This window comes from Paenibacillus tundrae (assembly GCF_036884255.1).
Lineage (GTDB): Bacteria > Bacillota > Bacilli > Paenibacillales > Paenibacillaceae > Paenibacillus.
Map to the genome: position 1 here is coordinate 1 of NZ_CP145605.1, position 57,671 is coordinate 57,671.

Below are 57,671 nucleotides of genomic sequence, written 5' to 3' on the forward strand. Positions count from 1 at the left end.
GTGGACAGCCATACTTCTGATTTATGGCAGCAAATTTTATCAATCATACAAAACAAACTCAGCAAACCAAGCTTCGATACCTGGTTCAAAGCAACCAAAGCGACGAAGCTTAATGACCGTTCCATCGTCATTTCCGCACCGACAACGTTTGCCGTCGAATGGCTGGAGAGTCGCTATACCAAACTGGTAGGTTCGACGGTATATGAGCTACTCGGCAAGCAAGTCGATGTGAAATTTGTCATTGAGGAGAACAAGCCTGCTGAACCGGATCCGCAACTGCCGGCACCAACCCCTAAGGTTGTGCAGGAAGAAGCGGTACTGAGCATGCTGAATCCAAAATATACATTCGATACTTTTGTCATTGGCCCTGGCAACCGTTTTGCCCATGCCGCATCGCTTGCGGTCGCTGAAGCGCCCGCAAAAGCATATAACCCTCTTTTCCTATATGGAGGAGTAGGACTTGGCAAAACCCACTTGATGCATGCAATTGGACACTATGTTCTGGAGCATGACCCAAGCAGTAAGGTTGTTTATTTGTCGTCTGAGAAATTCACGAACGAGTTCATCAACTCCATCCGTGATAACCGCGGGGAGAGCTTCCGTAACAAATATCGCAACGTCGATATTCTGCTTATTGATGATATTCAGTTCCTGGCCGGAAAAGAATCAACACAAGAGGAATTTTTCCATACGTTTAATGCGCTGCATGAGGAACGGAAACAGATTATTATCTCAAGCGATAGACCACCTAAGGAGATTCCAACACTGGAAGAACGGCTTCGTTCCCGCTTTGAGTGGGGGTTAATTACAGATATTCAGCCTCCAGATCTGGAGACGCGGATTGCCATTTTGCGTAAAAAGGCGCGTGCGGAGAATCTGGATATCCCTAATGAAGCGATGATGTACATCGCCAATCAGATTGACACCAACATTCGTGAGCTCGAAGGTGCCCTGATTCGGGTTGTAGCCTATTCTTCGTTAACGAATCAAGATGTATCATCTCATCTGGCTGCTGAAGCACTGAAGGATATTATTCCTTCCAGCCGTCCCAAAATGATCACTATTCAAGACATCCAACAAAAGGTCGGCGAGTATTACAGCCTTAAGCTAGAAGATTTCAAAGCACGGAAACGTACAAAAGCTGTTGCTTTTCCAAGACAGATTGCCATGTATCTTTCACGTGAATTGACTGATTTTTCTCTGCCCAAGATCGGGGAAGCATTCGGAGGACGAGATCACACTACAGTCATTCATGCGCACGAAAAAATATCCCAATCGATTAAAAACGATCAGGATCTCTATAAAGTTATCAACAACTTAACCGAAAAAATAAAGAATCCAACCTGAACAAGTCCAAAGCCTATGCACAACGTGTACACATGTGGATAGGCTTAATTTTATGGGTTTTACCCCACTTATCCACATATTCAGTGCCCCTATTACTATTATTACTAAAAAGATCTTAAAGATATCATCTACAAATACGCTTTTTCGAACCATCGCCTTCGGCTTTTGAAAAACACAAATCAACACCTCAACATCCCAAAAAAATCGCTAGGAGTGAAACCATGAAAATCAGCATAATGAAAAGCTATTTAAACGAGTCCATTCAGCATGTATCTAAAGCAATCTCCAGTCGAACAACAATCCCCATCTTGAGCGGTATCAAATTTGATGTAAATCATCAAGGTGTAACTTTGACAGCAAGCGACACGGACATCTCCATCCAATCCTTTATCCCTCTGGAAGATGGTGATAAAAGTGTTGTTCAAGTTGATCAACCCGGCAGCGTCGTATTGCCAGCCAAATTCTTTGTCGAAATTATCAAGAAATTGCCTTCCCAAGAAGTACAGATGGAAGTCAAAGATAACTTCAACACCTTTATCTCAGCAGGGGCTACCGAGATTCAGCTCGTAGGCCTTGATCCAGAGGAATTCCCTGTTTTGCCGAGTATCGAAGAAAATCAAACGGTCTCCATCCCTGGAGATTTACTTAAAAATATGATTAAGCAAACGGTATTCTCCATTTCCACACATGAGACAACTCCAATCTTGACAGGTGTACTGTGGAGTTTAGTTGATAATGAGTTGAAATTTGTGGCAACAGACCGTCACCGTCTTGCTACTCGTTCAGCTATGCTGGATAATGCAGAGGGTATTCGTTTTAACAATGTCGTCATTTCAGGTAAGACGCTGAACGAACTTAGCAAAATCGTACCTGACCAAAATACGCTTGTTGATATCGTTGTAGCTGACAATCAAGTTTTGTTCAAAATTGACCGCGTATTGTTCTACTCCCGTATTCTGGATGGCACATATCCGGATACTTCTAGAATTATTCCAACGTCGTACAAAACAGAACTTGTTTTGGATACCAAAAAATTAAGCGAATCAATCGATCGTGCTTATTTGCTGTCACGTGAGGAAAAAACAAACATTGTGCGCATGCAAACGATGGATTCTGGAACAATCGAAATTTCTTCAAGCTCCTCTGAGCTGGGAAAAGTAAGAGAAGAGATCGAACCAGCAGATTTCAGTGGCGATCCATTGAAAATCTCGTTTAACTCCAAATACATGCTGGACGTACTGAAAGTCGTGGAAAGTGAACAACTGATGATCGCTTTTACTGGTGTCATGAGCCCAATCATCTTAAAACCACTGGATGACAGTCACAGCCTATACGTTATATTGCCTTACCGGACTACCAACTAACGAAACGTGAGGAGAATTCCAATTGAACCGAGTAACCATTCGTACGGAATATATTAAGCTTGACCAGTTTTTGAAGCTGGCAGACTGCATTCCAACTGGAGGCATGGCCAAAGCTTTGCTCCAAGAAGGACTTGTACGTGTGAATAAAGAGCCTGAAGAACGCCGGGGACGCAAGTTATACCCTGGGGATATCGTTGAAGTGGACGGAGAAGGCGCATTCGAAGTTGCCGCAGAATAATCCAGTTCGATTCTGCTGCCTCCTGACGGACGGAAGAAAAGGGAGGGTACCTTGTGTTTGTCAACAGCATTGAGCTGCAGCAATTCCGAAATTATGAGCATCTAAAGCTGGACTCTTTTGGCCCTGTGAACTTACTGATCGGTCAAAATGCTCAAGGTAAGACCAATCTTGCAGAAGCCATTTTTGCACTGGCCCTTACAAAGAGCCATCGTACATCTCGCGATAAGGAGCTAATTCGTTTCGGTGAGGAACGTGCTAGACTCACTGCAGAAGTCGACAAAAAGTATGGATCAGTTAAACTGGAGCTGGCATTGTCGCAACAAGGCAAAAAAGCAAAGATTAACGGGTTAGAGCAGCGCAAGTTAAGTGATTTTGTCGGGACGCTAAATGTGGTTATGTTTGCCCCCGAAGATCTGGAGATCGTCAAAGGCACGCCGGGGGTTCGCCGCCGGTTCCTTGATATGGAGATTGGTCAGGTTGCCCCAGGTTACCTATACCATCTGCAGCAGTACCAAAAAGTACTTGTACAGCGCAACAATTTGCTCAAACAACTATGGGGACAGAACGCCTCAGCCCAGACGATGCTTGAAGTCTGGAACGAGCAACTGGTCGAGCACGGTGTTAAAATCGTCAAAAAAAGGAAACAATTCATAAAGAAACTCCAAAAGTGGGCAGAAACCATTCATCAAGGCATCACTGGAGGCGGAGAAGTACTTCGTTTAGCCTATCTTCCTTCCTTCAGCGAAGCGTCTGAGGAAGATGAAGCTGTTTTAATGGACCAATTTATGATAAAATTATCACAAATGAAAGAGCAGGAGATTCGCCGAGGCACAACGCTAAGTGGGCCACATCGGGATGACCTGTCCTTTTTCATTAACGACCGGGAAGTACAAACGTATGGCTCGCAGGGACAGCAACGTACAACTGCGTTGTCTATTAAACTCGCGGAAATCGAGCTGATACACGAAGAAATCGGAGAATATCCGGTTCTGTTGCTTGACGATGTATTATCTGAGCTGGATCCTTTTCGTCAGACGCAGCTGATCGAGACGTTCCAGAGTAAGGTCCAAACCTTTATTACAGCTACCGGAATCGAGAGCTTGAATCTTGATAAGCTCAAAGATGCCAGTATTTATCACGTTCATGCCGGACAGGTTGAACGCTAAGGAGTGAGGGTCTATGTACATTCATCTGGGCGGAGAGAAGATCATCCGTTCTTCCGAATTGGTCGCTATTTTTGATATATCGATTGAAAAATCCTCGAAAATCTCCAAGCAGTATGTCACGTATGCTGAGCAAGAAAAGACGGTTGAGCATATTGGCGAAGAGGAAGCCAAGTCTATTGTTGTGACCAAAAATATTGTGTACTACTCACCTATTTCCTCTGCCACGCTTAAGAAGCGGGCTCACATTTTTCCTGATCTCTAGGGGTTACTGAATGCAATGATTGTGTCTTTACTGCTTGTTTTATTTGGACAGCTTGTTGAAATTAAGAGAGGAATCCTATTTCAGCAAGTATTCTTAGTTAACGCATATTTACGATATTGAATCTATAGAAGTAGGTGAAAGGCATGTCTATGAATCAACCGTCCTATGATGCGAATGAAATTCAGGTCCTTGAAGGACTGGAAGCCGTACGGAAGCGTCCGGGGATGTATATCGGTTCTACCAGTGCCAAAGGTCTGCATCATCTGGTCTGGGAAGTAGTGGACAACAGTATCGACGAAGCGCTTGCGGGTTACTGTGACCATATCGAGGTTACGATCCACGAAGATAACAGTGTCACTGTAGTCGATAACGGACGTGGTATTCCTGTCGGCGAACATGCCAAGATGAAACGACCTGCACTTGAGGTTGTTATGACCGTCCTGCATGCGGGTGGTAAATTTGGCGGCGGCGGGTACAAAGTATCCGGCGGTTTGCACGGTGTAGGTGTATCCGTAGTGAACGCCCTCTCGGAAAAGGTAGTCGTGACCGTTAAGCGTGATGGACATATGTATCAACAGGAGTATCGCCGTGGTGCACCTCAATATGACCTAAAAACACTCGGTACTGCGGAGGAGACAGGAACGACGGTTACATTCCATCCCGATCCAGAAATTTTCACTGAGACGTTGGTGTACGATTACGATACTTTGCTTACTCGTATTCGCGAGTTGGCATTCCTGAACAAGGGGATTGGTCTTACCCTTACGGATGAACGTACGGGAGCAACAAATTCATTCCTGTACGAAGGCGGTATTATCGAGTACGTTTCGTTCCTAAATCAAAAGCGTGAGGTTCTTCACGAGAATCCGATTTACGTAGAAGGATCAAGAGACAATATCCAAGTGGAGGTTGCTCTGCAATATAACGACAACTTCACGGAGAATATTTATTCTTTTGCGAATAACATCAACACCCATGAAGGTGGAACTCATGAATCTGGCTTCAAGAGTGCATTGACACGGATTATCAATGACTATGCTCGTAAAGCTGGCGTGATTAAGGATAGTACAGGCAACCTGTCAGGCGATGATGTGCGTGAAGGTCTGACAGCGATTATTTCTGTCAAAATCCCGGAGCCGCAATTTGAAGGACAGACGAAGACCAAGCTCGGAAATAGTGAAGTCCGTGGTATTGTGGAATCCCTATTTGCTGAGAAGTTGCAGGAATTTCTGGAGGAGAACCCTTCAGTTTCCCGTCGAATCTTGGAAAAAGGTTTGCAAGCTGCCCGTGCTCGTGAAGCCGCTCGTAAAGCGCGTGAATTGACAAGACGTAAAGGTGCACTCGAGGTTAGCTCTCTGCCTGGTAAACTAGCAGACTGTTCTTCCAAGGATGCTTCCATTAGCGAACTTTACATCGTCGAAGGAGATTCGGCAGGTGGTTCTGCTAAACAAGGTCGTGATCGTCATTTCCAAGCGATTTTGCCACTGCGTGGTAAAATCCTGAACGTGGAAAAGGCACGTCTGGATCGCATCTTGGGTAATGCGGAGATCAGAGCGATTATTACCGCAATGGGAACAGGAATCGGCGACGATTTCGATATTTCTAAGGCACGTTACCACAAAATCATCCTGATGACGGATGCCGATGTCGATGGTGCACATATTCGTACATTGCTTCTGACATTCCTGTATCGATACATGCGCAAAATTATCGAGGCTGGATATGTGTATATTGCACAGCCACCATTGTTCAAGATTGAGCGTAACAAAGTCATTCGCTACGCAGGTTCCGAGAAAGAACGTGATGAAATCATCGCAAGTCTTGGTGAAAATGCGAAGTTTAATGTCCAACGTTATAAAGGTCTTGGTGAGATGAATGCCGGACAATTGTGGGAAACAACGATGGATCCTGAGAGTCGGACGATGCTACAAGTATCGATTAGCGATGCGATGTTAGCGGATGCTATGTTCGATACGTTGATGGGTGATAACGTCGAACCACGTCGTGATTTTATCCAGGAAAATGCGAAGTATGTCAAAAATCTCGATATTTGATGATTGTTAAGAATAGGCGCCGGTGAGGCGCCTTTTTTTATTTTGGTAATTGGCATTGGGTTATAGGCCCGCATTATCTATCGTGCGCGTTTTTTGGAGGAGGATGCTTGTGCTTTAGTTGTTTTGCGTGTTGTCTTGCCTTTCTTGGATGGCAGCCTTCCATACGCTATAGCATAACGTTTGATTTTGCGGTAAGCCCCTTTATCAGGCAACAGTCCGAAGGCGTAGATGCCGGGTAAAGTGTTCACTTCTAGTATCCATGGACGCCCTGATCCATCTAGAGCAATATCAATGCCAATTTCCTTGAGTCTCGGAAACGTCTGTTGCAATTGCACAGCGGTATGGATTCCAAGCCGGTACAGCTCATTCCGGAGTTCTTGAAAGCGAGTATTTGAAAGATGAGGCTTAACCAGCTCTTCAAAGGTGGCCAAGCGCCCACCACCATGAATGTTAGTAATGATTTTGCCAGGAGCAGCAACTCTACCTAGAATACCTGTAGTTTCCCATGATCCCCTGAGATTCTTTTGGGTGAGCACCCGTAAATCGAACGGTAGACCTTCATGTTTTAACAAGGAAATGCCCTGTTGAATGATATATTCGTGGTGCTTAATTTTTTCGTTAAGAGCAAGCTCTAGTTCATCAAGGGAATGGAATACGTTCTGCTGTGTACCGTATTGCAGTTCGTACGAAGTCGTTTGAATAGTAACAGGTTGCACATCCTGATCTGCTGTTAAAGATTCGCTATCTGAACCGGAGTTAGAGGAGTCTTCATCAGTTTCTTCTATGCTGGTATCCAGGATGGAAGGAGGTGCAGGCCGCATGGTGTGTATCGTTTTGACCCGCATAACGCCATTACCATAGGTTCCTCGATCCGGCTTGATATAATTCAATTCATACAGCTCGGTCATCCGTTCTAGAGTTTGACGATTGTATCGACGCGTGACAGGAAGATACCTGCTCACACCGCGGCTGCGCTGCAGCACAACCGTTTTGGTCCATTTACTGGAGACACGCTGGATACTCAAGAGACACCAGTCCTTTCGTGTTTTACTTATAGTTCTTCAGAGAGTAGCAGCACAGAGAATTCAAAGGACAAGAGATGATTTCAGTGGTATAATAGAGAAATATGGCGTTTTGTGTGGTTTGCTGCACAATTTGTAGTTTTACCGTAGATTGGGAACGGCATCAGCCTTGTATACACAGTACATATGCCGCATTTTCTAGCATTGTATGTGTGAAATGGCAGGAGGGCAGGGCTAATCCCCAGACCACCAAAAGTTCCTAGAAGAAGATGTTCAAAAAGTCCACTTTTGATTACGAGGATGCCTAGTGTCATCTCAGTGTCGAATATGGATTCAGCCGAAAACGCCTTTTTTGAACACAGACTAGAATAAGGCTATTGTCCTGCAGACGTTTAATTGTGTAACTTTTGTGAAAGTAATATAATAAAGAGTAGCGTTTTTGCGCGGTTTTAGCCTTGTTAGGCTTTTCACATACAAAGAAAACTGATTGATTGAATGGAACGTTTGTTGAAGGACAAGAAGGAGGTCCAGCATGGCGGAAGAAATGAATTCGCAGATTAAAGATCGGGATATTGGCGTCGAGATGCGTGAGTCGTTTATGGATTACGCGATGAGCATCATTGTTAGCCGTGCTTTGCCTGATGTACGTGATGGCTTGAAGCCGGTTCACCGTCGTATTCTTTACGCAATGTCGGAGCTAGGCATGACACCCGATAAACCTCACAAAAAATCAGCCAGAATCGTCGGCGAAGTTATCGGTAAGTATCACCCTCACGGTGACTCTGCGGTATACGAAACGATGGTACGGATGGCTCAGGATTTCTCTTTGCGTTATATGCATGTCGATGGTCACGGTAACTTCGGATCGGTAGATGGCGATATGGCAGCAGCGATGCGTTATACCGAGGCTCGGTTGTCCAAGATTGCTATGGAAATGCTCAGAGATATCAATAAAGATACGATTGATTTCCAGCCGAACTATGACGGCGAAGAGCAAGAACCTGTTGTATTACCAGCTCGTTTCCCTAACTTGCTTGTTAACGGTGTAGGCGGAATCGCGGTAGGTATGGCCACGAATATCCCTCCTCATAACTTGGGCGAGGTTATCGATGGTGTACAGGCAATGATCAAAAATCCAGACATTACGTCTATGGAGTTAATGGACTATATTCACGGACCGGATTTCCCTACAGCTGGTTACATCCTGGGACGTTCAGGAATTCGCCAAGCGTATCAGACTGGACGTGGCTCGGTAACCATGAGAGCCAAGACGAACATCGAAGAGAACAATAATAAAGCAAGAATCGTAGTTACGGAGCTTCCTTACCAGGTCAATAAAGCGAGACTCGTTGAGAAGATTGCTGAACTGGTACGTGACAAAAAAATCGATGGCATCACCGATCTTCGTGATGAATCAGACCGTACAGGTATGCGAATCGTGATTGAGCTTCGCCGAGATGTGAATCCAGGTGTAGTGCTCAATAACTTGTACAAGCATACGTCGATGCAGTCCACATTCGGCATTAACATGCTAGCGATTGTGAACAAAGAGCCTAAGATTCTGAATTTGCGTGAAGTGTTGTATCACTACTTGCAGCATCAGATTGAGGTCATTCGCAGACGTACGCAGTTTGAACTGAGAAAAGCGGAAGCTCGCGCTCACATCCTGGAAGGTTTACGTATCGCTTTGGATCATATTGACGAGATTATTACGTTGATTCGTTCCTCCAGTAATACAGATGCCGCTAGAGAAGGATTGATTGAGCGATTCTCACTTAGTCATGACCAGGCTCAAGCTATCCTCGATATGCGTTTGCAACGCCTTACAGGTTTGGAACGCGAACGTATCGAAAATGAATATAACGAATTGATGATCAAAATCGCAGAATATCGCGAAATTCTAGCTAATGAGCATCTGGTACTTGAAATTATCAGTACAGAGCTGCAAGAAATTCGTGAACGCTTCGGTGATGATCGTCGAACTGAGATTACCATTGGTGAAGAAAGCATCTTGGATGAGGATCTGATTCCTCGTGAAGAGGTTATTATCACAATTACGCATACGGGCTACGTGAAACGTTTGCCGGTATCCACGTATCGTAGTCAGAAGCGAGGGGGACGTGGAGTTGTAGGTATGGACACGAAAGATACCGACTTTGTCGAGCATCTATTTGTGACCAACTCACACAACTATCTCATGTTCTTCACCGACAAAGGTAAAGTGTATCGTCTCAAAGCTTATGAGATTCCAGAGCTTGGGCGTACTGCACGAGGAACACCAATTATTAACCTGATCCAGATCGAGCAGGGAGAATCGGTTAATGCGGTTATTCCAGTGCAGGAATTCGAAAGTGATAAGTATCTATTCTTCGCTACCCGTCAGGGTGTTGTGAAGAAGACACCACTTGAGGATTACACTAACATTCGCAAAGGCGGTCTCATCGGGATCTCCTTACGTGAAGATGATGCCCTGATTGAAGTTAAGCTGACCGATGGACAGCAAGAGATCATCATGGGTACAGCTCACGGAATGTCTATCCGTTTCTCCGAAGCCAATGTTCGTTCGATGGGACGTAGTGCAACAGGGGTAAAAGGGATCACGTTGGATACAGATGATGTTGTCATTGGCATGGACGTTGTTGATCAGGAGTTGGATGTTCTGATCGTTACGGCCAAAGGATACGGTAAACGTACTCCTGTCAGCGATTATCGTATGCAGACTCGTGGTGGTAAAGGAATCAAGACCATTAACGTTACAGAGAAGAACGGTGCTGTCGTTAGCCTAAAAATGGTGAAAACCGAAGAAGACCTGATGATTATCACATCCAGTGGTACATTGATTCGAATGAGTATGGAAGGCATATCCACCATGGGTCGATACACGCAAGGTGTTAAGCTTATTCATATCCGCGATGAAGATGCTGTAGCGACGGTTAGTCGGATTGATAAGAATGAAGATGAACCGGATGAATTGCTAGAAGAATTGGAAGCAGGAGAAGCTGCTGAAGGTGAAGCTGAACCGTCAACAGATAACGAAGATACGGATTCAGACAACGGTGATTCAGAAGCATAGTCCATTAGGATTTACGAAGATTATTCTATAGTAGGTTGAAGATATAGTAGAGGGTTCCTTAAGGAGCCCTCTTTTTATTTATGGTTTACGCGCAAAATCTAGGATGTACAGCCTGATTAGCGAGTAATATAATGATAAATATCATGGGAAATTGGGACTATGGTCTTATTTTATAGAAGAATAATGAGTGAGGGGAATGACTATGGGATTAATCACCTTATCTGAAGTAAAGCCAGGACTTAAACTGGGGAATGATGTACATACTTCTCGCGGTAACGTTTTGTTGCAAAAAGGCAAAGTCATTTTACCTAAAGATATAGAAGTGCTTAAAGCATTTCTGATTCATCAGGTCGACATTGATCAGGAACGTGTAGGCACAAGCAATACAGGCTCTAGAGGCACTTCTACCGCATCAGCTAATACTGGAGTGGAGAAGAATGGAGAACGGTCTAGCAGGGGGGCTGGTGCAGTCATAGCACCTATAGTCTCATCTCTCCATGAAGAATATGAGAAGATGGTGGCGATGACCAAGAATGCCTTCCTCTCTTCTCTCGCTGCAGAGTTGCCTGTATACGAACTTCGTACACAGCTTGAAGCTATGTTTGTTCACCTTAAGCAATATAATGTTCTCACTTTTAGCCCGCGCGTGATGCACGAGCACGACTATGTTTACCACCATGCAGTTCTAAGTGCAATTACATCCTATCAATTAGCACAGTGGATGGAGCTGCCGTCCAAAGATTGGATGCAAGTAGCGTTTGCAGGTCTATTCCACGATATCGGTAACAACAAGGTAGATCCATTGATACTCCATAAACCATCTGCATTAACAGTGGAGGAGCAGGAAGAGATCCGCCAGCATACGAAATATGGATATCAAGTGTTGAAGCAAGCAAAAGCAATTAACGAGGGAGCTAGACTAGCGGCACTACAGCATCACGAAAAGGTAGATGGATCAGGCTATCCCTTGCAGTTAAGCGGTACACAGATTCATATCTATGCCAAGATTGTAGCCATTGCCGATATTTTTCACGCGATGACGTTAGAAAAGATCTATCGCAAAGCACAATCTCCTTATTTAGTATTAGAGCAAATTCAGAGCGAGGCGTTTGGAAAATTAGATCCAACAATTGTGAATGTATTTATTCAGCGTTCCACGCAGATCCACAATGGCATACGTGTTAGACTTAGCAATAATTTAATTGGAGAGATCATTTTCTCAGATCGTGACCATCCTACCCGTCCAATGGTATCTGTTGAAGGAAGTATCATTAATCTAATGCAACAAAGACAGCTTCATATCCAGGAAGTTATCCGTTCGTAGCTTATATAGAACGTGCGCTACTACATCGATATCAATAAAGGTTCCTTTGAGGGGCTTTTATTGATATGTATCATGTATAAAACTTTTTTCAAAAAAAAGCTTGTGTTCTAAATCTGTACATGGTATATTCTAATTCCGGCCAAGAAAACACAAGAAACACGGTGCGGCAAGCAAACAAAATAAGCTTCGAAAGAAACTTAAAAAAAGAGCTTGCAAAGTTGGTTCGGATGTGATAAGATATAAAAGTTGCTGACGAGAACGAATGTCGGCGCTGAAATAAGTTTGATCTTTGAAAACTGAACAACGAGTGAGTAATCATCCTGCTTGCAGGATGAAAAAAAATGAGATTTTTAATCTCGTCAGATTCAAAATGAGCTAATCGCTCTTTTCAATACTTTATTGGAGAGTTTGATCCTGGCTCAGGACGAACGCTGGCGGCATGCCTAATACATGCAAGTCGAGCGGACTTGAAGAGAAGCTTGCTTCTCTGATGGTTAGCGGCGGACGGGTGAGTAACACGTAGGCAACCTGCCCTCAAGCTTGGGACAACTACCGGAAACGGTAGCTAATACCGAATACTTGTTTTCTTCGCCTGAAGGAAACTGGAAAGATGGAGCAATCTATCACTTGAGGATGGGCCTGCGGCGCATTAGCTAGTTGGTGAGGTAACGGCTCACCAAGGCGACGATGCGTAGCCGACCTGAGAGGGTGATCGGCCACACTGGGACTGAGACACGGCCCAGACTCCTACGGGAGGCAGCAGTAGGGAATCTTCCGCAATGGGCGAAAGCCTGACGGAGCAATGCCGCGTGAGTGATGAAGGTTTTCGGATCGTAAAGCTCTGTTGCCAGGGAAGAACGCTTGGGAGAGTAACTGCTCTCAAGGTGACGGTACCTGAGAAGAAAGCCCCGGCTAACTACGTGCCAGCAGCCGCGGTAATACGTAGGGGGCAAGCGTTGTCCGGAATTATTGGGCGTAAAGCGCGCGCAGGCGGTCATTTAAGTCTGGTGTTTAATCCCGGGGCTCAACCCCGGATCGCACTGGAAACTGGGTGACTTGAGTGCAGAAGAGGAGAGTGGAATTCCACGTGTAGCGGTGAAATGCGTAGATATGTGGAGGAACACCAGTGGCGAAGGCGACTCTCTGGGCTGTAACTGACGCTGAGGCGCGAAAGCGTGGGGAGCAAACAGGATTAGATACCCTGGTAGTCCACGCCGTAAACGATGAGTGCTAGGTGTTAGGGGTTTCGATACCCTTGGTGCCGAAGTTAACACATTAAGCACTCCGCCTGGGGAGTACGGTCGCAAGACTGAAACTCAAAGGAATTGACGGGGACCCGCACAAGCAGTGGAGTATGTGGTTTAATTCGAAGCAACGCGAAGAACCTTACCAGGTCTTGACATCCCTCTGACCGGTACAGAGATGTACCTTTCCTTCGGGACAGAGGAGACAGGTGGTGCATGGTTGTCGTCAGCTCGTGTCGTGAGATGTTGGGTTAAGTCCCGCAACGAGCGCAACCCTTATATTTAGTTGCCAGCACTTCGGGTGGGCACTCTAGATAGACTGCCGGTGACAAACCGGAGGAAGGTGGGGATGACGTCAAATCATCATGCCCCTTATGACCTGGGCTACACACGTACTACAATGGCCGGTACAACGGGCTGCGAAACCGCGAGGTGGAGCCAATCCCAACAAAGCCGGTCTCAGTTCGGATTGCAGGCTGCAACTCGCCTGCATGAAGTCGGAATTGCTAGTAATCGCGGATCAGCATGCCGCGGTGAATACGTTCCCGGGTCTTGTACACACCGCCCGTCACACCACGAGAGTTTATAACACCCGAAGTCGGTGGGGTAACCGCAAGGAGCCAGCCGCCGAAGGTGGGATAGATGATTGGGGTGAAGTCGTAACAAGGTAGCCGTATCGGAAGGTGCGGCTGGATCACCTCCTTTCTATGGAGAATCGTTTCCCGTAGCGGAAACATTCAAATACAAGTCTTCAGGAAGCATGCTTCCGAAGCGAGCTTTACTTCGTAAAGCTTTTAACTCACTCGTTGCTCAGTTTTGAGAGCTCAAACTCTCAAACAGCTTGCTTTTGCATGGAGCTTGTTCTTTGAAAACTAGATATCGAAACGAACGAAAATGCGAATTAGAACATTCCTTTAAGCTGATCTTGTGTAAACAAGTGAAGTGTTTTATAAGGTAGACTGCTGGAGCGAGTGATCGAAATGGAACGACTTTTGGCTTTGCGCAAGCAAAACAAGGGAAGTGACAGCTCGAACACGAGCGAATGGTTAAGCTACTAAGAGCACACGGAGGATGCCTAGGCGCTAGGAGCCGATGAAGGACGTGGCGAACAACGAAACTGCCTCGGGGAGCTGTAAGCAAGCTTTGATCCGGGGGTGTCCGAATGGGGAAACCCAGCTGGGGTAATTTCCAGTTACTCATAACTGAATACATAGGTTATGTAGAGGCATACCAGGGGAACTGAAACATCTAAGTACCTTGAGGAAGAGAAAACAATAGTGATTCCGTCAGTAGCGGCGAGCGAACGCGGAGAAGCCCAAACCAAGGAGCTTGCTCTTTGGGGTTGTGGGACGTCTCACATGGAGTTACAAAGGAACCGGTTAAACGAAGAGGTCTGGAAAGGCCCGCCAAAGAAGGTAAAAGCCCTGTAATTGAAAGTCTGTTCCCTCCGAGACGGATCCCGAGTAGTGCGGGGCACGTGAAACCCCGTATGAATCCGGCAGGACCATCTGCCAAGGCTAAATACTTCCTAGCGACCGATAGTGAAGCAGTACCGTGAGGGAAAGGTGAAAAGCACCCCGGAAGGGGAGTGAAATAGAACCTGAAACCGTGTGCTTACAAAAAGTCAGAGCCCGTTTTAGGGGTGATGGCGTGCCTTTTGTAGAATGAACCGGCGAGTTACGTTCCCGTGCAAGGTTAAGGTGAAGAGCCGGAGCCGCAGCGAAAGCGAGTCTGAATAGGGCGACATAGTACGTGGACGTAGACCCGAAACCGGGTGATCTACCCCTGTCCAGGGTGAAGGTGCGGTAACACGCACTGGAGGCCCGAACCCACGCACGTTGAAAAGTGCGGGGATGAGGTGGGGGTAGCGGAGAAATTCCAATCGAACTCGGAGATAGCTGGTTCTCCCCGAAATAGCTTTAGGGCTAGCCTCGGAAAACAGAGTCGTGGAGGTAGAGCACTGATTGGGTGCGGGGCCCGCAAGGGTTACCAAGCTCAGTCAAACTCCGAATGCCATAGACTTACTTCCGGGAGTCAGACAGTGAGTGCTAAGATCCATTGTCAAAAGGGAAACAGCCCAGACCATCAGCTAAGGTCCCCAAGTGTGTGTTAAGTGGGAAAGGATGTGGAGTTGCACAGACAACCAGGATGTTGGCTTAGAAGCAGCCACCATTTAAAGAGTGCGTAATAGCTCACTGGTCGAGTGACTCTGCGCCGAAAATGTAACGGGGCTAAACACACCACCGAAGCTATGGCTTGATGCTTGCATCAGGGGTAGGGGAGCGTTGTATAAGGGTTGAAGGTGTACCGTAAGGAGCGCTGGACATTATACAAGTGAGAATGCCGGTATGAGTAACGAAAAGATCAGTGAGAATCTGATCCGCCGAAAGCCTAAGGGTTCCTGAGGAAGGCTCGTCCACTCAGGGTAAGTCGGGACCTAAGGCGAGGCCGAAAGGCGTAGTCGAAGGACAACAGGTCGAAATTCCTGTACCACCGTAAGCCGTTATGAGCAATGGGAGGACGCAGTAGGGTAGTGACGCAGGCTGATGGATGCCTGTCCAAGCAGTGAGGCTGATGTGTAGGCAAATCCGCACATCATAAGGCTGGGCTGTGATGGGGAGTGAAAATTACAGTAGCGAAGGTCATGATCTCACACTGCCAAGAAAAGTCTCTAGCCAGGTGATGGTGCCCGTACCGCAAACCGACACAGGTAGGCGAGAAGAGAATTCTAAGGCGCGCGGAAGAACTCTCGTTAAGGAACTCGGCAAAATGACCCCGTAACTTCGGGAGAAGGGGTGCCCCGGTAGTGTGAATAGCACGAGGGGGCCGCAGTGAAAAGGCCCAAGCGACTGTTTAGCAAAAACACAGGTCTGTGCGAAGCCGTAAGGCGAAGTATACGGGCTGACGCCTGCCCGGTGCTGGAAGGTTAAGGGGAGCGGTTAGGAGCAATCCGAAGCTGTGAACCGAAGCCCCAGTAAACGGCGGCCGTAACTATAACGGTCCTAAGGTAGCGAAATTCCTTGTCAGGTAAATTCTGACCCGCACGAATGGCGTAACGACTTGGGCGCTGTCTCAACGAGAGATCCGGTGAAATTTTAATACCTGTGAAGATGCAGGTTACCCGCGACAAGACGGAAAGACCCCATGGAGCTTTACTGCAGCTTGATATTGAATTTGGGTACGATCTGTACAGGATAGGTGGGAGCCTTTGAAACCGGAGCGCCAGCTTCGGTGGAGGCACCGTTGGGATACCACCCTGATCGTATCTAGGTTCTAACCTGGTACCGTAATCCGGTGCGGGGACAGTGTCAGGTGGGCAGTTTGACTGGGGCGGTCGCCTCCTAAAGAGTAACGGAGGCGCCCAAAGGTTCCCTCAGAATGGTTGGAAATCATTCGAAGAGTGCAAAGGCATAAGGGAGCTTGACTGCGAGACCTACAAGTCGAGCAGGGACGAAAGTCGGGCTTAGTGATCCGGTGGTACCGCATGGAAGGGCCATCGCTCAACGGATAAAAGCTACCCTGGGGATAACAGGCTTATCTCCCCCAAGAGTCCACATCGACGGGGAGGTTTGGCACCTCGATGTCGGCTCATCGCATCCTGGGGCTGAAGTAGGTCCCAAGGGTTGGGCTGTTCGCCCATTAAAGCGGTACGCGAGCTGGGTTCAGAACGTCGTGAGACAGTTCGGTCCCTATCTGTCGTGGGCGTAGGAAATTTGAGAGGAGCTGTCCTTAGTACGAGAGGACCGGGATGGACGTACCGCTGGTGTACCAGTTGTTCCGCCAGGAGCACCGCTGGGTAGCTATGTACGGACGGGATAAGCGCTGAAAGCATCTAAGCGTGAAGCCCCCCTCAAGATGAGATTTCCCAGTATGTAAGACCCCTTGAAGACGACGAGGTAGATAGGCTGGGGGTGGAAGTGCAGTAATGCATGGAGCTGACCAGTACTAATCGGTCGAGGGCTTATCCAATAGCAGGTTCTAATCGCAGACTTTCGTTTCGAATCTAGTTTTCAGAGAACAACACTCTGAAATGTAAGCTAAGCTATGCGTTTGGTGGCGATGGCGGAGGGGTTCCACACGTACCCATCCCGAACACGACCGTTAAGCCCTCTAGCGCCGATGGTACTTGGACCGCAGGGTCCTGGGAGAGTAGGACGCCGCCAAGCAAAGAACCACTGCCGATGTTATTCGGTGGTGGTTTTTATTTGTTTATAGCTCTTTTCTGAAAATATGATATCGTTTTGACATTTTCTAACGAAAAGAAGGTAACAGTTTTGTTACGGAAAGAAAGCTCAAAACCAGTATAATAGGACTATGTTAATTATGCTAAAAGTACCTCAATACAGAGCTGGAATGTGCAGCTGTGAAAAGGAGGGTGTGTGTGTTAAGTCGGCGAATACTCGGACTATGTTCATTTCTAATGATCTGCATGTTGGTTATACTAACCGCTTGCGGTGAAACAGGAGTCGCATGGACTTCTTATGAAGGAGCGGTTAATGAGAAAGGATTCCCCGTTCCCAAGGTAGCCAATAAATCTGACCAATCTGAAGGTAATTCGGATATGGATTATGTTCGATATACATTGTCTGGTATCAGTGAAAGCACAAGCTTGCCTGAAGTATATCTAAACGAAATCAAAAATTGGGGCTGGACAGAGGAGCAGGCTAAGCGTAATTCCAATACCTCGAGTTCCCTACGTGTATTTGCTAAAGAGGGGCATATCGTACAGTTAGCTGTGCATGATGGATTCTTTACGCTAATGGTTCCAAAGAATGATACAGCTCAAACGACTGTGAAATCATTGGATGACGAGGACTAGTGATGTCCCTGTATGATCATGAAGTAGTTTAGATCGATGAAAGGCTATATATAAAAGCGCTCGTTACAATGACGAGTGCTTTTTTGTTTGGATGTAATGGACTGTATTTAATGTGAGAATACACTTGGTTGTTTAATGCTAAAGAACCTTAAGATCGCGAAGGTCTAGCCTAATTACGTTCAACAGTTTACTCAAGACTAAGGTAGCTAAAAGGGATATAAGCGCAGATGGAGTAGGGAGAAGACAGAAGCATTAAGGTAATCATATTCCGGATATGAAGAGAATAGAGAGAAACAGAGGCGAATAGAGAAAGCAAGGTACAGAAGCCATATAAGGTACGGTTGGGATCTGTGTGAAGCCCAGGTCATAAGGAACCTGAGATTTGACGTCAACTTCTGTCTTTCGCCAGTTTGTGACTGGCACTCATCATAGATCGAGGTGAGAGTGAGCTATAGTGGCAGGAAGATACCGTACATTATTTAATCGAATTGGTGGGGATAACTCCGATAGCTTGTACCCAGCGTGTGGATAAAGGAGTAATTAAGTGAAAGAAAAAAGGTTATCCACTGTGGATAACCTTTTTTTATGATGTTGATGTACTGATCCTAAATATGGAGTGATCCAACTTAAACGAAAGTAGTAAGAAAAGCAATATTAGTGAAAGCAATATGTAGTACTTAAAATGGATCTCAATCTGCATGAGACCGGATTCATTATTGAAGATAATAAGAGACATCTTGATTAGTCAATTTAATCAGACCATCTTTGCGTTCTCTGGAAAGAAACAGAATTACATATAAGCGAGGTACAAGCAGCCAGATATGCCAGAATATTAACGCAAACGTAAAGGATAGTGGTGACCAGATCAGACATACTGTGATGATGCATAGGCCAATCCAGCAAATATTAAAGTGTACGCGCACAAACATACGGTAGCTGAAATGCTGGTCAGGGATATACCCGAGCCAAGGCATGCGGAGGCTCCAGCGCCAGCGTTTGGTATAAGAGCTACGCACTAGAAGGAGTATCGTTCTGGCGATGACATAGTGAATCCAAATTGTAATGGGGCCAGCCAGTACAAAAGATAAGAGACCCATCCAGGAGAATGCGAGTAAGTTAAAGAAAAGCATGATAATGGGCAAGCAGAGATAGCTGTAGATGACACTACGAGCGATGACCTTTTTTTTCAGAAGCCGGTATTGATAGAATGTAGCTTTATTCTCCGGTTCAGCGACCATACGTGGACAAATCCTCCTTCAGGGATCACGTTAATGTGCAAAGATGCTTCAATCTAGGTGTGGTGTGAATCCTTATGCTTATATGAACCTTGTATGTCATGGTGAGATGATGTACAAGATGTTTAACCTTATTCAGTCTAGAATCAATTATACTCCCGATGAGACAGACTGTCAGTTTCCAAGGGTGATGTATTATATATCGGCTGAAAATCCAAGATTTTTTAAGGTAATAGAATATTAGTTTTGGAGCACATCCTAAAGGTCATATTTAACGTTCAAATATATGCACGCAGACTACCTAATCCAGCCCTAGGATCGTAGAACATGCATGAACAGACGCTTTTTAAAGTGATGACGATGTTTATTATAGGTACAGACACCCAAGAGGGGCGAAGTGAATATATATATTTTGTAAAAGAAATGCACTATGAAAAGGTTTAAAATAATAGAAACTGTGCAATACTGATAGTAAACGTAAAACAAGGTGGGATGGTTGATGGAAGAACACGCCGAACACACATGTATCATATGCGAGCAACGTAAACGAGACGGCATTTTTATTGTATCCGAATTTATATGTGATACTTGTGAAGCTGAAATGGTTCATACCGATGCGCAAGATGCGAAGTACAATTATTTTGTCCATCAGATGAAGCAAATATGGGTGCAAAAGAACGCTTAAAGACAACATAACAATATATAGGTGTAGGCATGATCGAGACCCCGTGAGGGTCTTTTTTCTGTGTACAGGGAGGGGTATGAGTGAGAAAGAGATAAGACCATCTCATGAGTGCGGTGAAAAGGGATATGCTAAAATGGAGATTGATTTAGGAGATCAATTTAGTTCAATGGACAATGAACATAGGTTTAAGAAACAACTAGGAGGAGTATCGTTCTGGCGGTGACACATTGAGTACAATTGTAATGGGGCTTGCAGAGGAACCCACCGTTAATTTGTTTTTATCGTATATCATATAGGAAGAGTTATGGAGTCAGCGTTTTTTTGAAACTGAAAAGAATGATCGACTCGTAATAGGTTTATCAAAATATTGAGCGTATGGGAAGGTTAGGATATGAAATTGGAATCACATCGAGCACCATTGTATGAAGCATTACTTGCATATCGGGACTCAGGACAACGTTCCTTTCATGTACCCGGTCACAAAAATGGACAAGTCTATCGAGCTTTATTGCAAAAGGAAAGAAGCACACATTCTGTTGATCAGGCTACAAGTGATAATGAGAGTCAATTGGAGAGAGGGCCGTTAGAGCAATCACAATTACATATGGTCCCGGGAGAGCATGTTGCTACCGGTGAAAGACAGGAGCCTTTACAACATACTGCTCTACGGGAAGAGAAGCATCAGGAGGAACAGTCCCAGTCCAACATCGTACCCACGAGAGCATTCCTAGAGATGATGCGCATGGATGTGACAGAAATCTCGGGTACGGATGATTTGCATCATCCTGAGGGAGTTATTTTGGAGGCGCAGCAGTTGGCAGCGGATTGTTATGGTGCTGAGGAAAGTTTCTTTTTGGTCGGGGGGAGTACGGCTGGCAATCTATCGTTACTCTTAACCGTGTGTGATGAGCCGGGAAGTATCGTGCTGGTACAACGTAATGTACACAAATCCGTTATTCATGGGCTGATGCTCGCCGGTGCCAAGGCTGTATTCCTGGAGCCTTGGGTTGATCCTACGTCTGGACTCGCCGTTATGCCGTCTGTGAAGACGGTGCAAGCAGCTGTCCAGGCATATCCTGAAGCAAAGGGACTACTTGTCACGTTGCCTAACTATTATGGGATGGGCGCTGATCTGACGCCTATAGCCCATATTTGCCACAAGGCCGGCATGCCGCTGCTGGTGGATGAAGCGCATGGCGCGCATTATGGGCAGCATCCGGAGCTGCCTGCATCTGCACTGTCCTGCGAAGCAGACGGTGTAGTGCAGTCTACGCATAAGATGCTGTCTGCCTTCACCATGGGAGCCATGCTGCATGTTCAGGGAACAAGGATTAACCGTTCCCTGCTGCGTCAGCGACTGGCCATGGTGCAGAGCTCAAGCCCATCATACCCGGTGATGGCTTCGCTCGATCTTGCGCGCCAGCTCCTGCATGTGCAGGGCGCGCAGACCTTCACGGCGGGGCTCGCCGCCGTGCAGACCTTCAAGCGCGGCCTCGCGGAGCTGCCGCGCTTCCGATTGCTGCAGCCTGCGGCGCTGCAGCAGCAAGAGCTGTCAGCCGAAGTGGAACCGGCTGACCAAACCGCCCATGCATCTGCTGCACAGCCAGAGCAGATGCATGGGCAATCGGCGGCGGCAGAGCTAGGCCACGCCGCCGCAGGATACACCGCTCAGGATCCATTCAAGGCCGTCATTTATGACGGATTAGGAATACTGAGCGGTTATGGCTTGCAGCAGCAGCTTGAAGCGCGCGGCTGCATACCCGAGATGAGCGACGAACAATACGTCGTCTTGCTCTTCAGCTTGGGCTCTACAGAGGAGGATGCCCAGCACGTGTTGCAGGCTTTGCAGGACATCAGCTCCGCTTCTACTATTGAGGAAGATTTGCTCTCTCCTAAGGAATCAAGGGAACATACGAGAGAAGAGAAGCATTACATTTCCACGTGGAACAATTTTCAAGAAAAGGTAACCTACTACTCAGAGCCGATCCCATTTTCACTCCAGCCCATTAGAGAAGAGCACACAATAGTAATACCTATTAACGAATGTGCTGGACGCCGTTCTGCAGAGATGGTTATTCCATACCCTCCAGGCATTCCTCTCGTATATCCTGGGGAGCATATAAGCCCTACAATACTTGCGCGCATACAACTTTTGCGGGATGAGGGAGCTAAGTTCCATGGCGTAACCGATGCTTCTCTGCAAACGATGAAGGTAATGAAGAACGAATAGGGGTTGGCTTCGATAGAGAGTTATTTATTTTGGGTAGAGAGAAAGAAGGTACATCGTTGGGTATTCCGCTAAAAAAATATACAGGAATAGTCCTACAAGTCATATGTATGTATGGCTTCTATTGGATAGGAAACATGATTCAAACCATACTGAATCTACCGCTTACGGGTAGTATCATAGGTATGTTAGTACTTTTCATTGTCATTCAACTAGGCTGGATCAAAATAAGCTGGGGCGAAGAAGGCTCGTCCTGGCTTCAGTCCAATCTACAATTGTTATTTGTCCCACCAACTGTCGGTATTATTAATCATTTCGATTTCTTCCGAGCCAATACCATCTTACTTGTCCTTGGTTTGATTGGAAGCACACTAATTACCTGTCTGTTGTCTGCCTTAACCAGTCATTGGATTATGGCCTGGAGGGAGAAGCATCAACGGAAGGAGGAACTCTTATGTCATCCATCCTCCTTGGACTAGGAATGATTATATTGACGGTTGTGATGTATGCGGGAGCGACATATGTGTATCGTCGATTGAAGTGGCCGATTGTGATGCCTGTTTTAACGACAACCGCTATTATTGTTCTAATTTTGGTTATCACAGACATCCCATTAGATACGTACATGCTTGGGGGGCAATGGATTCAGGAACTACTCGGCCCTGCTGTGGTTTCCTTGGCGTTCCCCTTATCCAAACATATCCATGTGTTAAAAAAGAATATCCTGCCCGTTATAGGTGGCACCATTATAGGTAGCATTACAGGCATGTTTACAGGTGCATCTGTGGCCATTCTGTTAGGATACCCGAAAGAGATGGTCATCGCCATTTTGCCCAAATCGGTAACTACACCTGTTGCTATTCAGCTTGCTGATCAGGTTGGAGGAAATTCCTCTTTTACTTCACTGTTTGTGATGATTGCGGGTTTCTCCGGTATATTACTGGGTCCCATGCTGCTAAGGTGGGCAAAAATAAAGAGCAGCCATGCCTATGGGGTTGGTCTAGGTTCATCATCTCATGCCCTGGGAATGGCCAGATCTTTCGAGTATGGGGAGAATGCTGTGGCATTAAGCTCGGTTTCGATGATTATGAGTGCGATTATAGGATCAATGATGCTTCCGCTCTGGGTATGGGTGTTGTATTAGAGGCATCTCAGTGTCGAGTATGGGATTCAGCCCAAATAAGTGGATAGTTACAAAGTTTGTTTTCTTCAGAAACAATGTCGTTACTCGCGTAGTTTTGCCTGCGATCCGCTACTCCATTTCTAGCTTCATCCCATCTTCTCGGTACTGAAAACCGTCCTTTTTGAACATGATTATAAGGGAATTGCTGACCATCAGCCATTGATCATGTATAGTAATATAAATAGAAGCTTGTACAAAAGCAGACAGTGGGGCTTCTGGGTGCATGGGCATACACCTTCAAGCAGGCTACTTCATAGTCTGGAGTATGTAGCCCAGTGTACGACATGATAAATTCAGCTATGTGGATTGAACTAACGGCAATCTGGAGATGAGTTTCTGATCAAGAGATCAATCGTGGAGGATACTTAGCTGAACTTATACAGATCATACCCATTACACAGTACTCACGATCACACAATTAGACGCAATAATCGATATAGAAAGCAGGGAAGCATATGCAGGGCAGAGGTAAATTCATTACGCTGGAAGGGGGAGAGGGTTCCGGAAAAACAACGATGATCAGCAGGTTAGGTTCTTACTTGGAAGAACAGGGTATACCATTGCTAGTTACTCGTGAGCCTGGTGGGATTGAGATTGCGGAGAAAATACGTTCCATCATCCTTGACCCTCTTCATACGTCAATGGATTCACGAACCGAAGCACTGCTCTATGCGGCTGCTCGTAGTCAGCATCTGGCGGAGAAGGTGGAGCCAGCACTGAAGGCAGGTAAGATGGTCATCTGTGACCGGTTTGTTGACAGCAGTCTGGCCTACCAAGGATATGCTCGTGGACTTGGCATGGAATCCGTATGGGCTATTAATAAGTTTGCGATCGGTGACCTGATGCCAGATGTGACGCTGTATCTGGATATTGAACCTGAAGAAGGGCTTGCCCGGATCAATGCTCATAATGGACGTGAAGTGAACCGCCTAGACTTGGAAAGTTTAGAGTTTCATCGAAAAGTACGTGAGGGTTATTTTCTTCTAAAAGAACAATTCCCAGATCGGATTCAAATTATTGATGCTTCCCGCAAACCAGATGAGGTTGCTGCTTCAATGATTTTGTCGCTTAAGGCAGGGATTTTGAAGGATTTTGACGAGTAATTGTCTAATATATACACATGGCATTTATGAAGTGCTTATTATTGAAGGAGGTTATGCAGGATGAAACTAATTGTTGCGATTATACAGGATAAAGACAGCAACCGATTATCCAGCGCCCTGGTCAAAGCGAATTATAGAGCTACGAAGCTGGCCAGTACCGGTGGGTTTTTGAAGGCAGGCAACACGACGTTTATGATCGGTGTCGATGATGGTCAGGTCGAATCCGTAATGAACGTCATTCGCAGCAGTTGTAAGGTTCGTGAACAGCTCGTAACGCCAGTTACGCCAATGAGTGGAACAACCGACTCTTACCTGCCGCTACCTGTTGAAGTTCAAGTCGGGGGAGCAACCGTGTTTGTTCTGCCAGTTGATCGTTTTGAGCACTTTTAAGAGGGATTAAGCTAATCTCTAATACGCCTCGGATGAATACATGCCTCAAGGCGTACTTCTCAAGGCATACTAGAGAAAAGTTATGTCTTTCTTAAGATCAACAATCGACATTCTTCGTCCAAGAACAATAATCCATAATAGTGCATGTTCAAAAGCTTTTTGAACAATCTCTACTATACAGGACGGCTCTCCTTGGACGAAGGCTGACTATTCCAGAATGCATAAATTGCACATGATGGTGAATTTTCTCTACCATTATATATAGAGGTTTATACAGCTCATAATAAAGGCAAATTTCACGCACAGGCGCAATGCGCACTGTGCTGATGGGCGATTGCCCTACGGAGAGCGTATTTTGATAACACGTATTATAATAGAAAGCGGGCGTATCCATGAAAATCAATCCTGGGTTCCGGCCAATGCAGAGCGGTATCAGTTCTTCCGATTCTAGCTCTAAGCCGGTTCAATCCAAAAACTTCTCTGATATGATGAATCACCAGGGTGAACGGGCATCACAGGCTGAATTGAACCGTAGATTAAGTGAAATTCAAATGCAGGGTGACCGCTTGGCTCGATCCATGACGATCCGCGAACTCAAAGCCTATAAACAGCTCGTAAAGCGGTTTTTGGAGGAAACGGTTCGCCGCGGTGTTTCTATGAAAGAAACTCGGGGATGGGATCGCAGAGGACGGGGTAAACGGTATAAATTGATTGATGAGGTCGATGCAGCCCTGTTATTAATGGCAGACGAGCTGCTTGAGACTGAGGATGGGAAAATTACACTGCTTCAACAAGTCGGTGAAATTCGGGGAATGCTTATTAATTTAAGCTTCTGAGGAGGAAGTATGTCTTTTCAACAAATTATGGGTCAGCAGGCAGCGAAGCAGATGTTACAGAGCAGCTTAAGGCGTGAGGCGATCAGCCATGCATATTTGTTCAGCGGGCCATCTGGCAGTGGGCAATTGCAGACAGCGATTACGTTTGCCAAGGCGATATTCTGTACAGAGCTAGAGGACGATGCCTGCGGTCAATGTTTAGAATGCCGAAAGGTAGAGCATGGCAATCATCCTGATCTAACGATGCTTGCTCCAGACGGAAACAACATCAAAATTGATCAAATTCGGGATTTACAACGCATTTTCTCCTATCGTTCAGAGGCTGGACATCCTAAAGTGTACATTATAGAGCAGGCTGAAAAAATGACAGTTCAAGCAGCCAATAGTTTGCTGAAGTTTCTGGAAGAGCCTCAGGTACCTGCAGTAGGTATCCTGATTACCGATAACGGGCAAGCAATGCTACCAACCATTCGTTCTCGTGCGCAACTCGTTCCATTTAATGCGCTCAATCCGGAAGAAATGCTTCAAATATTGATTTCGGAAGGACACCCAGCTAATCTAGCTCGTTCTGCAGTCCATTTAGCGTCAGGTTTGGAAGCATGTAGAGAAATTCTCCAGCAGAATTGGTTTGCAGAAATTAGAAACGTAATGTTACAATTAGGGAAGGAGTCCCTGGGTAGAGGAAGTACATCATTGATCTCTGCACAGCAGAAGCTTTTCAAAACCGGACTCTCAGAACATCTGGATATGATGCTTAGTCTATTCCATTTATGGTTTAGAGATATGCTCTATATTCAGTACGGTAGGCATGAACATATCGTTTTTATAGATCAGTTGGACATGCTGTCTCAATTGGCTCGAACCCGGAGTACAGATCAGTGGGTCTCCTATATGGATTCGGCCGCGGCATGTAGAAAAAAATTGCGTTTCAATGTCAATGGCCAGCTTTGTCTGGAGCAATTTTTGATCGGTTTGGCATAAGACTGGGAGAGGACAGGGTTGTTCCAATCATATGCAAACGGTTATAACTTCGGGGGGTTCCTTAAGAAGATAGGGCTTCAGACGAAGTGGGATTGGCTTACAAGGGGGTTAATTTTTTGTATAGTGTAGTGGGTGTCCGTTTCAAAAAAGCGGGCAAAATTTATTACTTCGATCCCCTGGACCTTCCCATTGAGAAAGAAAACTGCGTTATCGTGGAGACAGCGCGGGGGGTAGAGTACGGTAAGGTTGTAGTTGGTAAGAAGGAAGTAGGCGAGTCCGATGTGGTATTGCCGCTGAAGAAAGTCATTCGCGTAGCAGGTGAGACAGATGCTCGTGTGGTAGATGAGAACAAGCGTGCAGCCAAAGAAGCATTCGGTACTTGTTTAAATAAAATCAAAGACCATGGCCTCAAAATGAAGCTGGTCGATGTGGAATTTACGTTTGATCGCAATAAAATTATCTTTTATTTTACAGCTGAAGGAAGAGTTGATTTCCGAGAGCTGGTCAAGGATCTAGCAAGCATTTTCCGAACGCGAATTGAGCTTCGTCAGATTGGAGTTCGAGATGAGGCGAAGATGCTTGGAGGAATCGGACCTTGCGGCCGTGTGTTATGCTGTTCTTCCTGGCTGGGAGACTTTGAGCCGGTATCAATTAAGATGGCTAAAGATCAGAGCCTGTCACTGAATCCGACGAAAATTTCCGGGTTGTGCGGAAGACTCATGTGCTGTCTGAAGTTTGAGCATGATAACTATGAAAGTGTGAGAGAAGAACTTCCGGCTGTAGGCAAATTGGTCGTCACCTCAATGGGTGAAGGAAAAGTTGTTGGGATCAACGCCGGTAATCGCACAGTCCATGTTCAACTGTTCGACATCAGTAAAGTCAAAGAACTTCCGCTGGATGACGTCGTTATCAAGTAAACCATAAAGGTTGCTTCGGGGTGGAAACTTGGAAAAGAAAAATCTGTTTACGCACATTCATGAAATGGAAACCCAATTGGGTCAGTTGCACAGTGATTTAGGTGAGTTAAAAATGATTGTCAAAGATCTGCTTGAGGATAATCAGCGGCTTACGATTGAGAATGAGCAGTTACGTAAACTGCTTAAGCGTGAAGCTCCAGCTGATCTGCCTACTGCTTCTGCACTAGCTCCGATTGCAAGACCCGCAGGGCCAGCTACCGGAGAAGATGTTGTAGGTGAAGGGTATGATAACTTAGCTCGGTTGTATCACGAAGGCTTCCATATCTGCAATGTCTATTATGGACATTTACGGACGGAAGGCGATTGTCTGTTCTGCCTGTCTTTTCTTAATAAATGAAGTGACCGTAGGGAAGATACCCTACGGTTTTTTTTAAGGTTAAAGCATATTAAGGTTAAAAACTGTAACGAAGCATAGTTTACCGGAGGATGAGTGCATCATATGACAGAAAATTCAGTAATGTTACATGAGTCAGAGCGAATTGATGACTTGCTCTCTCACGATCTGAAGATTATTCAAAGTGACGAAGTATTTAGCTTTTCCATGGATGCTGTGTTATTAGCGAGGTTTGCCTCTGTACCTAAACGTGGTCGGGTTCTTGATCTATGTACAGGTAACGGGGTAGTGCCGATTTTATTAACGACACGTACGCAGGCTAATTTGGAGGCAATTGAGATTCAGCCACGATTAGCAGATATGGCAAGACGTAGTGTGCAACTTAATGGACTGGACGAGTCGATCACCATTCATGAGGGGGATTTGCGCGAGCTTGTCAAAGTGACTGGACATGCAGCTTACGATGCAATAACGGTTAATCCACCTTACATGCCACTGAATGGCAGTGATCTGAAGATGAATACCCATCAGGCTATGGCACGCCACGAGATCGGATGTACATTAGAAGAAGTGATTCAAGCATGTAGTAGACTGCTTCGCAATGGCGGAAAAGTTTCGATGGTTCATCGTCCTCAGCGTATTGCCGAGATCATTTCTCTCATGCGGGAATACAAACTGGAGCCCAAGCGAATTCGAATGGTTCACCCTCGTTCACATCTGGAAGCGAATATGGTATTAGTTGAAGCTTCTAAGGATGGAAAGCCAGAAGTACGGATGCTTCCACCGCTCATTGTGTACAATGAAGAGGGAACCTACTGTGAGGAGATTATGGATATCTACTATGGCTCACAGCACAAACCACACCCCGTGGAAGGAGGGCTATAGATGACATTGAAAGTTCAGAAAAGCTATGTAGATTCTTCGGAAGGCTCAGGAAATTTATATTTGGTTGGAACCCCAATTGGTAACTTGGATGATATGACCTTCAGAGCCATCAATACGTTGAAGCAGTGTGATATCATCGCTGCCGAGGATACTAGACAGACGAGAAAGCTCTTAACCCATTTTGATATTACACCTTCCATGCTGTTTAGTTACCATGAGCATAATAAGGCGGCAAGTGGGCCTGAACTGATACGCTATATAATAGAAGGAAAAAATTTAGCACTCGTCAGTGATGCAGGTTTACCGGCTATTTCTGACCCAGGTTCTGACCTTGTGCAGCTCGCCATTGAAGCTGGAATTCGAGTTATTCCGATCCCAGGACCGAATGCAGCATTGTCTGCTTTAATTGTATCGGGATTACCGACAGAACGATTCACCTTTGGTGGTTTTCTGCCACGAGAGAAAAAGGATATACGAAAAGTGTTGGAGGCTTTTGACGAATCAAACGGCACTTTGTTGTTTTATGAGTCACCTCATCGTATTCGTAAGACACTATCTCATTTGGAAGAGATCTTGGGTGATCGTCCGGTAGTTTTGGCTCGAGAATTGACTAAGCGCCATGAGGAGTTTGCAAGAGGTAGCATTCGAGAATGTATCGAATGGCTTGAAGAGCATCCACCGCTTGGAGAGTATTGTCTTCTAGTTGATGGAATCAAGGAGCATGAACGAAAAGCAGAACGTGAAGCATGGTGGCAACAGCTTTCGTTGGAAGAGCATGTAGCCCATTATGAGTCTGAGGGTCTAGGTCGTAAGGATGCGATGAAGAAAACGGCCACAGATCGAGGATTAACGAAGAGAGACGTGTATAACGCTTTATTGTAAATCCGACCAGATCTATGTAAAAAATGACAAAATCCAACCTTAAAGCAACCTTAACTGGAAACTTAAAGAAATATTAAAATTGAAGCTGCGGTGGAAAATAATTTAATAAGGATATGGCATCAACATGATATCTCTTTATATTGTCATATCGGATCCACCGCTTACTTCGCATTCGCCTCAGTGGCAAGACAAGTAGGCTTTTTTTTGGGTAAAGAAACAAAAAAAGACCTTCCAACGGTGGGGTTCACACCGGGAAGGCAAGCAAGGAATATAAAAAGGTTAGAAATAACTATTGAATAAGTCCATTATACCTGATTTTTCTTATTTTGTCACAGGTGCAGGGATCTCGGAAATACATTCGTTACAAACGATTTTACCTTTGAAGTAAGTTACGTTCTCAGCATTACCACAGAAGATACAAGCTGGCTCGTATTTTTTCAACATGATGCGCTCACCATCAACATAGATCTCAAGAGCATCCTTTTCGCCAATACCCAGCGTACGGCGCAATTCGATTGGAATAACTACCCGTCCCAGTTCGTCGACTTTTCTTACAATACCTGTTGATTTCATCATTATAATCAGTGCTCCTCTCAGCTACTTATCATTGTCATTATTCGACATTATTTTATGTTTTATGATACCCATCATACCAACGATTCCCAAAACAGTCAACCTTAAAATTAGCTTAAAATCAAGGCTGTTTTTGATAAAATTAAGATGGGTAAGGGATTGCAAGCTGTTTTTCGCATTTAAACACGAATGTCAGCTTTGTCGATTTGGAAAACATTATAAACCCCGTCTTCGACATAGTTCGACAAATAGTGTCGAATCAATGATGGATTTCGGGGCAGAAACGACAAAACTAATTAAAATAAATTAAAAGGAGTGACAATTATGGAACAGCGATTAACGGAGGAAAAGGTATTCAAAGATCCCGTACATAATTATATCCATGTGCAAGACCCGATTATCTGGCAGTTGATCAATACCCCCGAATTTCAACGCCTGCGTCGTATTCGCCAACTAGGCACATCCTATCTAACATTTCATGGAGCAGAACACAGTCGTTTTTCACATTCGCTAGGTGTGTACGAGATTACACGTAAAATTATTTCACAATTTGAAAGAAGTCATTATTCGGATTGGCCGAAAGAAGAGAAGATTGTAGCTCTCTGCGCTGCCTTACTGCATGATTTGGGTCATGGCCCATTCTCTCACTCAATTGAAGAAGCTTTTGATATGAATCATGAAGATTGGACTTGCCGCATCATTATGGGCGATACCGAGGTAGGGGCCATCTTAAGACGGTATGCGCCAGACTTTCCAGAGAAGGTTGCATCGGTCATACAAAAAACGTACGAAAAGCCTATTGTGGTCAATTTGGTTACGAGCCCGCTTGATGCTGATCGCATGGATTACTTACTCCGCGATGCATATTTCACAGGTGTTAACTATGGTACGATTGACCTTGATCGGATTTTGCGTATGCTCCGTCCATACCACGGACGAATTGTGGTCAAAGAGTCAGGTATGCATGCTGTTGAGGATTACCTGATGTCCAGGTACCAGATGTATTGGCAGATCTACTTCCATCCAGTTACCCGCAGTTCTGAGATTATATTGCGTCAAATTTTCAAACGAGCTAAAACGCTGGTGCAGCAGGGATTTAATTTCCGTTTCATGCTGGATCCTCTGCCGCAGTTGTTTGAAGGCGAACTTGCTGTTCATGAGTATCTGCAACTGGATGAGGCATTGATTCAAACGGCATTCATGCAATGGCGTAAAGAAGACGATGCTGTTCTAAGTGAGTTGTGCGAACGATTTATGGATCGCAGACTATATAAGTATGTAGAGGTTGAACAGATCGATGTAGAGACGATTGAAGAGATGCGAGAAGCTTTCGCCAAGGCAGGATTAAATCCTGAGTATGATCTTGAAATTGATTTTCCGACCGATCTTCCGTATGATGTGTTTCGTCCGAATGAATCGACGGATAAGCAGATCTTGTTGCTAGATCGGCAGGACCAGCTACATGAGCTGTCAGAGGTTTCCGATATTGTCCGTTCAATCAGTGGCATTCATCGTGGAAAGCATCATTTATACTATCCGCAGAATAAGGTTGATACCATTCTTCATGAGTTGCCATCTCATTTGCGCCCCTACTTCTCATGATGGGGTGGTGCGGCTTTATGCCAAAGTAGCTATGCTAAAAAGCATTTCTAACCTGAGATGTTCTCATGATACAGTAATCTGCTTTAATGGAGAGGATATGTAGATCGACATAATTTTGTAATCTTAGGTTTTTTTATAAAATTATATATCCCGAAACAGATCTACATATAGAGTGTGTTGTGACCGATTCATTCCACATATTGTAGTTAGTTAGGGTCGAATTGATTAAAAAAAACCTGTATAGGCTAATTTTATCCACCCTAAAAATTTACTTTTTTTAAAAAAAAATAAATCAGATATGGTTGCACATTGCATAAGCGTGAATAGACAGCCTATTTATTCTGATTCGACAGAAAGGGAGAACGAAACATGATGTTATTCGACACCCATACCCATCTAGATGCGCCCCAATTCGACGAGGATCGTGAAGCTATGATTCAAAGAGCTGTTGATGCAGGAATTAGCCGCATGATTAATGTCGGTTTTAACCGAGAAACGATTCCATCCACTATGAAATTAGCGGAGACATATGACTTTATTTACGCAGCCGTTGGGTGGCATCCCGTGGACGCAATTACGATGCAAGAGGGTGACTTGGAATGGATTGCATCTTTATGCAAGCATGAAAAAGTCGTTGCCATTGGCGAAATTGGTTTAGATTATCATTGGGATACATCACCAAAGGATGTGCAACAGCGTGTATTACGACAACAGATTGGACTAGCTCGTGAGCTGAACATGCCGATCGTCATTCATAATCGGGATGCGCATGAGGACATCGTGAGAATTTTGCGGGAAGAAAAGGCTGGGGACGTTGGTGGAGTAATGCACTCCTTCTCGGGTAGCTGGGAAACCGCGAAACAATGTCTAGATCTCGGGTTTCACCTCTCGTTTGGAGGACCGATTACGTTCAAAAATGCGAAGCAACCTAAAGAGGTACTGGAGAAGGTACCGATGGATCGTTTCTTCCTCGAAACCGATGCTCCTTATTTGACTCCACATCCATTTCGCGGTAAACGAAATGAGACAGCGCATGTACGTCTGGTTGCAGAAGCAGCTGCGGAAATTAAAGGCATTTCGTTAGAGGAAATTGCCGCAATAACCACCAAAAATGCCATGGAACGATTTGGTATTCGTTAAAAACTAGAGAAAATGTGATGAAAAAGTGAGCTAGGCGGAGGTAATTTGCTTTTTGATCCAAATAAATCAAGAATATTACAATATTTTAACCAAATATTTAGAAAAACGTACTTGAACAACGCTTTACAACATGCATCGAAACAGGATATCATCTTTTCAGTGAATTGTTGTGCGGAAAATTGGACAGATGTTCGGGGGATGAACAAAGGGACACTTTCCGATGAACAACATTACTTTCATGAATCGATCTCGCTGAGTCTCCGTTATCGGAGAGCGGGGGAACCAATAGGGCTTAAACATCGGTGAATATAGCCGGTGCGCATCGTTCGCTGACCCAAAAGCAGCGGAAAGATCTGCGAAGCACTATTTGATTTCTTCTTTGGGTCTCGGGGTGAATTCAAGGGCATCCGCCATGAGCGGGTGACCGGAGATAGGGCGGCTCTCTTTCGCCCGAACCCGACAGCTAACCTCGCAAGCGGAAAAAGAGAGGCAACCTCGTGCATGAATTTCCGATATTCAAAATCATTCGGAAGCCACGAAAGAGTCCTCTTACACTCTTTCTTTGGCTTTTTTTGTTTTTGAATAAAAGAAATACTGTCATCATACGGTAAGTATTCAGGAGGATGACATCATGTTGCGAAGATTGATTCATGGTGCAGAACCGGCTAGGTTGATCTAATCCGTGTTCTGTAGAAAATCAGGTATAGTCGCGTCAAAGACATCATGCATTACTCTAGACGGCGAGGCTATGAAGGAGGACGGAGAAGTGGGCACATTCCAAACAGAAGAGACCCATGAGTCACGATCATCCAGTAAGTCTTTCGCGTTACGGTGGAAGCATGAGAACATGCGTCAAATGGCATTGATCGCGATATTCTCAATTGCGCTTACAATCATGATCTTGTTAGTCGTATATGGTCAGGCCGGGAAACAAATTTCGCTGGTTATCGATGGCAAAGCTCAGGCAGTAGAGACTCGTACAGGAATGCTTCAAGAATTGTTAGAGGAGCAGTCAATCACAGTCAGCCCTCACGATCAGGTATCCATGCCCTTGAATGGGGCGATTGCAGATGGAGACCGTATCGTTATTGAGCGGGCCATTCCAGTAAATATTACGGCAGACGGAGACACCAAGACTCTGTATACAACCGATGCATCGGTAGAAGAGGTAATTCAAAAGTCAGGTATTGAAATTACAAGCGATGATAAAGTTTACCCTGCGCTCGGAACTTCAATCAAAGAGGATATGAAAATCCGTGTAGTGCGTGTAACAAAGCGTACAGTTGATGTGGAGCAGCCCATCGCATTCAAAGTTATCAAAACGGCTGACCCAAGCTTGTACAAAGGTGACAACCGCGTCATCGTAAGTGGTAAAGAAGGTACACTTGTACAACACATTGAGAAAGTGTTCCAAGATGGAGAATTAGTCTCCAAAAAGATGGTTGGTAAGTCGGTTGCGACGAATCGTGTAGATAAAGTCATCGCTGTCGGAACCAAAGCTAAACCTGCACCTGTTGTGAAGGAGCCTGAGATCCAAACGGTATCGGCTAGCACTTCGAAGACAAAAACAGCAACAAAAACGGCTTCATCGAACTCGGATAAATCCTCTGCCTCGGGCAGCAAAGTCATTACCGTTTCAGGTACTTCTTTTAAATATTCTAAAGTTCTCAAAAATGTGTCTATGACAGCTTACTCTTCAGAAGAGCCTGGCATTGGCACCAAAACAGCCTCCGGTACTCGGGTAACAGAAGGTCGCACCATTGCGGTGGATCCGAAGGTTATTCCAATCGGCTGGTGGGTATACATTGAAGGTCTCGGTTTCCGTCGTGCCGAAGATACGGGCGGAGCTATTAAAGGTAATAAGATTGACGTATATTATGACAGTGTGAAGCATGCCATTAACTTCGGACGTAAAAAAGGCAAGACGGTCTATGTGATCGGTCCGGTGAAGCCGGAAGCGAACTAAAATCGTTTTACTTTGAAATGGGAATGCTATAAAATATAAGGCATGAATGATTCATGCGGAATATGCGGCGGGAGGGTCTGAAATCAGTCTCGCCCGCCGTTTGCCAGAGAAGAGGGATATTCCTCTTCTTTTTGCGTTAGAAAGGAAGAATTGGAACATGATAAAAGAAGTGATCGTGGTTGAAGGCCGTGACGATACGGTGGCGATAAGGCGCGCGGTTCAGGCGGATACCATTGAAACAGGCGGATCAGCCATTAATCAGCGGATTCTGAAGCGTATTGCACTTGCTCAGGAGCGGAGAGGGGTCATTGTTCTGACTGACCCAGATCATGCTGGTGAGCGGATACGGAAAATCATCGCCAATAAGGTACCGGGTTGTAAGCACGCCTTCATTCCTGAGGCTGATGCAACGCGCAAAGGAGATATTGGGGTCGAGAACGCTTCGCCAGAAGCCATTCGCCATGCCCTAGCACGTGTGCATACGTCCTATGAGGGGGCACCGAGTCTGATTGATTGGGAGGATCTCATCGCTGCTGGACTCATTGTGCATCCACAGGCTGCCGCACGACGTATGGAGATGGGGAACATACTCGGCATCGGTTATTGTAATGGTAAGCAGTTTCACAAGCGGTTAAGTGTGTTTCAGATCACCCGAGAAGAATTCTCTGCCGCATTATCGCAAATCGAATGTGAAGGATTGTGAAGTAAATGAAGGGTATGGAAGAGACGTTGGAAATTGCAACACCCAAACGAACGAAAGAGATTATTCAGAAGCATGGATTTTCATTTAAGAAGAGTCTAGGACAGAACTTCCTAATTGATCAAAATATATTGAACAAGATTGTTAACGCTGCGGATTTGGACGAGTCCAAAGGTGCACTGGAGATTGGACCGGGAATAGGAGCACTAACGGAGCGGCTTGCTAGAGTTGCAGGGCCTGTAACGGCAGTAGAGATTGATCAGCGGCTCTTACCAATCTTAGGTGAAGTGATGGAGCCTTATCCCAATGTACGGGTTCATCATGGCGATGTACTGAAGCTGGATCTGGAGGAGTTATTCCGAACGGATTTTGGTCAAGTGGACAAAGTCAGCGTTGTTGCGAACTTGCCTTATTATGTGACAACACCAATCATGATGAAGCTATTGGAAGAAAAGCTGCCTGTAGACAGCATCGTGGTTATGATTCAGAAGGAAGTAGCAGAGCGGATGGCTTCCGCACCTGGTTCCAAGGAGTACGGTAGCTTAAGTATTGCCGTGCAATACTACAGCGTACCTGAACTAGTTTGTATTGTTCCACCTACCGTATTCATTCCTCAGCCTAATGTGGAATCAGCGGTTATCAAACTTAAGGTTCGGGAACAGCCTCCAGTACAGGTGCCAGATGAAGCACACTTCTTCGAGGTGGTACAGGCTTCTTTTGCACAGCGTAGAAAGACTATTTCCAACAATCTGAAATCTCGCTTTTTCACAAAGGATAACCGGGAGCAGGCTGACCAATTATTGGAGCAAGCAGGTATTCAGCCATCTAGACGTGGCGAGACTCTCAGCTTGGAGGAGTATGCAACGTTAAGTACGGTGATGTGGGAAGCTGGAGTACGTGCAGCGCTATAGGCATTTCAGTAAAGACAATGCATTTCTTAGAAATTGCCTTCTTGTGAACTGTCATTTGTAAAATCTTAGGTCTTGCAAGGTAATGTACTAAAATCGGATGAACCAATCCGGGTGCTAGCCCATACGATGGGTTAGAGGTGATTATGTTGATGAATATCGGAGACTTGGTCGTTCGGAAGTCATACGGAGGAGATGTGACTTTTCGGGTGGAAGGCCTTCAGGTGGACAGTGCTGTTATTAAAGGTACCGAGTTCCGGCTGCTTGCTGATTCCCCGGTGGATGATTTGATACAGGTTCCATATGAACCGCAGAGCGCTAAGACCCGACAGGCGCATGTTAAGGCTCACCAGACGCTCTCACGTCTACAGCAGAATCGGATGGAACAGGCGCAGCGAAATCGAGAAGGATTGGGTCAGGAATGGACCCAGCAGCAAGAACCTGCCTATTTCGAAATGCCTGGCAAAGTGCTTCACCTGGACGGAGATCCAAACTATTTGAAAAAAAGTATGAATCTCTACGAACAGCTTCGCGTTCCAGCGGAGGGGCAGTACGTACATGAATCTGCTATGGCCGATACGTTGTATCACCTTTTACCGAAGGTTAGGCCAGACATTGTGGTCATTACAGGGCACGATGGCGTGCTGAAGACTCGTCAGCCTTACGATCTGTACAGTCTGGGGAGCTACAAGAACTCTCAGAACTTTGTGGCAGCAATCCAGGTTGCTCGGCAGTACGAACGTCACTTGGATGCGCTCACCATCGTTGCAGGAGCGTGTCAGTCTCATTTTGAGGCTCTGCTGCGGGCAGGGGCGAACTTTGCCAGTTCACCAGGCAGAATACTGATTCATGCGCTTGATCCGGTATATGTGGCAGCCAAAGCCTCCTTTACTTCAGTTAGAGATACGGTGAATATGAATGACATTCTGCATAATACCATTAGCGGAAGCCAAGGTGTGGGTGGGGTAGAAACGCGTGGCAGTTACCGTGTCGGATTACCTGGATTGAACGATTTATCTACGTTAAAAGTGAACCCATCTGCGGTTTGAGTTGGTGCGAAGAAAGTCCCAGTTCGGGGCTTTTTTTATTTGCAAAAAAATTCATTGACAGAAACTTTTCGATGCTGATATAATAATTAGTTTTGATTTGACATAGACTGTAAATTAAGGTATAATGGACAAGAAAAGAGGTGGTCGTCGACAATGGCTAAAAATACGCTGTTGGATATCAAACGCAATCTCGACGCTCATATAGGTCAGAAAATTATGTTGCGGGCTAATGGTGGCCGCCGTAAGACTATCGAGCGTACGGGTGTATTGGAAGAAACGTACCCTTCTGTTTTTATTGTTAAGCTTGATGAGGAACAAGAAACCTTCAAGCGAGTATCTTATAGTTATGCAGATATACTTACGGAGTCGGTGGAAGTCATGGTATTTGATCCAGGCAGCCAGACGCATAGTTCATATATGGAGCCGTAAGCATCGTTTTACAGGCGATTCGCCCCACAGGGCGGATCGCTTTTTTATTTTCATAAATGAGGAATCCCATCTCCCCATCAAATTAGGAATGAGGTTTAGGTAGTTACGACATACTACGTATACAGGTTCAAGTGATCTTAAGGATCGCTTCTTCACCATCTTGAGCCTGTTCGTACGTCATTTCTGCCATTAACGATCTGGACTAATTGATGAGCTTAATCTAAGGGGGATGGTTGCATGAGCCGCAGAAGAAGAAGTGTGATGTCAGAGGAGCTTAAATACGAGCTGGCCAAAGACCTCGGTTTCTACGATACTGTTCAGCAAGAAGGCTGGGGCGGTATCAAAGCCAAAGATGCGGGCAACATGGTGAAGCGAGCGATCCAACTCGCCGAGCAGGCAGCGCGCAAATCCTAATTTGGATTTCATCTGGTTTGGAGAGCGAGGCAATCCATCAGGATCACCTCGCTTTTTCCCCATAGATGCGGAATAGAAATGACTTGACAGCCCTATTTTGATATAATATGTTAAGTTGTCTTAGGGAAAAGGTGAGGACGGGTGAACGTCTTGAAAATTTACGAAAAAGCGCCTGCTAAAATTAATTTAATGCTGGACGTTTTACATAAAAGAAATGATGGATTCCATGAAGTTGAAATGATCATGACTATGGTCGATTTGGCTGATCGATTAGAATTCTCCGAGCTTCCTCGGGATACAATCTTCATCTCTAGTCAGGCTGGATATATTCCGCTGGATGAGAAGAACTTGGCTTTTCAGGCGGCTAGACTGATCAAAGAACGTTATGATGTTCGATCAGGGGTGCATATTCATCTGGATAAGAAGATTCCAGTAGCTGCCGGTCTTGCAGGCGGCAGTAGTGATGCTGCAGCAACGTTGCGTGGCTTGAATCGTCTCTGGCGTCTTAATATTCCGGATCAGGAGCTTCAAGAGCTTGGAGCCGAACTTGGATCAGATGTACCATTTTGCATTACTGGAGGTACGGCTCTAGCAACAGGTCGAGGGGAGAAGCTCACGCCAATCCCGAATCCACCGCAATGTTGGGTCATACTGGCCAAGCCGCCTATCAATGTATCTACAGCAGATGTGTATGGTCGTTTCCGCAGTGACAAGATTGTTCGCCATCCGAGCGCTGCCAAAATGGAACAGGCTATTCGCAATCAGTCGTTTGCTGAGGTATGTGGACAGATGGGGAATGTGCTTGAGGATGTAACCCTGAAGTTATATCCAGAGGTACTGCATCTGAAGGAAGCCATGATCAAATTGGGAGCAGATGGCGTATTAATGTCCGGAAGTGGCCCAACTGTGTTTGGATTGGTGTCGAAGGAGTCTAAGGTCGCACGGATCTATAATGGGCTGCGTGGCTTCTGTAAAGAAGTATATGCTGTGCGAATGCTGACATAGCATTCGCTTTTAGCAGTTGTTCAAAGCGTCCGCTTTTTGAACACATACTTTTGTGATGTACAAACACGTATAAAGGTGATATATTTTTATATAATTATTCGGATTTGGATGTTTTCCGTGATCGTGAGGATGGATCTCTGTGAAGAAATTAAAACGAAGCGCAAGGCTGGTTGAAATGACGCAGTACTTATTGTCTAGACCGCATACGGTGATTCCGCTCACCACATTTGCCGAACGTTATGGAGCTGCGAAGTCGTCAATCAGTGAAGATTTGGCGATTATCAAGGAAGTGTTCGAAGAAGGTGGGTCAGGAGAACTGCAAACGTTGGCCGGAGCAGCCGGGGGAGTCAAGTGGATTCCTAAGGTGTCCAGAGAACTGGCTCTTACTTTTGCTGAGCGACTCAGTACCCAATTGGAGCAGCCGGATCGGATCTTGCCTGGTGGATACCTCTACATGTCGGATTTGCTTGGTCAACCTGCATTAATGAATGAAGCAGGCAAAATCTTTGCCACTGCATTTGGTAATATGGGCATTGATGTAGTTATGACGGTAGAGACCAAAGGCATACCACTCGCATATGCGACGGGTGCCCAGCTCAACCTGCCTGTTGTGCTCGTGCGCAGGGACCATCAGGCTACGGAAGGATCAGCCGTAAGTATCAATTATGTATCGGGTTCGCATAAAAGCTTGCATACGATGTCCCTATCGCGCCGGGCGATGCGTGAACATTCGCGAGTACTCATCGTGGATGATTTCATGAAAGCTGGGGGTACGGTTCAGGGAATGATCGATCTACTGGCCGAATTTAATGCGACTGTAGCTGGTGTAGGGGTCTTGGTTGAATCTGGTTCTATCGATTCAGAAGAACGCCTGTTGACCGATTATGTATCTTTGGCGAAGTTGACTGCAGTAGATGCAAAAAGCAGACACATTTCCGTCAAGCCTGGCAACTATTTTGATCTGTAGAAAGATGACGAATTGCGTGTCGGGAAAGCTTCTTTTCCATCGACCTGGCACTAACGTTGTCGAATTGTGTATTAAATAAAAAAATTCCTGAAATTAGGACATTTTTATGGTTATAAAAAGAAGGAGTTCGTATAGGCTGTGTGGAATTATACACCAAGTTCTGATGGAAAAAGGTGGTGAACACACACATGCAAATTACGGATGTCAGACTCCGCCGCGTTAACTCGGAGGGGAGAATGAAGGCTATCGCATCCATTACCATCGATAACGAATTCGTCGTTCATGACATTCGTGTCATTGATGGTAACAACGGAATGTTTGTTGCTATGCCGAGCAAGCGGACTCCTGACGGAGAGTTCCGTGATATCGCCCACCCGATCTCTTCCGGTACTCGTGAGAAGATTCAGGCGGCTGTATTGACTGAATATGATCGCGCTGCTACTGAGGAAGAAGTCATTGAAGAAGGTGCCTGAGAACATTATTGGGGTTCGAAGGAAAAGAGAGCCATGTCTTATGGCTCTCTTTTCTTTTTGACCGGAATAAGATATATTCAGTATTGAGTTTATTCGCAGAGTAATGTTTCATAACGATTGGTTATGAATGTTGAAAAACAAAAAAGCGCAGCGTGCGCTTGGTGACAGGGCGGCATCTTAGGAATCATGGGATTCGGTTAAGCTCGCAGGTACACGGCGTATACATATAAGGTCACGATTGTTGGTGTCCGCGTTGTTACGCGTGAATACAGGACAGCAAGCGATGAACAAGACCGGCGCAGAGCCGGCTGAACGATACTCATCAATTAGGGATATGCACCCCGAGAAAGATGGGATTTTCAGAACAGGAGGTCGTGAATTTTGAAACGAATGGCTATTGTTCTTGCCGCAGGGCAAGGAAAACGGATGAAATCCAAATTGTACAAAGTACTGCATCCCGTATGTGGTAAACCGATGGTGGGTCATGTGCTTGATGCGGCTCTACGCGCAGGTGTAGAACGCAGTGTAGTCGTGGTGGGTCACGGTGCCGAAGCGGTGCAGTCATTTTTGGGTTCAAGAGCAGAATATGCTCTTCAGGCAGAACAGCTGGGAACAGGTCATGCAGTTCAACAGGTGAAGTCTCTGCTTGGCAATGAAGCCGGATCAACGATTGTAGTCTGCGGAGACACTCCGCTTGTAACGAGTGAAACGTTGGAAGGTCTAATGAAGCTTCATGAGAGCCGCGGTGCAGCAGCTACCGTACTTACAGCTGAATTGGACAATCCCAAAGGATATGGACGCGTTATTCGCGGAGAAGATGGTTCTGTACAACGAATTGTGGAGCAGAAGGATTGTAACGAGCAAGAAGATGCTGTGAAGGAGATTAACACAGGTACTTACTGCTTCGACAATGCAAAACTGTTCGCAGCGTTGGAGAAAGTAACGAATCAGAATGCTCAAGGAGAGTACTATCTTACTGATGTCGTTGGCATATTCCGCAACGATGGAGAAGTGGTTGAAGCCTACATGTCAGATGATATTGCAGAATCCATTGGGGTAAATGATAGACTTGCTCTTTCACAAGCGGAAGCATTCATGCGTGAACGTCTTGCCGTTAAACATATGTTAAACGGTGTTACGATCATCGATCCGTCATCGACATATATCGGAGCGGATGTTACGATTGGATCAGACACAGTACTGTACCCAGGAACGATTCTTAAGGGCACGACTTCCATTGGTGAAGCTTGCCATATTGGTCCACATGCAGACATCGAAGACAGTATCATTCAGGATGGTGTTACGATTAAACATTCTGTGTTGTCGAGTGCTGAGGTTGGTGCCGAGGCTACTGTAGGTCCATTTGCTAATTTGCGTCCAGGAACTAAATTAGGTCGCAACGTAAAAATTGGTGACTTTGTTGAAGTGAAAAATGCTACAATTGATGAAGGCTCCAAAGTGTCTCACCTTAGTTATATTGGGGATGCTCAAGTAGGGAAAAACGTAAATGTTGGTTGTGGTGCAATAACGGTCAATTATGATGGTTATAATAAAGCTGTGACAACCATTGAAGATGATGCCTTTGTAGGCAGCAACGTCAATTTGATTGCACCCATTACGGTAGGAAAAGGCGCTTATGTCGTTGCAGGTTCCACCGTTACCCATTCCGTTCCCGAGAATGATCTCGCCATTGCTCGTCCACGCCAGGAGAACAAACCTGGTTATGCAGAGAAGATCCGCGGACGTGCCAAAGCCAAGAAACAAAACGCCAAACCCGAATAAGGGGTTTTGATAACAACATTGCCTCTCGATCTTCGGGAGGTGCCGACATGTCGCAGACGCTTATAGATTCCAATGAACCAGCACGGAGGGTTTTTATTTTATGACTTATTTTGATTCGAAATTAAAAATATTTACTTGCAATTCTAACCCAAAGCTTGCCCATCAAATTGCTGATTATATCGGAATTCCTATGGGTGAATCTCACACAACTAGCTTCAGCGATGGTGAGATCCAAGTGAAGCTCTCCGAGAGCGTACGGGGCTGTCACGTTTATATCGTGCAGTCAACTTGTTTGCCAGTTAACGACAACTTGATGGAAATGCTCGTCATGATTGATGCACTTAAACGTGCTTCTGCCAAGACAATTAACGTTGTAATTCCTTACTATGGCTACGCTAGACAAGATCGCAAAGCACGTTCCCGTGATCCAATTACAGCGAAGCTGGTAGCTAATCTGATTGAAAAAGCAGGCGCAACGCGTGTAATCGCAATGGATCTTCACGCAATGCAAATTCAAGGATTTTTCGATATTCCAGTTGACCATCTGCTTGGTGTACCGATTCTGGCGCAATATTTCCGGTCAAAACAGATCGAAAATCCAGTTGTCGTATCTCCTGACCATGGTGGCGTAGTACGTGCACGGAAACTCGCTGACTTCCTGAACGCACCACTGGCGATTATCGACAAACGTCGTCCTGAGCCTAATGTCAGTGAAGTCATGAACATCATTGGTAACATTGAAGGTAAGACGGCAATCCTGATCGATGATATCATCGATACAGCAGGAACGATTGTATTGGGGGCAAATGCCTTGATGGAAGGCGGCGTGAAGGAAGTATACGCATGCTGTACTCACCCAGTATTGTCTGGCCCTGCTATGGAACGTTTGGAGAATGCACCATTGAAGGAAGTTATCGTAACGGATACAATTCCGATTACACATGCTAACCCGACAAGCAAACTCAAAGTGTTGTCTGTAGCGCCTTTGCTCGGAGAAGCAATTATCCGGGTTCATGAGGAATTATCAATCAGCAAGCTGTTTGAAATTGAATAAGGATGTCTGCATAAAGTAGTAGAGGGGTTACGTTTTCCGGATCAATGGAAAATGTAACCCCTGTCGGCGTGCCGTATGATAAAAGTGAAAAACCGCTCGGTTATCTTATATATGCTGAATCTATATAAATTAAACTATACATTTACATGAGAACGAAGAGGACAGAAATAACATGGAGAAGCGAAGCGTTCGCCTGAAAGCTTTCTACAAGAAAGCTACCTCGAAAGCATAAGCTATCGCCGGATTTTCCCTTAGGTAAAAGGAATCAAAAAAATCTGGGGATAACAGCGATCAGAAGGTTATTCTGTCATCGGAGTGGCAAGTGTGAATATTCTTCGGTTCAATTAATATAGACTTATATATCTAATAGCCTGGGCGGGAAATGAAACGGAATCGGCGCCGATGGAAAAGCGTGTCGGCAATTTCGACAAATTGATTATCGAAGCGTGTAATTAATCCAATCTCAATATGAGTGTCGCGGTCGTATACCTGTACAGGTACGTGATATTCAAGATGATAGATAAAATCGCTATGTTGAGTCAGTTGTCCAGTGTCTTCGCGCAAAACCCGCTCACCTTCCTGGGTTAATAAAATATATGATGTAAATACGGATATAAGATCAACTAAAGATCCAGCAGTTGAAATTATAGATCGTTAAACGGAACTTCACTTTCTAGATATTATATGAAATATAACAAATGAAGTCTATGCTACAGCTCAAGTGATGCCAAGGAGGAAACGAGATGAAGTGGATTGTTGGCCTCGGAAATCCGGGCTCTAACTACGCCAAAACCCGTCATAATATTGGCTTTATGGCGCTCGATCGACTGGCAGATCGTCATAATATCTCCATTACCCAAAGTAAATGCAAAGCGTTGATTGGAGAGGGCAACATTGGCGGTGTCAAAACGGTATTGATTAAACCCATGACATTCATGAATCTGTCCGGTGAGTCGGTACGAGCCTATATGGATTTTTATAAGGTAAGTCTGGAAGATCTAATCGTTGTGTATGATGACATGGACACGGAAATTGGTAAAGTGAGATTGCGTTATCAAGGTAGTGCAGGTGGACATAACGGAATTAAGTCTATTATTCAGCATACAGGTACACAGCAGTTTAACCGGGTACGCATGGGAATATCCCGTCCAGAACCTGGACATGCCATTGTAGACTACGTTCTTTCGACATTTATGAAGAAGGAAAAGGAAGCACTCGAACAGACGATTGAACAGACCTGTGATGCACTTGAACACAGCCTGAATCATACGTTTGAGCAAACGATGGCTAAATTCAACGGGTAGTTGATTCTAGGGCGTGTCTGAGAACTCCGAAGGGAGCAAATTTTGGCGAATTTTCGTTCCAGGCAAGGAAGTTTTCCGCAGGCGTGCCGGGGCACGTCAAGGGGAAGTGACGCAGCAGGGGGCGAAAAGGCGGTAAAAGATGCACTTCAGCGAGTTGTCAGACACGGCCTGGCATTATTGGCAAAAATGATCATAAACTGGGTTCGATTCAGTCTAAATGGGCATACTGGACGTATAAACTAGGTTCAGGAGGCATAAACATGTCAGTGAATTATGTATGCAGGCATTGTCGTACCTTTATAGGACAAATCGATTCTACCGGTATAACGGAAGCGCAATTAGGCTTTCATTTCTTGACCCCCGACGAGCGTAGGGATATAATAGCGTATAATTCGGGTGGAGATATCACCGTTCGGATTACATGTGACTATTGCAAAGAAGCACTGGAACTTAATCCAGAGCTGAGTCTGCTCGCTAGTCCTCTTCAATAGAGTGACGTGGCAGCGACAATACGTAATGACAGATGATGGAGGTAGCGGAATACCGCTCCACCTTTATAGCCTTGGCAGCCTGCTGAGGCTTCTTTTCAGTTGAACTGGAATCGTATTTTGGCTGATCAACGTCCAGGCACATCAAGCCGATGTGGCAAAACAGAGAATAATCCTTTATGATGAAACAGGGTAAAAAGGGATTTGTATCCAATTTTAAGAATGTTGTATTGCGCTTTGTGCGCTAGATAACCAAGTAAGTTATAAGAGAGGTGCCCCTTTTGTTACAAGCACTTATACAAGCTTTTTCCAAAGATCCTGACTTCGGATCCATAACCGCCGGTATTTCATCCGGGATGAAAGAGCAGTTGGTATCCGGTCTATCCGGATCAGCACGTCAAATCATGCTGGCTGCCTTACATCAAGAGATGAACCGGCCTTTGCTCGTCGTTACGCACAATATGTTTTCTGCACAAAAAATTGCAGAAGATTTACAGGAAGCGCTTTCACCGGATCAGGTATTGCTCTATCCTGCCAATGAACTTGTCGCCGCTGAAGCTGCTGTTTCCAGTCCGGAAACACTAGGTCAGCGTATTGATGTGTTGGTTCGCTGCGCCCAAGGTTTCCGGGGCGTTGTTGTTATTCCTTTTTCCGGGGTACAGCGGTATCTTCCGCTTCCAGAAGTCATGGCAAAAGCCCAAATCACAGTTAAACAAGGAAGTACGCTTGAGCTAGATGCCTTCCTGCTGGAAATGGTGAAGCTAGGTTACGAGCGCGTAGAACGCGTAGAATCCCGCGGTGAGATGAGTGTACGTGGTGGGATCATTGACTTCTATCCGGTTACATCACCGATTGCTTACCGGGTGGAGTTGTTTGACGATGAGATCGATTCGATTCGAACCTTTGATCCTACGGATCAGCGCTCTATTGAGCGGATAGAAGAAGTCGTTGTACTGCCGTGCAAAGAGTTGATCGCAGATCGTGAACGCATGGAGAAGGCTGCAGATGCGGCTGTTATTTTGCTGGAACAACAGCTTGAGAAGATGACAGATCGGCAGGCGAAGCTGCGTCTCCGTGAAGAGATTCATCGCGAAATTGAGATGCTTCGTCAGCATGTATACTTCTCAGAGATGTATAAATATATCTCACCACTCTATCCAGAGCACAAGACCATTTACGATTATATGCCTGAGGATACGTTACTTGTACTCGATGAGCCTGCAAGACTTGCCGAGACATCTAAACAGTTGGATCGGGATGAATCTGAATGGAATCTGCATTTGATGCAAAATGGTAAGACACTACCTGACCTGCATTTATCGGCTGATGGAGATGAGCTTCTGTATGAACGTCCATTCCAGACGATATTTATGTCTATCTTCTTACGTCAGGTTCCACACACGCAGCCACAGAACATTCTGAACTTTATCAGCCGGGGTATGCAGGATTTCCACGGGCAAATGAATGTACTTAAGGCAGAGATGGAGCGCTGGCAGAAGGCTGGAGTTCATGTATTGATGCTGGCGAGTGGTGAGGAAAGGCTCGACCGTATGCGTCGGGTATTGCAGGATTATGACATACCAGAACCTGAGATGCTCATTGGTAATTTGCAAACAGGATTCGAGATGCCATCCATTCAATTGGCCGTTGTTACGGAAGGGGAGATGTTCTCCCAGAAGCAGCGGAAAGTACGGAAACCAATTCGAAACGTGGACAATGCGGAGCGAATTAAATCATATAGTGAGCTGAAAGTGGGCGATTATGTCGTTCACCAAAATCACGGTATCGGTAAATACATGGGGATCGGTACCCTTGAGGTAGCTGGTATCCATAAGGACTATATGCATATTTTGTATGCGGGTGGAGACAAACTGTCTGTACCGATCGAGCAGATTGATCTGATTCAGAAATATGTGGGCTCAGAAGAGAAGGAGCCTAAGATTTATAAGCTCGGTGGCAACGAGTGGACACGGGTAAAAAACAAAGTTCGTTCATCGGTACAGGATATTGCCGACGATCTAATCAAACTCTATGCAGAGCGGCAAACGTCCAAAGGATACGGCTTCGAGAAGGACTCTGCAGAACAGCAGGAGTTCGAGGACATGTTCCCTTATGATGAGACGCGTGACCAGATGCGTGCAATTGAGGAAATCAAGAAAGACATGGAACAAAATCGTCCGATGGATCGTTTATTGTGTGGGGATGTCGGCTACGGCAAAACTGAGGTTGCGATCCGTGCAGCCTTCAAAGCAGCGATTGAAGGGAAACAGGTTGCTGTGCTCGTGCCTACCACGATTTTGGCACAACAGCACTATGAGACATTCCGTGAACGTTTCTCAGGTTACCCATTCAACATCAACGTGCTTAGCCGATTCCGTTCTCGCAAAGAACAAAATGAAACGGCCAAGGGTATCAAGCAGGGTACAGTTGATATTGTTATCGGCACACATCGCTTATTGTCACAGGATCTTGTGTTCAAGGATCTGGGATTGCTCATCGTGGATGAGGAGCAGCGCTTTGGTGTAACCCATAAGGAGAAGTTGAAAAAACTCAAAACAAACGTGGATGTGTTGACCCTTACGGCAACGCCAATTCCGCGTACATTACACATGTCTATGCTTGGAGTCCGTGATTTGTCTGTCATTGAGACACCGCCAGAGAACCGGTTCCCTGTGCAGACCTATGTGGTTGAACACAGTCAAGCACTGGTTCGAGAAGCCATTGAGCGTGAACTGGCTCGTGGTGGTCAGGTCTATTACCTGTACAATCGTGTTCAAGGTATCCAGGAAATGGCTGCCGAAATTTCTGAGTTAGTTCCAGAGGCTAAGGTTGGCGTGGGGCACGGTCAGATGTCCGAGACGGAGCTGGAGAAGACGATTCTGGACTTCTTGGATGGCGAGTACGATGTGCTGGTCAGCACCAGTATCATTGAGACAGGTGTCGATATTCCAAACGTTAATACGTTAATCGTTCATGATGCAGACAAAATGGGACTCTCCCAGTTGTACCAGTTGCGTGGACGCGTGGGTCGATCCAACCGGATTGCTTATGCGTACTTTACGTACCAACGGGATAAGGTACTGACTGAAGTGGCAGAGAAACGTATGCAATCCATCAAAGAATTCACCGAGCTGGGCTCTGGGTTCAAGATTGCAATGCGCGACTTGTCGATTCGAGGTGCAGGTAACCTGCTCGGAGCAGAGCAGCATGGCTTCATTGCTTCCGTGGGATTCGATCTGTATTCTCAGATGCTTGCTGAGGAAATTAACAAACGGAAAGTGACGATGCTGGGTGAAGAGCCTGTACCTTCCGACCAATGGAATACAACGCTTGATCTTAGTATTGATGCATATTTGCCGTCTGATTATATCTATGACAGCATTCAGAAGATTGAAATTTACAAAAAGGTGGCCGTTATCTCTTCCTTCGATGATGCAATGGAGCTGGAAGATGAGTTAGTCGATCGTTTCGGTGATCTTCCAGAAGCAGTTATTAACCTAATGGCTGTGGCGAGGCTCAAAGTTTACGGCAAAATCTATGGAATTGAGTCTATTACACAGCGTGGGGATGACCTTACGGTGAAGTTCTATGAAGGTCGTGAACACGCATTCGAGCTCTCCAATATTGCACACATTGGAAATCAGTTCGAAAGACGTGTACAATTTGAACAAGGACCCCATATGCTTATTCATGTCAAAGGCAAAGGGCTTGGGGACAAGCAACTCATGGAGCTGGTGGAGAAATTCCTGGAATCCATGAAAAGTGCTTTTAAATCAAAGGGGGAACTAAAAGATGTTACAAAAGTATAAAACAGTGAAGAAAGTACTGTCCGTGAGTATGGTTGCAGTGCTGTCTTTATCACTGCTAGCAGCATGTGGTAAGAAGGAAGAAGCAACAACACCAGAATCAACAGACACAAGCGCAGTTGTAGCAACATATGATGGCGGTACAATCACAGCCAATGAATTCGACATGGAACAGCGTGTGATGAAATTCCTGTATCCAGAATATGCACAAATGATGGACATGGATGACTTCAAAGACTACTTGGTTCGCCAAGAAATTGCATACAAATATCTGAGTGAAAATGCGAGCGACGAAGCGAAGGCGGAAGGTTCCAAAGTGGCTACTGAGCAATTCGACAAAATGAAGGCTCAAGTTCCAGAAGAACAATGGCCGGAAATGCTGAAGGCGCAGAACCTCACGGATGATAACATTAAGGATTATATGACTCGGATCATGACCGTGATTAAGGATAAAGAGACTGGCGTAACAGAAGACGACATGAAGGCTGAGTTTGATAAAAATAAAGAGCAGTATACGACAGCTTCCGTTCGTCATGTACTGATCAACTTCACGGATCCAAAAACACAAAAAGAGCGCAAAAAAGAAGATGCACTTAAAATTGCTGAAGAAGTAAAAGCAAAACTGGATGGAGGAGCAGATTTCGCAGAAGTTGCGAAGGAGTATTCTGAAGATCCAGGATCTGCAGACAAAGGCGGTTTGTATGAGAACGCGGCTGTTGCTCAGTGGGTAGAAGCATTTAAACAAGCGGCAATCACGTTGCCTTTGAATAAAATCAGCGATCCAGTGGAAACGGAGTATGGCTACCATGTCATGAAAGTAGAAGCACGTACAGATGCATATGACAAAATGACAGCCGAGCAAAAAGACAGCATTAAGAGTTCCATTGCTGCTGCCAAAATTGATACGTTCATGACAGGTGGCGAATTGGATAAACTCGTAAAAGAAGTGAACCTGCCAAAAACAGATAAAGCTGAAGAAGGCAGCACAGAAGGTACAGAAGGAACAGGAACAGATACACAAACGGGAACCGAAGGTGAATCCAAAACGGATGACACTAAAGGTACAGATACCAAAACAGATGCAGGTACTACAGATCAAGACGCAACAACAAGTGAAGGTACAGACTCAAGCAGCAAGTAAGGGATTAACCGTTGCATAGCTGCAGTTCTGGACAAGCATGATAAGGAGTAAGGGGGACTTTTAGCCTCCCTTACTCCTTTTTATATTCAATCCTCAGAGTGAATAGGTAGATGGTCATTTTCTTGTGTAAGTACACAACTATATTCTACAAACCATGTATAAGGAAATGGGAACAGATGAATACTATGGTCAAGATATCACACTAAACGTTCTGGGACTTTCCTCTACCCATTAAGGAACAGTAGTTGAAAAATCTTCTCGAGAAAGTGGGGCAACATGTAAATGAAAGCTACTGGTATTGTCCGTCGTATAGATGACCTGGGTCGTGTGGTCATTCCAAAAGAAATCCGTCGTACGTTACGTATTCGTGAAGGAGATCCGCTTGAAATCTTTGTGGATCGAGATGGAGAAGTTATTCTTAAAAAGTATTCCCCTATTGGTGAGCTTGGTGATTTTGCTAAGGAATATGCTGAGTCCTTGTATGAAAGTACAGGTCATGTCACGTTAATCTCTGACCGGGATACCATTATCACGGTAGCTGGTGGCTCCAAGAAGGAATATTTGGACAAGCAGGTAGGCCAGTTGATTGAGAACTGCATGGAAAATCGTAAAACCATTATCGAGACTAATAATGGATCTTATGAAATTAGCAAAGATCATGACGAGACGTTATCTTCCTTTGTTATTGCGCCAATCATATCCGGTGGAGATCCAATCGGAACCGTCGTTCTGTTCAATAAGGACGAGTCGGTGAAGATGTCACAGATGGAAGTCAAAATGTCAGAGACTGCTGCTGGTTTCCTCGGTAAACAGATGGAACAATAAAGTTCAGACAACTCCTGGTGCCTTTAGGCAGACAGGAGTTTTTATTTTGTGAATGTTCTAAATCGCAGACAATATAGGCAGAGAAATGGAATTCGTCTACGCAGCTCCAGCCAGTTATAATAACAAGAGATTGTTATTGATCCAGATGTATGGATACGCAGGAGGGACTTATGAAACAGCCATCAACAGGATCAAGGCTGCTGCAGGGCGCATTTGTGCTAGGACTTGCCGCCATTATCTCCAAAATTATTGGTGCCTTTCAGAAAATTCCGCTACAGAATCTAGGCGGAGACGGCGTCTTTGGTATATATAACACGGTGTATCCGTTCTACATGATGGTGATTACCATTGGGGCTGTTGGACTACCTGTCGCTATATCTAAATTCGTGGCTGAACAGCATGTACTCGGTAGACCAGAAGAGGGAAGGCGAATCATACGATTATCATCTATGCTGCTAGGCGGGATCGGTTTGGTGTTAGCAGTCTTGATGTATACAGGGGCTCCATGGATCGGAAAATGGATCGGGAATGGACATGTTATTCCATCGATCCGTGCAGCTGCACTGGCCCTATTGGTTGTGCCATTGATGACGGGACTACGTGGGTATTTTCAGGGAATGCAGCAGATGGTGCCTACAGCCGTATCACAGGTCGTAGAACAGATCATTCGAGTCACAGTGATGATTGTGCTGCTGTTGTGGCTCATGGCACGCGAGGCCTCGTTAGATACGATTGCCGCTGGGGCGATGCTGGGTTCGTTTGCGGGTGGTGTCGCTGGGCTACTGGCAATGCTTGTGTATGGATTCCGCCATCGGAAGCAAATGCGGAAACTGGTTCAAGGGAAGAGTCTTGGAGATCAGGGCAGTGAAGCGGTGGGTGTAGAGGCAAAAGGTCGAATAGGTGGCGCTGCTGAGCCTCAGCGATCCAATCGAGAGTGGATTCGAACCCTGCTTGTATATGCAATCCCGGTCTGCCTAGGATCACTGGCTGTGCCTTTGATGAATCTGGTGGACACGTTCACTGTACCGAGGTTGTTACAGAAAGAGGGATTAAACGAGCTACAGTCTATGGTGTCGTTCGGCATATATAACCGGGGATTACCGCTCGTGCAGATGGTGACGATGTTAGCAATGTCACTGTCTGTGCTCTTTATTCCGGCGATGGCCGAAGCCAAGCTTCGTGGCGGGTCAGAAGCCGTGAAACAGCAAGCGAGCCTGGCGCTGCGCTGGTTCTGGTTGATCGGCTTGGCAGCATCCGCAGGACTCGCGGTGCTGGCGGAGCCGATTAACCGCATGCTGTACGGGGATGCCGCAGGCACCGAAGCACTGCGGTACATGGCGCTGACGGCAGCGGGCAGCACCGTCAGCATCATTGCAGCAGCGCTGCTGCAAGGCCTTGGCAGCGTGCGCGCACCCGCGTTCAGCATGCTGGCCGCCGCAGGCGTCAAGGTGCTGCTGAACGTCTGGCTTGTGCCGACGCTAGGCATCGTCGGCGCGGCCATGGCTGGGGCGGCCGCCTATATGCTGGCGGCTGCCCTGAATGTGGCGCTACTGGCGCGATACAGCGCCCTGCGCCTAGCCCCTAGCGCCGTCCTGGCGAAGCCGGCGCTGGTTATTGCCGCCATGAGCTTGGCGGCGGCAGGCATGGCCTGGGCCACCGAAGCGCTGCTCGGTGGCATGGGAATCGCGGCTGACCGCAGGATCGCCGCGGTAGGCGTCAGCCTGCTTGGCGTAGCCGCAGGCGCAGCCGTGTTTGTGCTGGCGGCCGCGCGCACAGGCCTGCTCACCGCTGCAGAGCTGGTGGCTGTGCCCAAGGTTGGGTCAAGCCTAGCCAAAGTTTTACGCAGCCTGCGGGTGCTGCGCTAAACAAGTAGGCTTGGCCGCACGGCAGGCCAGCATGATGCGCCAATCTCATTACACCCTCTATAATAGCTACACCGAGGCATTTAATCCTTCACAGGTTCGATTGCCAATTTACTGCTAAAATGAATGCATTGTAATCATTAATCAGCAGATTTGGATTTTGAAGAAATACATCAGTATAATCGCAAATTATAGGATACCGCCTGATTCTGGTATAATACGTTTAATTATAGAGCGCTGCCTTGTGCGAAACGTCTTAGGCTGATCCATTTCATTTTCATGACTCACTTATGGGATGGATTCACATATCAAGAAATTTACGCGGGCAGGTTGGTTCGGATGGAGGACAGGAACGATGAGTGCAGCTTTAACCGTAGTAGGTCTTGGATCAGGAGATGCAGATCAACTAACTGTAGGTATTATCAAAAAAATGAAACAAGCGGCCATATTGTATGTCCGCACATTGGATCATCCCGTATTGCATGATCTGAAGCAGGAAGGGCTGGAGATGACATCGTTTGATGCCATCTACGAGGCGAAGGACTCCTTCCCTGAGGTGTACGACGAGATTGCAAATCGTCTAATTGAAGCGGCTCGGCAAGGCGAGACTGGAACAGAGATTGTATACGCTGTACCAGGTCATCCTATGGTGGCAGAGGCGAGTGTACGCCTGTTGAAGGAACGTTGCCCACAGATGGGGATCTCACTTCGAGTGATGGGCGGTGAGAGTTTCCTCGATGAGGCATTTATACGACTAGGCTTTGACCCGATTGAGGGGTTCCAGCTTTTGGACGCCAGCAGTTTGAACACGGAGTTAGTGCAGCCGCAACTACATACGCTCATTGGACAAGTCTATGACGTATTCACTGCGTCAGACGTGAAGCTGTGCTTGATGGACGTGTACCCAGACGATTATCCTGTATTTGTTGGACATGCCCTGGGGGTTCAGGGACAAGAGGTCATTCACAAGATACCGCTCCACGATCTGGATCGCATCGAGGGTTATGGCAACCTTTCACTCATTTATGTGCCCAAAAATACAGATGATGCTTTGCGTCGGCGCTCATTTGCCCGTTTGCATGAGATTGTCAACATTCTGCGCAGCCCAGGCGGCTGCCCTTGGGATCAGGAGCAGACACACCAGTCTATCCGCAAAAACCTGATTGAAGAAACCTATGAGGTCATTGAAACCATCGACGAAGATGATCCCGACCACATGAAGGAAGAGCTGGGGGATCTGTTACTTCAGATTCTGCTTCACTCGCAGATGGAGGAAGAATTAGGTACATTTAATGTGTATGATGTTATTGAGGGTCTGAATGATAAGCTCATCTTCCGTCACCCGCATGTGTTTGGTGAGAATCAAGCAGAAGATGCGAATGAAGCTCTGCAAAACTGGGAACAGATGAAGGCAGAGGAGAAGAAGCGCAAGGGGCTGGATCAACAGCATGTTTCCATATTAGACGGAATACCGCGTGATTTGCCTGCTCTGATGAAGGGATATAAGTTACAGAAGAAAGCAGCTAAGGTAGGCTTCGACTGGGATGACGTTAATGGCGTATTTAGCAAAATTGAAGAAGAGCTGGCTGAGCTGAAAGAAGCTGTACAGCAAAATCAAACTGCAGAAGAACAGAAGCTGGAGCTAGGCGATTTGTTATTTGCTGCTGCCAACGTGGCGCGATTCATTGATACCGATCCAGAAGAGGCGCTGGCGGCGACGAACCGCAAATTCACACAACGCTTCCAATACATTGAGGCACAGTTGCGTGAACAGGGTCGTACCCTTGCAGATAGCAATGTAGACGAGATGGAGCAATACTGGCAGGCAGCTAAGAAGGCAGGGCTATAACAAACTTTTGTTTTGGCTCATATTGGGAAAACATATTCCAAGATTGCAGCTAGTGTGTTATAATACGAACAAGTGTTTCGTTTGAATAGGTAGACATACATGATTTAACCTTGGTTGTTTTGGGTACTGGACTTAGACTGCTATTGGACAAGTAACCGCACGAAAGAAAAAAAGTCGTGAACCAAGGCAGGAATTCAGGTACCAAGCCAGAATACATGTGTAGTAACCATACGCGGGGTCAACAGCAACGATACGTTGCCAAGGCATCGCAGATACTTTTTTTTCAATTTGGGAGGCTTTTAAAAATGAACAAAACAGATCTGATTAACAACATTTCCACCAAAAGCGGTTTGACTAAAAAGGACGTTGAATCCGTATTGAACGGCTTTTTGGGAGAAATTACAGATGCACTTGCTAGCGGAGACAAAGTACAATTGATCGGCTTTGGCACTTTTGAGACCCGCAAACGTTCCGGTCGTACTGGCCGTAACCCACAAACAGGGAATGAGATCGTGATTCCTGAGTCCATCGTTCCTGCATTCAAAGCAGGTAACAAACTTAAAGAAGCCGTAAAATAATGCGTCTTGATAAATTCCTGAAGGTCTCCCGGCTGATTAAACGCCGCACTGTAGCCAAAGATGTCTCTGAACAGGGACGTGTTCTGGTAAACGGACGTGAAGCGAAACCTAGCGCCGCTGTTAAAGTGGGCGATGAGCTTACCGTTCAGTTTGGTCAGAAGCTAGTTACAGTGAAGGTGGAACGTCTTGCAGAGAGCACCAAAAAGGATGAGGCGAGCAGCCTCTATACCTTGGTTAAGGAAGAGCCGATTGCCAAGGACAACGGGCTGGACTGGTAACAGCATGCCCAGCATACCCTTTTACAAATGAATAACCTTTGAATAGAAACGTCTTTCCCATCTCGGGGAGGGCGTTTTTGTATTGTTTCATAGGTAATGCTTCAGTGCACAATCCTTTGGTTCTATTCCGTACTTCTGCTCCATAAGCTAGGTGTATGAAGGAGGGGTACATGCCATGGTTGAGCACGGGAAGGCTAAACAGCATCATTTGAGCATGCAAAATCGGAAACTGTTAGATCTGACAGGCGTCTCCAATGTGGAGAGCTTCGACAGTGAAGAATTTTTGCTTCAGACTGAACTTGGGCATCTGACCATCCGGGGGCACAATTTACATATCAAAAACCTGAGCCTGGAGGAAGGTCTACTGTCCATTGAGGGCACGGTAAGCTCACTTCAATATCTAGATCCCGGTTCTCAAAGTAAGAACAGCAAAGGCCTGTTTGGCAAGATGTTCCGATGAGTCCAGAAACACAATGGATCACATTGATGTGGATGCTGCTTTCGGGAGCCGTGATGGGAGTGGCCTATGACAGTTACCGGGTACTGTCCGGTCAACTTCGGTTTCCGAGATGGAGCATCCACACGCTCGATCTATTCTATTGGGTTGCCTCCGCGCTGTTCGTTTTTCGGATGCTATACGCCGGGAACCACGGACAACTGCGGTTTTATGTCTTTTTGGGGCTGATTTTGGGGGTTTGCTTCTATTTTTGGCTTTTAAGTGTTACAACCCAGCGTTTTGTGGTAATGTTAATTAAACTCGCAAGAACGCTGATTCATTGGTGTGGACATATCCTTAACATCCTGATCGTTATGCCAGCTAAAGGAGTGTACAAGTTAGTTCGTGTGCTGCTAGGTTTTTTGCTCGCGATCCTGCTATTCCTCGGCAAGTTGGTATTGCAATGTTTGGTACCATTCGGTAAGTTGTTCCGCTGGATGTTTAGGCCGCTCCTGAAATATTGGGTAACGCCACGCTTTTTGATCCGTGCGGGTGCAAGTATTGCAGCGATATGGAGACGCTTGTTTTAAGGAGGTCCGATAATGGGTAAAAAGCCTGTGGGTAGATCCACAGTTCCAACAGGTCAAGTTAAATCTGCGGGTGCACGAAGACGTCTAATGCTTTGGATGACATTTGTGATTGTTTTTGTCATTTGGGCAGGATATACCTTCCTTGTTCAGAGTGCGCAGATTTCGGACAAGAGCTCACATCTAGCTACACAGCAAGCTTCTAAGGAAGATACGTTGAAAAGGCTAGATCAGTTGAAGTATGAGGTCAGTCGGTTGAAAGACCCTGAATACATAGGACAACTGGCGCGCAAAAAAGGTTACTATTTACCTGAAGAGACACCAATTAAGGTGGAAGAGTCAGGTAACTGATGGAATTAGGCTCATTACGGAGCAAGGGTTATAACTCATATATCTGAAGCCGTCATACCGGAAAAAATAGGCTCCCTTATAGGGCAGAGCTCAGTTGACCTTGGTTTGCGGCATAAGGTATAATTAAACCAGCACAGCATTGATTTTGGCATTCAAAAAATCGGGTTGTATATTTTTAAGGGAGGATCATTTTATTCTATGGCAATTGAAGTGGGCACCAAGTTAGAGGGCAAGGTGACAGGAATCACGCATTTTGGAGCATTTGTGGATCTGTCAGGAGGTGTCACGGGTCTCGTTCACATCTCGGAAATCGCCGACAATTACGTCAAAGATGTCAACGACCACCTGAAGCTGAATGACCAAGTTACAGTAAAGGTTATCAACGTTGACAAGGATGGCAAGATCGGACTTTCCATTAAGCAAGCTGTTGACAAACCGGTTGAGCAACAAACACAATCCAGACCTCCGAGAGC

At 45.8% G+C, this 57,671-nt stretch carries 51 protein-coding genes, 3 rRNA genes and 1 riboswitch (1 of these 55 running past the window's edge); of the genes, 50 read left to right on the forward strand and 4 right to left on the reverse strand.

The window, feature by feature from the left end; genetic code table 11:
* From dnaA to gyrB, 6 genes are all read left to right on the forward strand, one after another.
* A complete protein-coding gene (gene dnaA, locus V6W81_RS00005) occupies nucleotides 1-1,347 on the forward strand; it encodes a chromosomal replication initiator protein DnaA (RefSeq protein WP_145045139.1) in 1,347 nt (448 codons plus the stop codon).
* Nucleotides 1,348-1,568: 221 nt separating this feature from the next.
* Nucleotides 1,569-2,711, forward strand: a complete 1,143-nt coding sequence (gene dnaN / locus V6W81_RS00010; protein ID WP_145045141.1) for a DNA polymerase III subunit beta — start codon at nucleotides 1,569-1,571, stop codon at nucleotides 2,709-2,711.
* Between the two features lie 22 nt (nucleotides 2,712-2,733).
* Complete coding sequence (yaaA, locus tag V6W81_RS00015) at nucleotides 2,734-2,949, forward strand: S4 domain-containing protein YaaA (RefSeq protein WP_056697580.1); 216 nt, start codon at nucleotides 2,734-2,736, stop codon at nucleotides 2,947-2,949.
* Between the two features lie 53 nt (nucleotides 2,950-3,002).
* A complete protein-coding gene (gene recF / locus V6W81_RS00020; protein WP_338541202.1) occupies nucleotides 3,003-4,115 on the forward strand; it encodes a DNA replication/repair protein RecF in 1,113 nt (370 codons plus the stop codon).
* Nucleotides 4,116-4,128: 13 nt separating this feature from the next.
* Complete coding sequence (gene remB / locus V6W81_RS00025) at nucleotides 4,129-4,377, forward strand: extracellular matrix regulator RemB (protein ID WP_056697587.1); 249 nt, start codon at nucleotides 4,129-4,131, stop codon at nucleotides 4,375-4,377.
* Nucleotides 4,378-4,520: 143 nt separating this feature from the next.
* Nucleotides 4,521-6,431, forward strand: a complete 1,911-nt coding sequence (gyrB, locus tag V6W81_RS00030; protein ID WP_145045143.1) for a DNA topoisomerase (ATP-hydrolyzing) subunit B — start codon at nucleotides 4,521-4,523, stop codon at nucleotides 6,429-6,431.
* Between the two features lie 77 nt (nucleotides 6,432-6,508).
* Here the strand turns inward: gyrB and V6W81_RS00035 are convergent, their stop codons facing one another.
* Entirely contained in the window at nucleotides 6,509-7,456 is a 948-nt protein-coding gene (locus V6W81_RS00035; protein WP_338541203.1) for a YheC/YheD family protein, read from the reverse strand.
* 529 nt (nucleotides 7,457-7,985) lie between these two features.
* Here V6W81_RS00035 and gyrA point away from each other — a divergent pair.
* The 6 genes from gyrA to V6W81_RS00065 all read left to right on the forward strand — a co-directional run bounded on the left by gyrA (nucleotide 7,986) and on the right by V6W81_RS00065 (nucleotide 17,913).
* Nucleotides 7,986-10,526: a DNA gyrase subunit A gene (gyrA, locus tag V6W81_RS00040; RefSeq protein WP_338541204.1), complete on the forward strand. Its 2,541-nt coding sequence runs from the start codon at nucleotides 7,986-7,988 to the stop codon at nucleotides 10,524-10,526.
* Nucleotides 10,527-10,728: 202 nt separating this feature from the next.
* The gene (locus V6W81_RS00045; protein ID WP_338541205.1) at nucleotides 10,729-11,850 is read left to right on the forward strand and encodes an HD-GYP domain-containing protein; all 1,122 of its coding nucleotides are present in this window, start codon (nucleotides 10,729-10,731) and stop codon (nucleotides 11,848-11,850) included.
* A 396-nt stretch (nucleotides 11,851-12,246) separates the two neighbouring features.
* Nucleotides 12,247-13,799 (forward strand): 16S ribosomal RNA (locus V6W81_RS00050).
* Nucleotides 13,800-14,138: 339 nt separating this feature from the next.
* Nucleotides 14,139-17,063: ribosomal RNA gene (locus tag V6W81_RS00055) — 23S ribosomal RNA — on the forward strand.
* An 80-nt stretch (nucleotides 17,064-17,143) separates the two neighbouring features.
* A 5S ribosomal RNA gene (gene rrf, locus V6W81_RS00060) occupies nucleotides 17,144-17,260 on the forward strand.
* Together the 16S, 23S and 5S rRNA genes form the textbook arrangement of a ribosomal RNA operon.
* Nucleotides 17,261-17,475: 215 nt before the next feature.
* A complete protein-coding gene (locus V6W81_RS00065; protein WP_338541206.1) occupies nucleotides 17,476-17,913 on the forward strand; it encodes a hypothetical protein in 438 nt (145 codons plus the stop codon).
* A gap of 713 nt (nucleotides 17,914-18,626) precedes the next feature.
* Here V6W81_RS00065 and V6W81_RS00070 read toward each other — a convergent pair.
* The gene (locus V6W81_RS00070) at nucleotides 18,627-19,151 is read right to left on the reverse strand and encodes a hypothetical protein (protein ID WP_338541207.1); all 525 of its coding nucleotides are present in this window, start codon (nucleotides 19,149-19,151) and stop codon (nucleotides 18,627-18,629) included.
* Nucleotides 19,152-19,647: 496 nt separating this feature from the next.
* On the opposite strand from V6W81_RS00070, the gene V6W81_RS00075 reads away from it, so the two are divergent.
* From V6W81_RS00075 to rsmI, 12 genes are all read left to right on the forward strand, one after another.
* A complete protein-coding gene (locus tag V6W81_RS00075) occupies nucleotides 19,648-19,833 on the forward strand; it encodes a sigma factor G inhibitor Gin (RefSeq protein WP_145053155.1) in 186 nt (61 codons plus the stop codon).
* A 391-nt stretch (nucleotides 19,834-20,224) separates the two neighbouring features.
* Nucleotides 20,225-22,063, forward strand: coding sequence for an aminotransferase class I/II-fold pyridoxal phosphate-dependent enzyme (locus V6W81_RS00080; RefSeq protein ID WP_338541208.1), 1,839 nt, complete (start codon nucleotides 20,225-20,227; stop codon nucleotides 22,061-22,063).
* A gap of 134 nt (nucleotides 22,064-22,197) precedes the next feature.
* Complete coding sequence (locus V6W81_RS00085) at nucleotides 22,198-22,539, forward strand: CidA/LrgA family protein (RefSeq protein WP_338541209.1); 342 nt, start codon at nucleotides 22,198-22,200, stop codon at nucleotides 22,537-22,539.
* Nucleotides 22,515-23,204, forward strand: a complete 690-nt coding sequence (locus V6W81_RS00090; protein ID WP_338541210.1) for an LrgB family protein — start codon at nucleotides 22,515-22,517, stop codon at nucleotides 23,202-23,204. The genes V6W81_RS00085 and V6W81_RS00090 overlap by 25 nt, the downstream gene beginning before the upstream one ends.
* Before the next feature lie 494 nt (nucleotides 23,205-23,698).
* On the forward strand, nucleotides 23,699-24,346 hold the full coding sequence (tmk, locus tag V6W81_RS00095) for a dTMP kinase (RefSeq protein ID WP_056697373.1): 648 nt from the start codon (nucleotides 23,699-23,701) through the stop codon (nucleotides 24,344-24,346).
* A gap of 60 nt (nucleotides 24,347-24,406) precedes the next feature.
* On the forward strand, nucleotides 24,407-24,736 hold the full coding sequence (locus V6W81_RS00100; RefSeq protein WP_056697375.1) for a cyclic-di-AMP receptor: 330 nt from the start codon (nucleotides 24,407-24,409) through the stop codon (nucleotides 24,734-24,736).
* Nucleotides 24,737-25,128: 392 nt separating this feature from the next.
* On the forward strand, nucleotides 25,129-25,572 hold the full coding sequence (locus V6W81_RS00105; protein WP_128099750.1) for a YaaR family protein: 444 nt from the start codon (nucleotides 25,129-25,131) through the stop codon (nucleotides 25,570-25,572).
* 9 nt (nucleotides 25,573-25,581) lie between these two features.
* Entirely contained in the window at nucleotides 25,582-26,553 is a 972-nt protein-coding gene (gene holB, locus V6W81_RS00110; RefSeq protein WP_338541211.1) for a DNA polymerase III subunit delta', read from the forward strand.
* 116 nt (nucleotides 26,554-26,669) lie between these two features.
* Complete coding sequence (locus V6W81_RS00115) at nucleotides 26,670-27,470, forward strand: PSP1 domain-containing protein (RefSeq protein WP_056697383.1); 801 nt, start codon at nucleotides 26,670-26,672, stop codon at nucleotides 27,468-27,470.
* A gap of 28 nt (nucleotides 27,471-27,498) precedes the next feature.
* The gene (gene yabA, locus V6W81_RS00120; RefSeq protein WP_338541212.1) at nucleotides 27,499-27,867 is read left to right on the forward strand and encodes a DNA replication initiation control protein YabA; all 369 of its coding nucleotides are present in this window, start codon (nucleotides 27,499-27,501) and stop codon (nucleotides 27,865-27,867) included.
* Nucleotides 27,868-27,969: 102 nt separating this feature from the next.
* Complete coding sequence (locus V6W81_RS00125; RefSeq protein ID WP_145053167.1) at nucleotides 27,970-28,749, forward strand: tRNA1(Val) (adenine(37)-N6)-methyltransferase; 780 nt, start codon at nucleotides 27,970-27,972, stop codon at nucleotides 28,747-28,749.
* Complete coding sequence (gene rsmI / locus V6W81_RS00130) at nucleotides 28,750-29,631, forward strand: 16S rRNA (cytidine(1402)-2'-O)-methyltransferase (protein ID WP_338541213.1); 882 nt, start codon at nucleotides 28,750-28,752, stop codon at nucleotides 29,629-29,631.
* A gap of 321 nt (nucleotides 29,632-29,952) precedes the next feature.
* Here the strand turns inward: rsmI and V6W81_RS00135 are convergent, their stop codons facing one another.
* Entirely contained in the window at nucleotides 29,953-30,207 is a 255-nt protein-coding gene (locus V6W81_RS00135; protein WP_024633700.1) for an AbrB/MazE/SpoVT family DNA-binding domain-containing protein, read from the reverse strand.
* Between the two features lie 321 nt (nucleotides 30,208-30,528).
* On the opposite strand from V6W81_RS00135, the gene V6W81_RS00140 reads away from it, so the two are divergent.
* The 13 genes from V6W81_RS00140 (at nucleotide 30,529) to V6W81_RS00200 (ending at nucleotide 43,693) form a co-directional block, all read left to right on the forward strand.
* The gene (locus tag V6W81_RS00140; protein ID WP_145053171.1) at nucleotides 30,529-31,806 is read left to right on the forward strand and encodes an HD domain-containing protein; all 1,278 of its coding nucleotides are present in this window, start codon (nucleotides 30,529-30,531) and stop codon (nucleotides 31,804-31,806) included.
* A gap of 369 nt (nucleotides 31,807-32,175) precedes the next feature.
* Nucleotides 32,176-32,946: a TatD family hydrolase gene (locus tag V6W81_RS00145; RefSeq protein ID WP_186381079.1), complete on the forward strand. Its 771-nt coding sequence runs from the start codon at nucleotides 32,176-32,178 to the stop codon at nucleotides 32,944-32,946.
* A 240-nt stretch (nucleotides 32,947-33,186) separates the two neighbouring features.
* Nucleotides 33,187-33,440: riboswitch (cyclic di-AMP (ydaO/yuaA leader) on the forward strand.
* Between the two features lie 272 nt (nucleotides 33,441-33,712).
* Nucleotides 33,713-34,912: a 3D domain-containing protein gene (locus V6W81_RS00150; protein WP_145053173.1), complete on the forward strand. Its 1,200-nt coding sequence runs from the start codon at nucleotides 33,713-33,715 to the stop codon at nucleotides 34,910-34,912.
* A 157-nt stretch (nucleotides 34,913-35,069) separates the two neighbouring features.
* On the forward strand, nucleotides 35,070-35,615 hold the full coding sequence (gene rnmV / locus V6W81_RS00155; RefSeq protein WP_128099756.1) for a ribonuclease M5: 546 nt from the start codon (nucleotides 35,070-35,072) through the stop codon (nucleotides 35,613-35,615).
* 5 nt (nucleotides 35,616-35,620) lie between these two features.
* The gene (rsmA, locus tag V6W81_RS00160; RefSeq protein WP_145053175.1) at nucleotides 35,621-36,523 is read left to right on the forward strand and encodes a 16S rRNA (adenine(1518)-N(6)/adenine(1519)-N(6))-dimethyltransferase RsmA; all 903 of its coding nucleotides are present in this window, start codon (nucleotides 35,621-35,623) and stop codon (nucleotides 36,521-36,523) included.
* 149 nt (nucleotides 36,524-36,672) lie between these two features.
* Complete coding sequence (gene yabG, locus V6W81_RS00165; RefSeq protein ID WP_145053177.1) at nucleotides 36,673-37,569, forward strand: sporulation peptidase YabG; 897 nt, start codon at nucleotides 36,673-36,675, stop codon at nucleotides 37,567-37,569.
* 153 nt (nucleotides 37,570-37,722) lie between these two features.
* Nucleotides 37,723-37,998 carry a biofilm formation stimulator Veg gene (veg, locus tag V6W81_RS00170; RefSeq protein WP_056697400.1) on the forward strand — a complete coding sequence of 92 codons (276 nt, stop codon included), beginning with the start codon at nucleotides 37,723-37,725 and terminating at the stop codon, nucleotides 37,996-37,998.
* A gap of 237 nt (nucleotides 37,999-38,235) precedes the next feature.
* Nucleotides 38,236-38,412 (forward strand): small, acid-soluble spore protein, alpha/beta type, encoded by a 177-nt coding sequence (locus tag V6W81_RS00175; RefSeq protein WP_056697402.1) that lies wholly within the window; start codon nucleotides 38,236-38,238, stop codon nucleotides 38,410-38,412.
* Nucleotides 38,413-38,562: 150 nt separating this feature from the next.
* Complete coding sequence (ispE, locus tag V6W81_RS00180; RefSeq protein WP_056697479.1) at nucleotides 38,563-39,417, forward strand: 4-(cytidine 5'-diphospho)-2-C-methyl-D-erythritol kinase; 855 nt, start codon at nucleotides 38,563-38,565, stop codon at nucleotides 39,415-39,417.
* Nucleotides 39,418-39,556: 139 nt separating this feature from the next.
* Nucleotides 39,557-40,384 (forward strand): pur operon repressor, encoded by an 828-nt coding sequence (gene purR, locus V6W81_RS00185; protein ID WP_056697404.1) that lies wholly within the window; start codon nucleotides 39,557-39,559, stop codon nucleotides 40,382-40,384.
* 188 nt (nucleotides 40,385-40,572) lie between these two features.
* Nucleotides 40,573-40,857 carry a septation regulator SpoVG gene (gene spoVG, locus V6W81_RS00190; RefSeq protein ID WP_017691372.1) on the forward strand — a complete coding sequence of 95 codons (285 nt, stop codon included), beginning with the start codon at nucleotides 40,573-40,575 and terminating at the stop codon, nucleotides 40,855-40,857.
* A gap of 390 nt (nucleotides 40,858-41,247) precedes the next feature.
* Entirely contained in the window at nucleotides 41,248-42,639 is a 1,392-nt protein-coding gene (glmU, locus tag V6W81_RS00195; protein ID WP_397351172.1) for a bifunctional UDP-N-acetylglucosamine diphosphorylase/glucosamine-1-phosphate N-acetyltransferase GlmU, read from the forward strand.
* A 100-nt stretch (nucleotides 42,640-42,739) separates the two neighbouring features.
* Complete coding sequence (locus V6W81_RS00200) at nucleotides 42,740-43,693, forward strand: ribose-phosphate diphosphokinase (RefSeq protein ID WP_017691370.1); 954 nt, start codon at nucleotides 42,740-42,742, stop codon at nucleotides 43,691-43,693.
* 363 nt (nucleotides 43,694-44,056) lie between these two features.
* On the opposite strand, the gene V6W81_RS00205 is transcribed toward V6W81_RS00200, so the two are convergent.
* The gene (locus tag V6W81_RS00205) at nucleotides 44,057-44,257 is read right to left on the reverse strand and encodes a hypothetical protein (protein WP_056697408.1); all 201 of its coding nucleotides are present in this window, start codon (nucleotides 44,255-44,257) and stop codon (nucleotides 44,057-44,059) included.
* Nucleotides 44,258-44,436: 179 nt separating this feature from the next.
* Here V6W81_RS00205 and pth point away from each other — a divergent pair, with 179 nt between their 5' ends.
* From pth to V6W81_RS00270, 13 genes are all read left to right on the forward strand, one after another.
* Entirely contained in the window at nucleotides 44,437-44,997 is a 561-nt protein-coding gene (gene pth / locus V6W81_RS00210) for an aminoacyl-tRNA hydrolase (RefSeq protein WP_056697409.1), read from the forward strand.
* Nucleotides 44,998-45,257: 260 nt separating this feature from the next.
* Nucleotides 45,258-45,488: an anti-sigma-F factor Fin family protein gene (locus tag V6W81_RS00215; protein ID WP_056697411.1), complete on the forward strand. Its 231-nt coding sequence runs from the start codon at nucleotides 45,258-45,260 to the stop codon at nucleotides 45,486-45,488.
* A 278-nt stretch (nucleotides 45,489-45,766) separates the two neighbouring features.
* Nucleotides 45,767-49,294, forward strand: a complete 3,528-nt coding sequence (gene mfd / locus V6W81_RS00220) for a transcription-repair coupling factor (protein ID WP_338541214.1) — start codon at nucleotides 45,767-45,769, stop codon at nucleotides 49,292-49,294.
* Entirely contained in the window at nucleotides 49,278-50,432 is a 1,155-nt protein-coding gene (locus V6W81_RS00225) for a peptidylprolyl isomerase (protein WP_056697414.1), read from the forward strand. Before mfd ends, V6W81_RS00225 begins: the two co-directional genes overlap by 17 nt.
* A gap of 282 nt (nucleotides 50,433-50,714) precedes the next feature.
* A complete protein-coding gene (spoVT, locus tag V6W81_RS00230; RefSeq protein ID WP_145053184.1) occupies nucleotides 50,715-51,257 on the forward strand; it encodes a stage V sporulation protein T in 543 nt (180 codons plus the stop codon).
* 170 nt (nucleotides 51,258-51,427) lie between these two features.
* Nucleotides 51,428-53,122: a putative polysaccharide biosynthesis protein gene (locus V6W81_RS00235; RefSeq protein WP_338541215.1), complete on the forward strand. Its 1,695-nt coding sequence runs from the start codon at nucleotides 51,428-51,430 to the stop codon at nucleotides 53,120-53,122.
* 352 nt (nucleotides 53,123-53,474) lie between these two features.
* A complete protein-coding gene (gene mazG, locus V6W81_RS00240) occupies nucleotides 53,475-54,968 on the forward strand; it encodes a nucleoside triphosphate pyrophosphohydrolase (RefSeq protein ID WP_338541216.1) in 1,494 nt (497 codons plus the stop codon).
* A gap of 305 nt (nucleotides 54,969-55,273) precedes the next feature.
* Nucleotides 55,274-55,546: an HU family DNA-binding protein gene (locus V6W81_RS00245; protein WP_056697421.1), complete on the forward strand. Its 273-nt coding sequence runs from the start codon at nucleotides 55,274-55,276 to the stop codon at nucleotides 55,544-55,546.
* Nucleotides 55,546-55,824, forward strand: a complete 279-nt coding sequence (locus V6W81_RS00250; RefSeq protein WP_056697423.1) for an RNA-binding S4 domain-containing protein — start codon at nucleotides 55,546-55,548, stop codon at nucleotides 55,822-55,824. The genes V6W81_RS00245 and V6W81_RS00250 overlap by 1 nt, the downstream gene beginning before the upstream one ends.
* A 175-nt stretch (nucleotides 55,825-55,999) precedes the next feature.
* A complete protein-coding gene (gene yabP / locus V6W81_RS00255) occupies nucleotides 56,000-56,284 on the forward strand; it encodes a sporulation protein YabP (protein ID WP_056697424.1) in 285 nt (94 codons plus the stop codon).
* Complete coding sequence (yabQ, locus tag V6W81_RS00260; protein WP_145053189.1) at nucleotides 56,281-56,850, forward strand: spore cortex biosynthesis protein YabQ; 570 nt, start codon at nucleotides 56,281-56,283, stop codon at nucleotides 56,848-56,850. The genes yabP and yabQ overlap by 4 nt, the downstream gene beginning before the upstream one ends.
* A 12-nt stretch (nucleotides 56,851-56,862) precedes the next feature.
* The gene (locus tag V6W81_RS00265; RefSeq protein WP_056697428.1) at nucleotides 56,863-57,198 is read left to right on the forward strand and encodes an FtsB family cell division protein; all 336 of its coding nucleotides are present in this window, start codon (nucleotides 56,863-56,865) and stop codon (nucleotides 57,196-57,198) included.
* A 198-nt stretch (nucleotides 57,199-57,396) separates the two neighbouring features.
* Nucleotides 57,397-57,671: the 5' portion of a S1 domain-containing RNA-binding protein gene (locus V6W81_RS00270; RefSeq protein WP_056697430.1), read on the forward strand. The gene runs 250 nt beyond the window's last position; the window shows 275 of its 525 coding nt (coding positions 1-275); the start codon lies at nucleotides 57,397-57,399; its stop codon lies beyond the right edge, outside the window.

Excerpts from the sequence above, each read along its gene's own strand:
- dnaN (WP_145045141.1), top strand. The coding sequence starts at position 1,569 with ATGAAAATCAGCATAATGAAAAGCTATTTAAACGAGTCCATTCAGCAT.
- remB (WP_056697587.1), top strand. The coding sequence starts at position 4,129 with ATGTACATTCATCTGGGCGGAGAGAAGATCATCCGTTCTTCCGAATTG.
- gyrB (WP_145045143.1), top strand. The coding sequence starts at position 4,521 with ATGTCTATGAATCAACCGTCCTATGATGCGAATGAAATTCAGGTCCTT.
- gyrA (WP_338541204.1), top strand. The coding sequence starts at position 7,986 with ATGGCGGAAGAAATGAATTCGCAGATTAAAGATCGGGATATTGGCGTC.
- V6W81_RS00045 (WP_338541205.1), top strand. The coding sequence starts at position 10,729 with ATGGGATTAATCACCTTATCTGAAGTAAAGCCAGGACTTAAACTGGGG.
- V6W81_RS00070 (WP_338541207.1), bottom strand. The coding sequence starts at position 19,151 with ATGGTCGCTGAACCGGAGAATAAAGCTACATTCTATCAATACCGGCTT.
- V6W81_RS00075 (WP_145053155.1), top strand. The coding sequence starts at position 19,648 with ATGGAAGAACACGCCGAACACACATGTATCATATGCGAGCAACGTAAA.
- V6W81_RS00080 (WP_338541208.1), top strand. The coding sequence starts at position 20,225 with ATGAAATTGGAATCACATCGAGCACCATTGTATGAAGCATTACTTGCA.
- V6W81_RS00085 (WP_338541209.1), top strand. The coding sequence starts at position 22,198 with ATGATTCAAACCATACTGAATCTACCGCTTACGGGTAGTATCATAGGT.
- V6W81_RS00090 (WP_338541210.1), top strand. The coding sequence starts at position 22,515 with ATGTCATCCATCCTCCTTGGACTAGGAATGATTATATTGACGGTTGTG.
- tmk (WP_056697373.1), top strand. The coding sequence starts at position 23,699 with ATGCAGGGCAGAGGTAAATTCATTACGCTGGAAGGGGGAGAGGGTTCC.
- V6W81_RS00100 (WP_056697375.1), top strand. The coding sequence starts at position 24,407 with ATGAAACTAATTGTTGCGATTATACAGGATAAAGACAGCAACCGATTA.
- V6W81_RS00105 (WP_128099750.1), top strand. The coding sequence starts at position 25,129 with ATGAAAATCAATCCTGGGTTCCGGCCAATGCAGAGCGGTATCAGTTCT.
- holB (WP_338541211.1), top strand. The coding sequence starts at position 25,582 with ATGTCTTTTCAACAAATTATGGGTCAGCAGGCAGCGAAGCAGATGTTA.
- V6W81_RS00125 (WP_145053167.1), top strand. The coding sequence starts at position 27,970 with ATGACAGAAAATTCAGTAATGTTACATGAGTCAGAGCGAATTGATGAC.
- rsmI (WP_338541213.1), top strand. The coding sequence starts at position 28,750 with ATGACATTGAAAGTTCAGAAAAGCTATGTAGATTCTTCGGAAGGCTCA.
- V6W81_RS00135 (WP_024633700.1), bottom strand. The coding sequence starts at position 30,207 with ATGATGAAATCAACAGGTATTGTAAGAAAAGTCGACGAACTGGGACGG.
- V6W81_RS00140 (WP_145053171.1), top strand. The coding sequence starts at position 30,529 with ATGGAACAGCGATTAACGGAGGAAAAGGTATTCAAAGATCCCGTACAT.
- V6W81_RS00145 (WP_186381079.1), top strand. The coding sequence starts at position 32,176 with ATGATGTTATTCGACACCCATACCCATCTAGATGCGCCCCAATTCGAC.
- rnmV (WP_128099756.1), top strand. The coding sequence starts at position 35,070 with ATGATAAAAGAAGTGATCGTGGTTGAAGGCCGTGACGATACGGTGGCG.
- rsmA (WP_145053175.1), top strand. The coding sequence starts at position 35,621 with ATGAAGGGTATGGAAGAGACGTTGGAAATTGCAACACCCAAACGAACG.
- yabG (WP_145053177.1), top strand. The coding sequence starts at position 36,673 with ATGAATATCGGAGACTTGGTCGTTCGGAAGTCATACGGAGGAGATGTG.
- veg (WP_056697400.1), top strand. The coding sequence starts at position 37,723 with ATGGCTAAAAATACGCTGTTGGATATCAAACGCAATCTCGACGCTCAT.
- V6W81_RS00175 (WP_056697402.1), top strand. The coding sequence starts at position 38,236 with ATGAGCCGCAGAAGAAGAAGTGTGATGTCAGAGGAGCTTAAATACGAG.
- spoVG (WP_017691372.1), top strand. The coding sequence starts at position 40,573 with ATGCAAATTACGGATGTCAGACTCCGCCGCGTTAACTCGGAGGGGAGA.
- glmU (WP_397351172.1), top strand. The coding sequence starts at position 41,248 with ATGGCTATTGTTCTTGCCGCAGGGCAAGGAAAACGGATGAAATCCAAA.
- V6W81_RS00200 (WP_017691370.1), top strand. The coding sequence starts at position 42,740 with ATGACTTATTTTGATTCGAAATTAAAAATATTTACTTGCAATTCTAAC.
- pth (WP_056697409.1), top strand. The coding sequence starts at position 44,437 with ATGAAGTGGATTGTTGGCCTCGGAAATCCGGGCTCTAACTACGCCAAA.
- V6W81_RS00215 (WP_056697411.1), top strand. The coding sequence starts at position 45,258 with ATGTCAGTGAATTATGTATGCAGGCATTGTCGTACCTTTATAGGACAA.
- V6W81_RS00225 (WP_056697414.1), top strand. The coding sequence starts at position 49,278 with ATGTTACAAAAGTATAAAACAGTGAAGAAAGTACTGTCCGTGAGTATG.
- spoVT (WP_145053184.1), top strand. The coding sequence starts at position 50,715 with ATGAAAGCTACTGGTATTGTCCGTCGTATAGATGACCTGGGTCGTGTG.
- V6W81_RS00235 (WP_338541215.1), top strand. The coding sequence starts at position 51,428 with ATGAAACAGCCATCAACAGGATCAAGGCTGCTGCAGGGCGCATTTGTG.
- mazG (WP_338541216.1), top strand. The coding sequence starts at position 53,475 with ATGAGTGCAGCTTTAACCGTAGTAGGTCTTGGATCAGGAGATGCAGAT.
- V6W81_RS00245 (WP_056697421.1), top strand. The coding sequence starts at position 55,274 with ATGAACAAAACAGATCTGATTAACAACATTTCCACCAAAAGCGGTTTG.
- V6W81_RS00250 (WP_056697423.1), top strand. The coding sequence starts at position 55,546 with ATGCGTCTTGATAAATTCCTGAAGGTCTCCCGGCTGATTAAACGCCGC.
- yabP (WP_056697424.1), top strand. The coding sequence starts at position 56,000 with ATGGTTGAGCACGGGAAGGCTAAACAGCATCATTTGAGCATGCAAAAT.
- yabQ (WP_145053189.1), top strand. The coding sequence starts at position 56,281 with ATGAGTCCAGAAACACAATGGATCACATTGATGTGGATGCTGCTTTCG.
- V6W81_RS00265 (WP_056697428.1), top strand. The coding sequence starts at position 56,863 with ATGGGTAAAAAGCCTGTGGGTAGATCCACAGTTCCAACAGGTCAAGTT.